The organism is Johnsonella ignava ATCC 51276, assembly GCF_000235445.1.
GTDB classification, from domain to species: domain Bacteria; phylum Bacillota; class Clostridia; order Lachnospirales; family Lachnospiraceae; genus Johnsonella; species Johnsonella ignava.
Genome location: NZ_JH378836.1, coordinates 57,672 through 111,096 on the forward strand (window position 1 = coordinate 57,672; position 53,425 = coordinate 111,096).

39 protein-coding genes, 6 tRNA genes, 1 rRNA gene, 1 pseudogene and 1 other annotated feature (1 of these 48 running past the window's edge) are annotated in these 53,425 nt (G+C 35.5%); all 47 genes and pseudogenes read right to left on the reverse strand.

Annotation, left to right across the window (positions count from 1 at the left end; genetic code table 11):
* Positions 1 to 148, reverse strand: partial view of an AAA family ATPase gene (locus HMPREF9333_RS09530; protein ID WP_005541644.1) — the 5' end (the start) only. 1,952 nt of this gene lie to the left of the window's left edge; 148 of the gene's 2,100 nt are visible here — the first part of the coding sequence; it begins with the start codon at positions 146 to 148; its stop codon lies beyond the left edge, outside the window.
* A gap of 401 nt (positions 149 to 549) precedes the next feature.
* Positions 550 to 1,349 (reverse strand): annotated as a pseudogene (locus tag HMPREF9333_RS09535) (IS1634 family transposase); the annotation flags it as partial.
* 86 nt (positions 1,350 to 1,435) lie between these two features.
* Entirely contained in the window at positions 1,436 to 1,585 is a 150-nt protein-coding gene (locus HMPREF9333_RS12965) for a hypothetical protein (protein WP_156797329.1), read from the reverse strand.
* Between the two features lie 391 nt (positions 1,586 to 1,976).
* The gene (locus HMPREF9333_RS09540) at positions 1,977 to 2,996 is read right to left on the reverse strand and encodes a hypothetical protein (protein ID WP_005541647.1); all 1,020 of its coding nucleotides are present in this window, start codon (positions 2,994 to 2,996) and stop codon (positions 1,977 to 1,979) included.
* A 472-nt stretch (positions 2,997 to 3,468) separates the two neighbouring features.
* The gene (locus tag HMPREF9333_RS09545; protein WP_005541649.1) at positions 3,469 to 4,314 is read right to left on the reverse strand and encodes an RnfABCDGE type electron transport complex subunit B; all 846 of its coding nucleotides are present in this window, start codon (positions 4,312 to 4,314) and stop codon (positions 3,469 to 3,471) included.
* A 12-nt stretch (positions 4,315 to 4,326) separates the two neighbouring features.
* A complete protein-coding gene (gene rsxA / locus HMPREF9333_RS09550; protein WP_005541650.1) occupies positions 4,327 to 4,902 on the reverse strand; it encodes an electron transport complex subunit RsxA in 576 nt (191 codons plus the stop codon).
* Between the two features lie 14 nt (positions 4,903 to 4,916).
* Entirely contained in the window at positions 4,917 to 5,600 is a 684-nt protein-coding gene (gene rsxE / locus HMPREF9333_RS09555; RefSeq protein WP_040882809.1) for an electron transport complex subunit RsxE, read from the reverse strand.
* Positions 5,601 to 5,610: 10 nt separating this feature from the next.
* Positions 5,611 to 6,225, reverse strand: a complete 615-nt coding sequence (locus tag HMPREF9333_RS09560) for an RnfABCDGE type electron transport complex subunit G (protein WP_005541652.1) — start codon at positions 6,223 to 6,225, stop codon at positions 5,611 to 5,613.
* A complete protein-coding gene (locus tag HMPREF9333_RS09565; RefSeq protein ID WP_005541653.1) occupies positions 6,225 to 7,214 on the reverse strand; it encodes an RnfABCDGE type electron transport complex subunit D in 990 nt (329 codons plus the stop codon). Before HMPREF9333_RS09565 ends, HMPREF9333_RS09560 begins: the two co-directional genes overlap by 1 nt.
* Position 7,215: 1 nt before the next feature.
* Positions 7,216 to 8,646, reverse strand: coding sequence for an electron transport complex subunit RsxC (gene rsxC, locus HMPREF9333_RS09570; protein WP_005541654.1), 1,431 nt, complete (start codon positions 8,644 to 8,646; stop codon positions 7,216 to 7,218).
* Positions 8,647 to 8,965: 319 nt separating this feature from the next.
* Entirely contained in the window at positions 8,966 to 9,934 is a 969-nt protein-coding gene (locus HMPREF9333_RS09575; RefSeq protein WP_005541655.1) for a DMT family transporter, read from the reverse strand.
* Positions 9,935 to 10,086: 152 nt separating this feature from the next.
* Positions 10,087 to 10,833, reverse strand: coding sequence for a 2,3-diphosphoglycerate-dependent phosphoglycerate mutase (gpmA, locus tag HMPREF9333_RS09580; RefSeq protein WP_040882846.1), 747 nt, complete (start codon positions 10,831 to 10,833; stop codon positions 10,087 to 10,089).
* A gap of 220 nt (positions 10,834 to 11,053) precedes the next feature.
* Positions 11,054 to 11,896 (reverse strand): 3-hydroxybutyryl-CoA dehydrogenase, encoded by an 843-nt coding sequence (locus HMPREF9333_RS09585; RefSeq protein ID WP_005541657.1) that lies wholly within the window; start codon positions 11,894 to 11,896, stop codon positions 11,054 to 11,056.
* Between the two features lie 19 nt (positions 11,897 to 11,915).
* Positions 11,916 to 12,695, reverse strand: a complete 780-nt coding sequence (locus tag HMPREF9333_RS09590) for an enoyl-CoA hydratase-related protein (RefSeq protein WP_005541658.1) — start codon at positions 12,693 to 12,695, stop codon at positions 11,916 to 11,918.
* 116 nt (positions 12,696 to 12,811) lie between these two features.
* Positions 12,812 to 13,990 (reverse strand): acetyl-CoA C-acetyltransferase, encoded by a 1,179-nt coding sequence (locus tag HMPREF9333_RS09595; protein ID WP_005541659.1) that lies wholly within the window; start codon positions 13,988 to 13,990, stop codon positions 12,812 to 12,814.
* A 157-nt stretch (positions 13,991 to 14,147) separates the two neighbouring features.
* The gene (locus HMPREF9333_RS09600) at positions 14,148 to 15,200 is read right to left on the reverse strand and encodes a hypothetical protein (RefSeq protein WP_005541660.1); all 1,053 of its coding nucleotides are present in this window, start codon (positions 15,198 to 15,200) and stop codon (positions 14,148 to 14,150) included.
* Positions 15,193 to 16,170 (reverse strand): hypothetical protein, encoded by a 978-nt coding sequence (locus tag HMPREF9333_RS09605; RefSeq protein ID WP_005541661.1) that lies wholly within the window; start codon positions 16,168 to 16,170, stop codon positions 15,193 to 15,195. Before HMPREF9333_RS09605 ends, HMPREF9333_RS09600 begins: the two co-directional genes overlap by 8 nt.
* Positions 16,171 to 16,372: 202 nt before the next feature.
* Positions 16,373 to 16,573 carry a hypothetical protein gene (locus HMPREF9333_RS13100; protein ID WP_040882812.1) on the reverse strand — a complete coding sequence of 67 codons (201 nt, stop codon included), beginning with the start codon at positions 16,571 to 16,573 and terminating at the stop codon, positions 16,373 to 16,375.
* Between the two features lie 318 nt (positions 16,574 to 16,891).
* The gene (locus HMPREF9333_RS09615; RefSeq protein WP_005541662.1) at positions 16,892 to 20,137 is read right to left on the reverse strand and encodes an FMN-binding protein; all 3,246 of its coding nucleotides are present in this window, start codon (positions 20,135 to 20,137) and stop codon (positions 16,892 to 16,894) included.
* A gap of 357 nt (positions 20,138 to 20,494) precedes the next feature.
* A complete protein-coding gene (locus HMPREF9333_RS12345; protein ID WP_242822335.1) occupies positions 20,495 to 27,310 on the reverse strand; it encodes an FMN-binding protein in 6,816 nt (2,271 codons plus the stop codon).
* A gap of 1,030 nt (positions 27,311 to 28,340) precedes the next feature.
* Complete coding sequence (locus HMPREF9333_RS09625; protein WP_005541664.1) at positions 28,341 to 28,703, reverse strand: hypothetical protein; 363 nt, start codon at positions 28,701 to 28,703, stop codon at positions 28,341 to 28,343.
* 31 nt (positions 28,704 to 28,734) lie between these two features.
* Entirely contained in the window at positions 28,735 to 30,420 is a 1,686-nt protein-coding gene (locus HMPREF9333_RS09630; RefSeq protein ID WP_005541666.1) for a nucleoside kinase, read from the reverse strand.
* 49 nt (positions 30,421 to 30,469) lie between these two features.
* Entirely contained in the window at positions 30,470 to 31,282 is an 813-nt protein-coding gene (locus HMPREF9333_RS09635) for a Nif3-like dinuclear metal center hexameric protein (RefSeq protein WP_005541668.1), read from the reverse strand.
* A gap of 4 nt (positions 31,283 to 31,286) precedes the next feature.
* Positions 31,287 to 32,156, reverse strand: coding sequence for a class I SAM-dependent methyltransferase (locus tag HMPREF9333_RS09640; RefSeq protein WP_005541669.1), 870 nt, complete (start codon positions 32,154 to 32,156; stop codon positions 31,287 to 31,289).
* 35 nt (positions 32,157 to 32,191) lie between these two features.
* Positions 32,192 to 33,241 carry a sigma-70 family RNA polymerase sigma factor gene (locus HMPREF9333_RS09645; RefSeq protein ID WP_005541670.1) on the reverse strand — a complete coding sequence of 350 codons (1,050 nt, stop codon included), beginning with the start codon at positions 33,239 to 33,241 and terminating at the stop codon, positions 32,192 to 32,194.
* Entirely contained in the window at positions 33,238 to 35,169 is a 1,932-nt protein-coding gene (gene dnaG / locus HMPREF9333_RS09650) for a DNA primase (RefSeq protein WP_040882815.1), read from the reverse strand. Before dnaG ends, HMPREF9333_RS09645 begins: the two co-directional genes overlap by 4 nt.
* A 201-nt stretch (positions 35,170 to 35,370) precedes the next feature.
* Positions 35,371 to 36,384: a deoxyguanosinetriphosphate triphosphohydrolase gene (locus tag HMPREF9333_RS09655; RefSeq protein ID WP_005541672.1), complete on the reverse strand. Its 1,014-nt coding sequence runs from the start codon at positions 36,382 to 36,384 to the stop codon at positions 35,371 to 35,373.
* 137 nt (positions 36,385 to 36,521) lie between these two features.
* Positions 36,522 to 38,486 (reverse strand): threonine--tRNA ligase, encoded by a 1,965-nt coding sequence (thrS, locus tag HMPREF9333_RS09660; protein WP_005541673.1) that lies wholly within the window; start codon positions 38,484 to 38,486, stop codon positions 36,522 to 36,524.
* Between the two features lie 102 nt (positions 38,487 to 38,588).
* Positions 38,589 to 38,815, reverse strand: a binding site (T-box leader).
* A gap of 69 nt (positions 38,816 to 38,884) precedes the next feature.
* Positions 38,885 to 38,968, reverse strand: a tRNA-Leu gene (locus tag HMPREF9333_RS09665).
* Positions 38,969 to 39,146: 178 nt separating this feature from the next.
* Positions 39,147 to 40,340 carry a pyridoxal phosphate-dependent aminotransferase gene (locus tag HMPREF9333_RS09670; RefSeq protein ID WP_005541674.1) on the reverse strand — a complete coding sequence of 398 codons (1,194 nt, stop codon included), beginning with the start codon at positions 40,338 to 40,340 and terminating at the stop codon, positions 39,147 to 39,149.
* 21 nt (positions 40,341 to 40,361) lie between these two features.
* Complete coding sequence (locus HMPREF9333_RS09675) at positions 40,362 to 41,081, reverse strand: tRNA threonylcarbamoyladenosine dehydratase (protein WP_005541675.1); 720 nt, start codon at positions 41,079 to 41,081, stop codon at positions 40,362 to 40,364.
* A 128-nt stretch (positions 41,082 to 41,209) separates the two neighbouring features.
* Positions 41,210 to 41,476 (reverse strand): HPr family phosphocarrier protein, encoded by a 267-nt coding sequence (locus tag HMPREF9333_RS09680; protein WP_005541676.1) that lies wholly within the window; start codon positions 41,474 to 41,476, stop codon positions 41,210 to 41,212.
* A gap of 289 nt (positions 41,477 to 41,765) precedes the next feature.
* Positions 41,766 to 42,392 carry an epoxyqueuosine reductase QueH gene (locus tag HMPREF9333_RS09685; RefSeq protein WP_005541677.1) on the reverse strand — a complete coding sequence of 209 codons (627 nt, stop codon included), beginning with the start codon at positions 42,390 to 42,392 and terminating at the stop codon, positions 41,766 to 41,768.
* Between the two features lie 12 nt (positions 42,393 to 42,404).
* Positions 42,405 to 43,547: an RNA polymerase sigma factor RpoD gene (rpoD, locus tag HMPREF9333_RS09690; protein WP_040882852.1), complete on the reverse strand. Its 1,143-nt coding sequence runs from the start codon at positions 43,545 to 43,547 to the stop codon at positions 42,405 to 42,407.
* Between the two features lie 193 nt (positions 43,548 to 43,740).
* On the reverse strand, positions 43,741 to 45,696 hold the full coding sequence (locus HMPREF9333_RS09695; RefSeq protein WP_040882817.1) for a leucine-rich repeat domain-containing protein: 1,956 nt from the start codon (positions 45,694 to 45,696) through the stop codon (positions 43,741 to 43,743).
* 219 nt (positions 45,697 to 45,915) lie between these two features.
* Positions 45,916 to 46,716, reverse strand: a complete 801-nt coding sequence (locus HMPREF9333_RS09700) for a hypothetical protein (RefSeq protein ID WP_005541680.1) — start codon at positions 46,714 to 46,716, stop codon at positions 45,916 to 45,918.
* 176 nt (positions 46,717 to 46,892) lie between these two features.
* Positions 46,893 to 48,092, reverse strand: coding sequence for a biotin--[acetyl-CoA-carboxylase] ligase (locus tag HMPREF9333_RS09705; RefSeq protein WP_005541681.1), 1,200 nt, complete (start codon positions 48,090 to 48,092; stop codon positions 46,893 to 46,895).
* A 34-nt stretch (positions 48,093 to 48,126) separates the two neighbouring features.
* Positions 48,127 to 48,423: a DUF6637 family protein gene (locus HMPREF9333_RS09710; RefSeq protein WP_005541682.1), complete on the reverse strand. Its 297-nt coding sequence runs from the start codon at positions 48,421 to 48,423 to the stop codon at positions 48,127 to 48,129.
* Positions 48,420 to 49,322, reverse strand: coding sequence for a TrmH family RNA methyltransferase (locus tag HMPREF9333_RS09715; RefSeq protein ID WP_005541683.1), 903 nt, complete (start codon positions 49,320 to 49,322; stop codon positions 48,420 to 48,422). The genes HMPREF9333_RS09710 and HMPREF9333_RS09715 overlap by 4 nt, the downstream gene beginning before the upstream one ends.
* An 82-nt stretch (positions 49,323 to 49,404) precedes the next feature.
* Entirely contained in the window at positions 49,405 to 51,405 is a 2,001-nt protein-coding gene (locus tag HMPREF9333_RS09720) for an NAD(+) synthase (protein WP_005541684.1), read from the reverse strand.
* 83 nt (positions 51,406 to 51,488) lie between these two features.
* Positions 51,489 to 52,313 (reverse strand): DNA-3-methyladenine glycosylase family protein, encoded by an 825-nt coding sequence (locus HMPREF9333_RS09725; protein ID WP_005541685.1) that lies wholly within the window; start codon positions 52,311 to 52,313, stop codon positions 51,489 to 51,491.
* Between the two features lie 103 nt (positions 52,314 to 52,416).
* Positions 52,417 to 52,502, reverse strand: a tRNA-Leu gene (locus tag HMPREF9333_RS09730).
* Between the two features lie 23 nt (positions 52,503 to 52,525).
* Positions 52,526 to 52,599: transfer RNA gene (locus HMPREF9333_RS09735), tRNA-Asp, on the reverse strand.
* A 4-nt stretch (positions 52,600 to 52,603) separates the two neighbouring features.
* Positions 52,604 to 52,676 (reverse strand) — tRNA-Asn (locus HMPREF9333_RS09740).
* Positions 52,677 to 52,783: 107 nt separating this feature from the next.
* Positions 52,784 to 52,857, reverse strand: a tRNA-Ile gene (locus HMPREF9333_RS09745).
* Positions 52,858 to 52,877: 20 nt separating this feature from the next.
* Positions 52,878 to 52,949, reverse strand: a tRNA-Glu gene (locus tag HMPREF9333_RS09750).
* A 69-nt stretch (positions 52,950 to 53,018) separates the two neighbouring features.
* Positions 53,019 to 53,425, reverse strand: a 23S ribosomal RNA gene (locus tag HMPREF9333_RS09755); the annotation flags it as partial.

A 53,425-nucleotide genomic window follows, 5' to 3' on the forward strand; every position in this document is an offset into this window, starting at 1 on the left:
TTAATTTCCAAAGTGCAACTAATATATTAGATTTTCCTGCTTCATTTACTCCTACCAAAGTAGTTATTTCATCAAAATCAATCCATCCACTATCTCTCACGGATTTAAAATTCATAACTCTAGCTTTTTTTAATTTCAATTTTTGCATAGTATTACCTCAATATAATATTTAAATTATCGTATTTTTCATACATTATACCATACTTAATATATAACTACAAATCAAAACTACCGGCTTCAGCGGTGAAGAATAAATTTATTTTTATTTTGCCACCTTCAGTTATTTTCGATTTTTTCTAAACTATCAACAGCTTGCTTTGAAAAGATTTTAATTATCCACATGCTATAAGGCTATTACACCCCGAACAAAAATTTTGTGGATTATTTATTAAACTTTTTTCTGATTTTTTTCTTTTCTTTTACCACCTATGGTACAATACTCTTGTCATTTGAGATATATTCCCATCTTTGACACTTACAAGAAGCATAAAGGCTCTAAACCCTTTTACAATCAGGGTTTCAGAGCCTTTATATATGCAAAAAATGTAGCTATTTTTCTTCTTTTTTCATTGTTGTAAATTTTTTTTCATAATTCTGTTTGATACAATATCTAAGTCGGTTCGGAAGCCTGAAATTTCATGTAAGGCATCTGTAAGGTCTGTTCTTTTGTAAGTAGGAATATAGCCATCTCCCGGAGATATCATCATATTCATATTTCTAATGGTTTTAATGATTTCATGGCATGAGAAGTTTTCTTCAGGGAACTTCTCTGTGAGCTTTTTTTCTAAAATCCGATAAAGCACAAGGGAAATATAGCAAGTCAGGAAGTGAGCCCTGATCCTGTCTTGCCTTGAGAGATAAACAGGTCTTGCCTTAAATTCGGTTTTCATAATGCGAAAGCATTCTTCTATTTCCCAGCGTTTATGGTTGATTCTTACAATGGCTTCCGCTTTGTCTTCGAGGTTTGTGCATACAGCATGGAAACCGCCATACCGTTCTTCCTCAGCTATCTTTTTCATATCCAATTCAACTAGGGATTTTTCTGCGACTTCTCCATACCTTGTGATATGTTCTTCTGATAATAGGCGTTTATAATCATTTGTAGACCTTTTTGTGAGTATTGAATGATGATCAAGGGAGCTGATTGCTTTCTCAATCTGCCGTCCTCTTATTTTTCTCCGGTAAGCCCTGTATTTTAGAGAAAATGTAATTATAAGATGCTGTTCCTGACCATCTTCATTAATCCATCTGTCTTTATAGAAGGTAGTCTGATAGTCCTCTACAGGGTCAAGCTCGCTTATTATATAAGTTTTTCTGCTACCTATTTTTCTCCATGCCGTATTTATTAAAATATTCTTCAATATGATATAGTATTTTATCTCCACTGTAGATAAAATTATACGATAATCATCAAAAAAACATTTACTTAAAAATCCTATATATAATAGATAACATTTCTTAGTTCTATTATAATCTCCGTTTTTTCCATTTCTGCGATAAGGAGTAAATCCCGTTCATCTCTTTTACTGCATTCCTCTATAAATATATTCTTCAAAAATGATGATAAATAATATGTATAATCCATATTTTACCTTCCAAAAACAATTATTTATACCCGACGTATATATCAGATAATATTGCTAAAATATTTGAAGTTAAATAAAATATCCCGATACTTATACAGCTAAGATCTGATCTATACTTTAAATACCTGAATATACCGTAAGCCCCCCTTTAAAATATGCAGGAGCTTCGCAAGGCATATTTTAAAGGGGGCTTATACGGTATGCTGACCTCCATAAACTTAAGCCTGCATACAATTAATTACTTCATTGTATAAGATATTTATACAAAAAATAAATGAACTCATCTATATAAAATTAGAACTTTGAATCATATAAAACTCTCTACCGTTCTGTCTTTCAACTATGTAATACAGTAAACACTCCATAATAAATTTCTGCAATATATTATAATTATATCCCATACTCAGCCTTTAAGGCATCCCTTCTCTCAATTAAAGAATAACACTTTTCCTCTGCAATAAGCCCTGCCCTTCTATACTCAATCGCCCTATTTCCAAGTTCTATAACGGCAAAGTCTCTGAATCCCGGAGTATTATATAATTTTAAAAGCAGATTATACCCCCTCTCATAATGCCGGGTTCTTGCCGCTACTGATAAATAGATGTCAATAAAAGAATCATACGAAGTATCAATAAAAATTAAATCAATTGCATATCTATTAAGATATTGTTCTATGTGATACATTAATTTACCACCTGTTTCAGTAGAGGCGATATCCTCAATACAATTGTAATACCTGATCAAAGCATTAATATAGATATTGTATAAATCTTTAGTCTTATTATAATCTCCGGATTTCTCCATAGTATTTATAAAAAGTGAAACATATTCTTTTATTTTGTCTTTTGTTCTCTCCTTTTTTCCCACATATATCATATTTAAAAAAGCAGCAGAATATTCCTTACTCTTTATTTCAGCACAATTCTGCCTTTTAAACTTCGCCTTCAAATCATTACTTCTCTTATAAAAAAAATCCATCTCTTTTCTGGTAATTATTCCCACAAAACTAAAAGCTTCATCTCCTAATTTTATAATCGCAAATTCTTTAAATTCGGGGATTTCATATAACTTTAAAAGCAAATTATAATTTCTCTCATACTGCCATGTTAATGATGCTACCGATATGTATATTTTAATCATATTAAAATCAAAGCCATAATTTTCAAAAAATTCTTCAAGATGATAAAGTACTTTAACACCTCTCTCAGTATCACTAATACTTATAGGTGAATCAAAATAAGAATAACGTAAAATCTCAATATACAGTCTATATATTTCTTCAGTTCTCTTATAATCACCGTTTTCTTCCATTTTTTTTATAAGGAGTAAATTTTGTTCATTTCTTTTATCTTTATCTTTTACAAAGGATAAAGTTCTATTTAAAAATATCAAATAATAAGTATAGTCCATTTTATTTTCCTTTTAAAACTGTTTTAAGACCGGAAAATCCTTTTATAAGACACCAATCTCTTAGTAAAATATTTGAAATTAAATAAAGTATTGTTTATCTTCATAATCTTTCTCATTTTTAATAATATATTTGTTAATATTATATGGTAAGATTATAACAAATTTATTATTTCTTTTATAATTTTTTCTTACAAAACCATTCTCATAAATTTATATATTTAAAATTACGGATTATAAAAAGCTAGAAACCAAAAACACCTCATTACTTCTATAAAATTATAGATTTTTATCTCAAGTATCCCGGCACTTATGCAGCTTCGGTCTATACTTTAAATACCTGAATATACCGTAATACCCCCTTTAAAATATGCCTTGCGAAGCTCCTGCATATTTTAAAGGGGGTATTATACGGTATGCTGACCTCCATAAACTTAAGCCTGCATACAATTAATTTAAAATACTTATATAATATTTAATTTGCAACACTCATCTTCTCAACTTTTTCAGGCACAGCCTCAAGCTTATCAGACAGTATAATCTTAACCGGGCATTTTAAGGCACATTTGCCGCATTCAGTACATTTAGCATACTCAACCTTTGCAACATTTCCGTTCATATGAATTGCATCAAACTCACATACCTTTGTACACATAGTACATGCAATACATCCAACCGAACATTTTGACTTAACCTCCTTGCCCTTATCCTGCGAATTACACTGTACAAGCGTTCTGTTTTTATAAGGAACAAGTTCAATAAGCTTTTTAGGGCATGCCTCTACACATTTTCCGCAGGCAACACATTTTTCCTTATCAACAAGGGCAATGCCGTCAACTATATGTATTGAATCAAATTCACATGCCTTGACACATGAACCGAAGCCCATACACCCATAAGTACATGCCTTTCCGCCCTGTCCAGGAACAACCATTGCCTTGTTACAGTCCATAATGCCGCTGTATTTATAATTTGTTACAGCTTTATCACATTTTCCGTTACACATAACAAATGCAACTTTTTTCTGAGTATCCCCAACTGAAACGCCCATAATTTTAGCAATAATCTCAGCTACAGGTGTTCCTCCTACAGGACACTGTGATACAGCCGCCTCTCCCCTTGCTATTGCCTTTGCAAGACCATCGCAGCCTGGGTAACCGCATCCTCCGCAGTTATTGCCCGGAAGAGCTTCCCTTACAAGTATCTCTTTTTCATCAACCTCAACCTTAAACTTCTCACTGGCAATTCCGAGAAGTATTCCTATAAGTATGCCGACAGTCGCAACTATACCGGCGGCAGTTAAAATAGCTGTAATATTCATAGTATACCTCCTTTAGATAAGCCCTGCGAAACCGAAAAATGCTATTGCCATAAGACCTGCGGTTATAAGCACTATCGGCATGCCCTGAAGTGTATACGGGATATCGCTATTTTCAATTTTTTCACGCACTCCGGCAAGCAACACTATAGCAATAGCAAAACCTGAAGCGGTACCTATTCCATATAACAGACTCTGTATAAAACCATGTCCTTTTGCCACATTATCAAGTGCTACACCTAAAACCGCACAGTTTGTAGTTATAAGCGGCAGAAAAACTCCGAGTGCTTCATAAAGCGACGGTATCTGCTTTTTAAGAACCATCTCAACAAACTGTACCAGTGCCGCAATTACAAGTATAAAAACTATAGTCTGCAAATATTCAAGTTTAAGCGGAACAAGAATAAATGAATATATAATACTTGAAGCCGCAGACGAAAGCGTTATTACAAATATTACAGCAGCACCCATTCCGGTGGAAGTTTCAACCTTTTTTGAAACACCCAGAAACGGGCAAAGCCCCAAAAAGCGGCTTAATACAACATTATTTACAAGTGCCGCACCTATAACTAAAAGTATAAGTTCTTTCACTTTTACAATCCTCCTTACTTACTGTCGGCTGTATCTGTACAGCCAACACTGCAGCCTGCACATCCGCAGCCGCAACCTGTACTTTCATCATCCTTTTTAACATTCGTAGCACTCGGAAATTTAAGTTTGTTCTGTAATGCCGTGAGCAGCGACAATACAAAAAATGCCCCGGGTGCAAGTACAAATATTGAAATATGATAATCATCTGGAATTATCTGATGCCCTAAAACCGAACCTGCACCAAGAAGTTCCCTTACAGCACCTATGCAGCTAAGTGCTATAGTAAAGCCCATACCCATACCTAGACCGTCCATAAATGAAAGTCCCGGAGTATTTTTTGAAGCATATGATTCAGCTCTTCCAAGTATAATACAATTTACAACTATAAGCGGTATATATATTCCAAGAGCTGCATATAATGAAGGTACAAAGCCCTTCATAAGAAGATCCACAACTGTAACAAGTGAAGCCACTATTACTATAAATGCAGGTATCCTGACACGATCAGGTATTACATTTCTAAGTGCTGATATTAAAAGATTTGAAAATGCAAGCACCGCAAGCGTTGAGGCACCCATTCCAAAACCGTTTATCAGTGAGGTTGTAACTGCAAGAGTAGGGCACATTCCAAGCATAAGTCTAAAGGTTGGATTTTCTTTTACAATTCCATTATAAAGTCTTTCTGTATACTTTTCCATCTTTTTCCCCCTACTGTGAAATGCAGTTTTTATCAAAATATAGTGCCGCATTGACTGCCGAAGTTACTGCTCTTGAAGTAATAGTAGCACCGCTTATGGCATTTATATCACTGTCATTGCTGCTTGGAACTTTAACTACATTAAATGACTCAACCGTCTTTCCTGCATACTGTTCATAGAATTTAGGTTTTGTCGCATTCATTCCAAGACCTGCTGTCTCGGATATACTTAAAAAAGCAATTCCATTAACTTGACCTTCTGACGTAATTCCTACAGACAGTTTCACTGCACCGCCATAACCGTCATTTGAAATTGATGTAACCACATGCCCTATCACAGTATTATTTGAGTCAAGAGCATCGACAACCTCATCAATCTCAACATTGCCCAGATTAAGCCCGTCTATCACCGCCTTATTTTCTTTTACTGCCAAAGTATTCGCTTCATTTTCCTTAAATGAAGCGGCATCTTGAAATACCTTTTTATATGCCGCCTGCTTTGTAGCCTCCTGTGCCTTTGCTATAGGAGCTTTTGTAATATCGTAGACAAGACCGAGACAAAGACCAGATATAAGTGTAATAATGCACAAAATCACGGCATCTTTCATAAAACCGGCTTTTTTCATTATGCTTTTGCCCTCCTTCCAAACGGTTTCGGAATAGTCATTTTCTCAATTAACGGATAGAGTATATTTCCTATTATTATCGCATATGAAACACCTTCCGCACTGCCTCCGAACATCCTGAAAAGACTTGTAAGTATACCTACACAGATACCGTATATTATCTGACCGCTTGGTGTAATAGGAGTTGTAGTATAGTCAGTTGCCATAAAAAACGCTCCAAATATAAGTCCTCCTCCAAGCAAATGTCCCATAACAAAAGTTAAAGTATGATTACCAAAAACAAATGTAAACACTATAACTGTCAGGATATAAGCAAGAGGTATCCTAAGTGATATGACTTTTTTATATAAAAGATATGCCGCACCTATAAGAAGAGCTATTTTTGACACCTCCCCTATAGTTCCGGGAACCCTCCCTATAAACATATTCATAAGGGTGTAGCCTCCTGAGGCGGCACCTGCGGTTGCGGAAGATATGGCATCTGCCGCCTGTTTTTGTGCCGCAAGCGGAGTTGCACCGCTTAATGAATCATAACCCAGCCTTTTTGATGTAAAATTAGTCATCCTTAATGCAAAAGATATAAGCAGAAAACATCTTGCAGCAAGCGCCGGATTCATCCAATTTTGACCTATGCCTCCATAAAACTGCTTTACCACTATAATCGCAAACACTGCACCAAGCATAGGTATCCATACCGGTATCTCAGGCGGCATGTTTAGAGCAAGTATAAGCCCTGTAACCGCTGCAGAAAGATCCCTTATTGTGCTTGGCTTTTTCATAAACTTCTGATACAGATACTCCGCAAGCACTGCGGTAGCTACGGTAAGTACTACCACTATAAGTGAGTTTAAGCCAAACTGCCAGATGCCGTAGACAGTAGTCGGAAGCATCGCTATAAGTACATCACGCATTATATCGGATGTACTGGAGCTGTCCTTTATATGCGGTGATGCCGAAACATTATATGAAGTAATGCCGGGATTTTCCATACTATCTTACCTCCGCCATTTCTTTTTTAATCTCAGAAGCCTTTGTTTCTTCACTTTTTTTCTTTTCAGCCGCTGCCAAAGCTTCTTCCTGTTTTTTCTTTTCCTGTGCCGCTTTCTCTCTCTTTAGGGCATTTACTCTTTGCTTCATCTGTTTAAAACCCTGTGTAAGCGGACGTTTTGCCGGACATACATATGAACATGAACCGCATTCTATACATTCCATGCCGTTTAGTTTTTCATACCTGTCGGCTTCATCCTTCAGTGCCGCTTCCATCATAAGCTGAGGCACTATAAAGCTTGGGCATACCGATACGCATCTTCCGCATCTGATACATGGCGTTTCAGGATTTTCAGATACCGCATCATGGGTAAGGCATGTCAATGCCGAGCTTGTCTTTGCCACAGGTATTGATGTATTAAAAAGTGCCTGTCCCATCATAGGACCTCCTGAAAGGATTTTTTTAGGTTCTGATTTAAAACCTCCTGCCGCCTCTATTAATTCATTATAATTTGTTCCTATACGCACATTAAAATTCTGAGGAGTATTTACAGCATCTCCTGTTACTGTGATAATACGCCTTATAAGAGGTGTACTTTTGGCAACTGCCATATAGATTGATATAACCGTATCAACATTATCAACCACGCAGCCTACATCTGCCGGAAGCATTGATACATTCAGTTCACGGTCAGTAACCGCCTTTATAAGTGAACGTTCTCCGCCCTGAGGATACTTTGTTTTAAGCTCACATACCTCTATATTATCTTCGTCTTTTACAAGTTCCCTAAGCTTTTCAATCGCCTTGGGCTTGTTATTTTCTATACCTATACGTCCCTTTGCATTCTCAAAAAGCCTGAGAATTATTTTAAGACCTCCAACTATCTTTTCAGGCTCTTCAAGCATCATTCTATAATCACTTGTAAGATACGGCTCACACTCCGCTCCATTCACTATAACATAGTCTATTTTACTGTCATCCTTAGGTGTCAGTTTTACATGAGTAGGAAATCCTGCACCGCCAAGTCCTACGATACCTGCATCTTTTATGAATTTTCTGATCTCTTCCTTTGAAAGACTGTCAATATCCCTTTCTTTACCAAACTCCTCGGTGGTATTGTACTGATTGTCATTCTCTATAATGATTGATTCAGCTACACTTCCGTTTGCCATAAGTCTGGGTTCTATCTTTTTTACTTTTCCGGATACTGAACTGATTATATCCGAAGATATAAAACCTCCCGCTTCGGCTATTTTTTGACCTGTTAAAACTTCATCTCCGACTTTCACCACAGGCTTTGCCGGTGCCCCTATATGCTGTACACAGGGATAAACCATCTCTCCCTGCGGCAGCAGGGTCTTAACAGGCTGATCCATTGAAAGCTCCTTGCCTTCGTAGGGATGTATGCCACCTTTAAATGTCACAAGTCCCATTGATTCCCCTTCTTTCCTAAAAAATATTTCAATATTTTATCAAATAGACAATATACTGAATGCAGAATTTATATTGTAAAACAAATACCTCATAATGATAATTTATACTAAAATACCCGTATACAACACTTGAGCATACATTATATACATTATTGGAATTCTCAGGCTAAAAAGCAATTTAATTCCTAGTAATTTAGTCATATTTTTTTTATCTTAATGAAGTCTTAAAAATTCTATATCCAGATTATAGCATAAATGTTTTAAATTATCCAATATTTTTGGGGGATTTTTATGTATTTTTTATTATACTCTACGTTATTTATTTATCACTATATTGTGCTATTATTATAGCCGCAAATACAAACACACAGCCTAGAATTTCTTTTACAATCATCCTTTCCGAAAGTATAACAGCCCCGCCGAGCAGTGCAAATACCGCCTCAAAGCTCATTATCATAGAAGCTGCTGCCGCCTTTACATACCTTTGCCCTACTATCTGACAGGTATATGCCGCCCCTCCGCTGAAAATTCCAAGAAAAGCTATTTCCTTCCATACAGTACATGTGCTTGAAAATGAAGGATTCTCAAATATAAACATACATGGAATCGAAAGTATGCCTGCAGTTATAAACTCTATTATTGAAAAAAGCAATGCATCAGAATTATTTGAAAATCTTTCAACTGAAAGAATCTGCATTGAGAAAGCTATTGAAGATAAAAATATATAAAAATCTCCTTTTCCTAAACTCAGGCTTTCTTTAATGCATAACAGATACATGCCTACAAGCGACACTGCAGTAGCTACCCATATATTCACACCGTTTTTCTTACCGCAAAAAAAACCTATAACCGGTATTATAACTATATAAAGTGCCGTTATAAAACCCGCCTTGCCGGCGGTTGTAAACTGCATGCCGTATTGCTGCATACTGCCTGCAATAAAAAGAAAGAGCCCTCCAAGGACTCCTCCTTTTATACTGTTTTTATTTATCTGTTTTAAATCAGGTTTTAAAACTTTAGAATCAAACTCATTTATTTCTGTGATATTTGAACCGCCTTTTTTAAATTCCGCATTTCCTGATTTGTATGATATATACCTTAAGATATTTCTTACCGGCAGCAGCACGACTCCTGCAAGACAGAACCTTGCAGCATTAAATGTAAACGGCTCTATATATTTCATTGCCGCACTCTGAGGTACAAATGCTATACCCCATATAAATGCAGTTAAAAAAAGCATTACAGTCCCGGCTATTTTAGTCCTTGCTTTTACTCTACTTATATCCACTTTTAATTTTCCCTTTTATGTTTTTATGATTTATAGCTAAATATCTGCATAAAAAATTATTGTAAATATTTTATTAAATTAATTAATAATATACGGTATATAATACACAATCAAATACAGACCTTTTGTTTCTACTTAAAACTTTAGACTATTTATTTTGCTTTCCCCTGTGCAGCCACAGCTTTCATCTTCGCCTCTATCTCTTCCTGATTACCAAGATATCTCTTGCCCTGTGCTTTACCGTCATCAGTCAATGTATATACAAGAGGGATTCCGGTTGGAACATTAACCTCTATTATCTCCTTTTCACTAAGACCGTCAAGATACATAATAAGAGCTCTTAGCGAGTTTCCATGGGCTGCAATAAGTACACGCCTGCCTTTAAGTATCTCCGGAAGTATAACATTTTCATAATACGGGATTACTCTTGCTATTGTATCTTTAAGGCTTTCTGTAAGAGGAAGTACCGATCTGTCTTCACCTCTGTACTGCTCTTGAAGAGCAGGATTTCTATCATCATTTTCTTCAAGTGCCGGAGGCTGTATATCAAATGAACGTCTCCAAATCTTAACCTGATCCTCTCCATATTTTTGAGAAGTCTCCGATTTATTAAGCCCCTGAAGTGCACCGTAATGGCGTTCATTTAATTTCCAACTTTTTACGACAGGAAGCCATTCTCTATCCATTTCGAAAAGTACATTATTTAATGTATGTATGGCACGTTTAAGATACGATGTATAACATATATCAAAATCAAAACCATCTTTTTTTAACTGTATACCCCCGTTTTTTGCCTCTTTAACGCCTTTTTCACTTAAATCAACATCTGTCCAGCCTGTAAAACGGTTTGCAAGATTCCATTCACTTTCTCCATGACGTATTAATACCAAGTTTTTCATAACTTTCTCCTGTCTCTTTACTTTAGGCTTTTTATATAACATATAAACCGCCCGCTAGTATTTTGTCATATTGTTGTGTTTTAGTCAAGAATAAAAAGAGGTGGTGAACCAGAAATTACAAGCTCACCACCCAAAGTTAGAGCAAAATCCAACTTTTAAGGATCAGTCCATTAAGCATTCTGAAACACCACCTCTTTATAAAATATCTTATTCGGATATATTATTTGGAATAATCGTAGAAGCCTTTACCGCTCTTTCTTCCAAGTAAGCCTGCACGCACCATTTTTCTCATCAACGGATGCGGGCGATATTTAGGATCGCCAAATTCGTTGTAAAGAACTTCCATAATCGCAAGACATACATCCAAACCGACTAAATCACCAAGAGCCAAAGGTCCCATAGGATGATTTGCACCTAACTTCATTGCCGCATCAATATCTTCTACAGATGCCAGACCATCAGCAAGAATACCTACACCTTCATTAATCATAGGAATTAATATACGATTTACTACAAAGCCCGGACCCTCCTCTACACGAACCGGAGTTTTTCCGATTTCTTCCGAAAGTGCAATAATTTTTTCGGTAACAGCTTCATCGGTTAATTTTCCATTGATAACTTCAACTAATTTCATCATTGGAACCGGATTGAAGAAATGCATTCCGATAACTTTTGCCGGACGCTTTGTAGCAGCTCCGATTTCTGTAATAGACAGAGAGGATGTGTTACTTGCAAGAATAGTTTTTTCATCGCAAACTTCATCCAATTCTTTAAAGATTGCTTTTTTAACCGTAGCATTTTCAGTGGCAGCTTCGATAACAAGATCACAGTCTTTAATATCCTGAATATCGCTTGAAACCTTAATATTAGCTAAAACAACTTCTTTTTCAGCGGCTTCCATCTTTCCCTTTTCAACGCTTTTGGTAAGCATTTTGTCAATACCCTTTACTGCTTTTTCCAATGCTTCCGGCAAAATATCACGAAGAATAACTTTATGTTTTGCTGCCAATACCTGTGCAATACCTGCACCCATAACGCCTGAACCTATTACTGCAATTTTCATTTAATTCCCTCCTTATAGACTAACAGCTCTTAAAATTAGCTTTTCTCTTTTCAAGGAATGCCTGCATCCCTTCTTTTTGATCTTCCGTAGCGAAACACAGACCGAAGACATGTTCTTCAATGGTCATACCTGAATCAATATCTGTTTGTATACCGGTATTAATCGCCTGCTTTGCATACTGAACTGCAAGTTTTGCATTTTTTTGAATGGTTTTTGCCATTGCAACTGCTTTATCCATTAATTCTTCCGGTTCTGCCAACTCATCAACCAGACCTATACGATAAGCTTCCTGTGCCGGAATAATTTCAGCTGTATAAATAAGCTGTTTTGCTTTTCCCATTCCTACAAGACGTGCAAGACGCTGCGTACCACCAAATCCCGGTGTGATTCCAAGACCGACTTCAGGTTGTCCGAATTTTGCTTTTGTAGAAGCAATACGAATATCGCAAGACATTGAAATTTCGCATCCGCCACCCAATGCAAATCCGTTTACCGCAGCAATAACCGGCTGTCTTAAGGTTTCAATGATACGGAATGTTTTCATTCCAACCTGCCCCCACATAGCTCCCTGTGCCGCATTTAATGGTGCCATTTCACTAATATCCGCCCCGGCGACAAAAGATCTCCCTGCTCCGGTGAGTATAACAACATCAACGGACTGATCTTTGTTTATTGTAGTAAACGCATCCGCCAGTTCTGACATTAAAGTTGCGTTTAAAGCATTTAAGCTTTTCTCATTATTAATAGTTACAGTAACAATACCCTCATTGTTTTCGACAAGTAATAATTTATAATTCATACTGTTTCACTCCCTGATTGTTTTATTCACGAATATTTTATTGAACTTTTTTATTTGCACTTGAAGTTTAAACAAGTTTTACAAGTCCGTAAAAAATAACAGGACTTATCATATCCTTATCTTTCTACAATTACAGCAGTACCCATACCGCCACCAATACAAAGAGTTGCCAGACCTCTTTTTGCGCTGCGTTTCTTCATTTCATATAATAAAGTCGTCAAAATTCTCGCTCCGCTGGCTCCAATAGGATGTCCTAAAGCAATAGCTCCGCCATTTACATTTACTTTATCGAAATCGTAGCCCAATTCATTTTTAACTGCATAAGCCTGAGAAGCAAAAGCTTCATTTGCTTCTATTAAATCGATATCATCAATAGTCAAACCAATCTTTTCCATCGCTTTTTTAGATGCAGGAATCGGACCTGTTCCCATAATCTTAGGATCTACGCCTGCAGATGCATAACTTATAATAGTTGCTAAAGGTTCTATGCCAAGTTCTTTTGCTTTTTCTTCAGACATAACTACGATACAGGCTGCCCCGTCGTTTATACCGGAGGCATTGCCTGCCGTAACCGTACCGTCTTTTTTGAAAGCCGGACGAAGTTTTGCAGCAGTTTCCACAGTTTGTCCATAACGGATATATTCATCTTTATCTATAACTGTTACATTTCCCTTACGATCTTTAATTTCAACAGGTACGATTTCATCATCAAAACGACCTTCCTTTTGTGCTTTTTCAGCTCTGTTTTGACTTGTTACCGCCAATTCATCCTGCATCTCTCTTGTGATTCCAAACTGCTCACTTACATTTTCAGCAGTAATTCCCATATGATACTTATTAAATGCATCAGATAAGCCTTCACTAATCATATGGTCTACGACAGTACCGTCTCCCATACGGGCTCCCCAACGATTTGACGGCAATAAATATGGTGCATTAGACATAGATTCAGTTCCGCCTGCAAGAATAATATCAGCATCACCGAGTAGAATAATTTGAGCTGCCAAAGATACTGTACGAAGCCCGGAACCGCAAACTTTGTTTACTGTCAAAGCCGGAACGGTTTCAGGGCAACCTGCTCCAATTGAAATCTGACGAGCAATATTTTGCCCTTGACCTGCTTGTAAAACGTTTCCCAGAAGCACTTCATCAACCATATCAGGAGTAACTTTTGCACGCTTCATTGCCTCTTTCGCTGCAATAACTCCTAAATCAACAGATGTTAAAGTCTTAAACGCTCCACCAAAACTTCCCACCGGGGTACGAACTGCGCTTGCAATAACAACCTTTCTCATGTACAAACCTCCTTAAATTATTAATAATTTAGCTGTTTAAATGAATATAGCTATCAGCGAGTTAATTATATCACAATTTGAATTTTCATGCAAACAATATTTGACTTGATGATGAGCGGTCAGTTTGCTATATACACCAAACCACAGGTGTAAAATATTATTTCGCACGTTGAATATACCAAAAATATATAATTCTGTCATCCATAGGTATTTCCGTTATTTCCGGTTTTGCATTTGGGTTATATTCTTTCAGAAGTTCCTTAATATTTTCATCACCTGTAAAACCGGCTATTTTAGAAATATCTTCACTTTCCATCTTTGACTTATCAAGTGAATATTTCGCATTATTTACCCAGTCTTTCTGATATTTTGACACCTTTGCCGATTTAACACAAAACATCCCGTCAGTATTTACTTTAATATCCGCCTCCACAAGATATCCTTCTATGCCTTCGGGAGCCGACATATAACATAGCCTGTACCCACCTTCATACTCATCTTTTCTTAAAACCAGACTTATATTTTTTAAGCTGTCAGGTGCATATCTTAAATCATAGCATTTTTTTAAAGCCTCTTCTATGCTGTCAAAATATTCATCCCTGTTATGAGCCTTTGAAAAATATTCTTTGGCATCAGATATGATTAAATCATTTTTATCCAGATCGCTGAATAAATAATAATAGAAAATCCCCGAATTTACTATATTGTATTCAATATCATCTTCTTTTAACAGGGAATCGAATTTTTTTTCGGCACTTTCCCCATCTTTAAATGGTAAATAATACATTGAACCAATAGAACATCTATCAGCATTCTTAAATTTATTTGGAAAATTATCCGCTGTTAAAACATATTCAGGATTGATTTTTTTCCCATTCTTCAACTTAACGGCATAACCCTTTGAGTTTATATTATAATCATAATAATGATTTGGCAACGGAATACTAAAATACTTATATTCATATTTTCTTATCTCCCTTAAACTGCAATTATATTTACCAAGCAAAAAGTCGTTAAGCTTATCCATTTCCAAGACCGCCTTTTTATCTTCCGTTATTATGCACAATAGTATTTTTTTTACATTGAATATGGTAAAAAGAACAGATGTAGTTAATGCAAATATACAAAGACATGTATATAATAGCTTTAATACAAAAAGAAATGTTTTATTTTCATTTTTTACCGAATTTTCATTTTCTATCCTATTCATAGCCGGTCTCCACTGTAATTACATCAAGCAAATCAACATCTTTATCAATAACGAGATTATTATAGCACCAAAAATACAAATCTTCTTCATTATAGCTCACCTTTTCTATGCTGTCAGGAGATTTCCCGTTGATTTTCAGCCTGAAAATCAGTTCTTTATCTGTTATACCACAGTAAAAACCGCTATTTCCGCCGCCTGCCTTTATTTTATCCTTTATATATTTTATAAATTCATCTTCCTGCCTTTCATATAAAACAAGCACACGCTTAGCCTCTGTTACAAAATACTGATTAATCAATGTTATATCGGCAAAATATCCCGGAAATCTTAATTCATACTCAACCAGTATCAAATCCTGTTTTCTGTCCTCTTTTTCCGTTACTACGGCATCACAAATCGGATGCCTTGTTACGCTGGAGTCTGAATATGTACTTGTATATAAGTCAATGTCTGTCTTTATATTGCCTTTATATCCCGGAATCAAACTCATGCCGGGATCATTTAAAAGAGCGGCATCCTCTGTACTATAACCCGCAACGGGTATTATACTATAATCAAGCTCTTTAATTTTGCCCATTTCCTTAAACCAGTTACATGTGATCTGCAACATTTCTTTTATATCTTCATCATTCCCCCTATATTCAAAATATCCATACTCTATTCCGGGTATATCATAAATACCTTCAAAAAACGGAATACATAAAGCATCGTGATGGTACAGAACTTTCTCACCATTCATTGCGTACACTTCACAATTCCATCCCGGAGTAAGTTCGTAGCAACTACCCTGTAAAAATGGAAAACCCAACTTATTTTCTGAAAATGATATTTTAAAATTTGTCTGCAGAAAATGTTTAACTTCTATCCTGTGTTCATTGCTGTAAAGTATTAAATTAATAAAATTCAATACAACGGCAATAAAAGTCATCATTAATATACATTTTTCAAGTTTTCTTCCGAAAGATGTCATTTTTAAAACCTCATTGTAAAATTTTTTTATATTTAATGTTGTTAAAAATCTTTAAGTCTATGAAAAGTAGTGAGAGAGAAGTTTTTAAAGTCAATAAATTAGCATTCTATTTTTACGTTCATATCTCTTAAAACAATCACTGCCTGCGAAGATTCCGTTGTAATCTTTCCCTGTGATTCTTTCAAAGAATCCGACATGATGATTACCATCTCATCTGACGGATTATCCGCAAGGAAGCAGGGTATAAAAAAACAGCACTATTAAATGCCATTAAAAATGACATAAAAAGTGCTGTGATTCTCTTTAAAAAAACAAAGTTTGACCTGTGTCTCCTGCACAAATGACTATCTTTGTCCTTCAATAAATTAATTAAAATAGCTTCTTTACTCATTTTTTTCATCATGTATTCCCTCCTCTATTAACATGACATACATCCGGTTTATTTTAATACCGGTTGAAATTAACTGACTGTAATATTAAGTGCTATAAAATTATTTAAAAATTACCGGTCGGATATATAGACTTATCTAAACATGTGTCAATATACGGATATCCGACCGTTTTGGTAACTTATAAACCTGCCAACTTATATCCTTAATATTTTCTTAAGAATACCATAATTTTTTTACACTGTCAATAATACTTTCAATAAAACTTAACGGTATATGAACCGTTTATGATAATATCTCATTAAACTATAAACAACAATGCCCAAATCGGATTAATTAAAGCCGGCATCTCTGAGTGCATCATAAGCGGCAATTCTTATGGCATCCGATGACAGTGTTGCACCGCTTACACTGTCAACACTAAACAACTCAGATCTTTTTTTGCCTGCAAGTCTTTTAAACATAGCTTTCGATTGATTGTAAAATTGTGCATTTGCGGGAAGACCGGTATCCGTGCCGTTGTCTTCGATTTTTATAATCTTTCCCGTGTCTACATTGTAAGTGATTTTAATTTTAACTGTATAAGCCCACTGATTTACAACTGATTCTCCCTCTATAATCCTGTGTTTTGACGGATCTTCTTCTTCGCCCGGGTTCTTGCCGTGGTCATTATCATCTTCTTCTCCTTTTTCACCGCCTACCGCAATCCTCACAGCCTCTCTTATTGCTTTTGAGGTTAATGTCGCACCGCTTACAACATCAACTTTGTAAATATCATTCTTTCCCTTTCCTTTATATTTTGAAAGCATACCTATACTTGCCCTTACCCAATACATGGAATTACTTCCTGAATTTGTATTATTATCTTCAACCTTTAATATTACATCTTCTTTCTGGTTATAGGTAACTTTAAGTCTTACATTATAGCCGAATCCTTCAACTGCAGCTTCACTTTCAATGATCTTTACCGATTGTTCGGGCAGCTCCTCATTTCCTTCAATAAAATCAAAATCAAGTGAATACGATGTATAGCCGCTCGTACTGTTAACATCTGAAAAAACTATCCTGTATTTTCCGGGCATTGTATTTTCGGTATCATTAACGGTAAGCACATTATCGGAGTATGTATAGTCATTTCCTTCAATAAGCTGCTTTTCATCATCTTTATCAAGCAGATACAAAGCTTTAAGCCTTACTCCGGTATACGGAAGCTGTGAAGTATCAAACCTCGCCTTAGCTCCCTTTGTCTTTATAAAACTGCTTTTTTCAGTAATTACGGCTTTATGCTTTGAGGAAAGAGGTTTTAAAATATATATATCGGGGTTATTTATAATAAATTTCTTATGATCGCTCAGCAGATAGATTATACTTGTAATTTTCTTACCTTTTAAATTTGTGTAACGTCTGAATGTTCTATCATTTGTACCATCACGTTTTTCCGTTGAAAAAGCAAGTCTGCCGTTTTCCGTCCATATATTATCAATAAATTCAAGACCTGAGGATTTATAATCGCCCTCCCCCGTTTTTAAAATTATTCCTAAAACATTCTCAGTCGTATCTATACCTTCAGGCAGATTTTCTATATTGATTTCATATTGCCCGTATTTGCTGCGGTCATTAATTGACACTTTTATTTTATTTTTTGAAGCATCTATATCAGGTGCCGATTCACTGAACTTAAGTTCAGAAAGACTGCTATCCCAATACAGGGTTTTATATACATAAGGTTTAACTGAGGTAACAGCTCTTTTAACACCCGTCTTTTTATCATATGCCGACATACTGTTTATAATTTCTAAAAAATTACTTTTATCATATACACCGGCTGCACTCAATATCCTGCCTTTTGCATAAAGAAGTCCGTCAACTTCAACATTTGTAATTACGCCTCTTATAATGTAGCCTGAACCGTTTTTTACATATGAAGCATTTTTAAAAGCACCGTAGTTATTTTTTGTAGGTGAAGTTACCGCATCATATCCCTGATTATGCTCAAGGTCCCATACAAATATATTATGCCAATATATATATGGATCATTATCCAAATTGACTCCATGCGGCAATTTATTTTTTATAATTTCACTATAATAAAAATCGGCATATCCGATATCGGCAGTTCCATAAATATTACCTTTAATTTCCTGTGAATCCTCTACATAATAATATGCAGATATTTCATTAGGATTTTTGTAATTTTTAATTGCTTTTACCTTACCGGCAATATCCCTGCCTTTAACTATAAAGCTTTCATCCGGGCTGCCGGAAGTATATTTCCTATAATAATAGGTGTGCGAAACCCCGTCAACTTCTATATCAATTTTTTCCATATTGGTATTTTCATCTTCGGATTTTGAAACCTCAAGATTAAATTCCCCTGAATGTTTCACCCCGTCTTCGGTTATCGAAATTACCACTCTAAATTGCCCTATATCCCCCTCTTTAAATATATATCCGTTTTCAGGTTCTGAAATAAATCCTTTATATATGCAATTTTCCCAGCCCTCTATAACCGTGTCGCCTGATCCGCTCATTATAAGTTTTATTTTAATGCCGCCTAAATCAAGCTTTTCACCTGTTTTATAGACTTTTTTAATATTTGATGAATCAATCTCAAACTTTTCTATTTTATCCGGCTTCGGTTGTGGTTGCGGCTGCGGCTCAGGCTTCGGTTGCGACTCAGGCTTCGGTTGCGGCTTCAGATTCGGTTTTTGTTCCGGTTGTGGCTGAGATTGAGGCTTTTGTTCCTGCTGCGGTTTTGACTCCGGATTTGTTTGGGTTTGCGGATTTTGAGAATTTCCCGGAATTGAATTATTTCTACCATTTCCTGAACCTCCTCCGTTGCCTGATCCGCCATTACTTCCTAAACCTCCGCCTTTTCCCGAACCGCCTGTGCTGCCTGAACCTGATGAACCGGTACCTTTGGACTGTAGTGTTTTTGAGAGACCTGATTTATCCAAATTGCTGCTTTTATCCGAAGTCTGCTTGGTCAGTATACCTTTGCCCTCTATATAATGAATACTGTAACTTAAAGATTTATATGAATTATCATTATAGTCAATCCATCTTCCATCATGATTAGTGTCATATCCGTCAGGTGTTTTTCGTGAAATATACAGTTTTCCGTAGTCATTACCTTTCATTGTTTCAAAATAATAGCAATATCCGTCAATCCATTGCCAGCCGGTAAGCATAGCACCGATACCATGCCCCTGACGTGTATCAAAAAAATACCAGTCCCCATGTAAAGTTCGATACCATCCGGTATGCATACGCCCTTCAATACCCTCAGACTTTTTATCAAAATAATACCTTACACCATTTATATCACTCCATTCTATCATCATAGTACCGTTTAAAGGATCAAGATAATACCAGTTCGGATCCTCAAACATCCAACCTTTAACTAATTTATGTTCTTTATCAAAATATTTCCATACCCCTTCTTTATTTTCCCATATTCCTTTTTCATTTACAGCCGTTTTTGTCTGAGCATATATATTAGATCTCACCGAAACGGTTTTTGCCGCAGCAAGAAATACCGTCATTGCTAAAAATAAAATCTTTTTTCCGTTCTTCACCATTTTCTCCCTAAAATTGTAATCTATTATTTTTAAAGCTGAAATTTATTTCTTATTTTAAAACGGCAGCCTCTCCATCCTTTTTAAGTACTGAACCTGGATATTATACGATCAATATCTCTTTAAATTAAATTATTAAAAAGTTACTTACCGATATAAATATACAAATTAAAATGTAAAACACTACAAAGACCGTTATCATAGCAGCTCTGTAGTGTTTTTACAATTTACTTGTTTTTGTTTACATACATAAGGAAAAAGAGTTTCCCTATATGTTTTTAAAGCCCGATATCTCAGCTATACAGCTTTGATATTCTATCTTTTAATATCCTACGGCTTATATTGCAACTTAAATATTTACTCTTTAGCGGATTCCAATTCTTTTACTTCGTCAACAGTCTGTGTTTTCTTTTCAGAACCTATTTCCGAATCCGATTTTGAACCGTCATCAGTATTGACTTTTTTATCCTCAGATTGTAAACCGCTTTCTGAATTAACCCCTTTATTTTCAGTGTCGGGATTTAATATATTTTTTACAACCGTATTATTTTTAGTGTCTTTTTCCTGTATCACTTTATCTTCAGAGTCTGTCTGCACAGGCACACTATTTTCAGCTGCTTTACCGGTTCCTCTTTCATCTGCGGTATTTTCCGCTTTATCAGAATCGTTTTTATTCTCCGACTTTTTAGGCTGCTTTGATTTATCGATATTTACTTCTATTATAATATTTCCGGCAGTTGGGAATAATCCTCCTGCATTTACATTAAATTCCCATGCCTCTTTATCAACGCTGTAAATACCGTCGGCAAGTTTCTCATCACCTGAGTACAATGCCATATCTATCACATTTTCTCCGATTTTTACACTGTAAACACCGTTTGTTTCCTCAAGCTCTATCTTTTCGGTATTGCCGTCCGCATAGACCGCTACAACATGTGTCGGCAATATAGCCTTGGCTTCAGTATTTAACTGTGCATCCGTATCTTCATACTCCAAATTTATATCGGAAGCATCGATTGCTTTTATCTTGCTTCTTGATAACGCATTTTTAACGGCTTCAATTATAGCTTTTGATGAAATTGTAGCACCGCTTATTGTATCGGCTTTTAAACCATCCAAATCAGCTTTTTTCTTTCCTGTAAATTTAGGCAGCATTTTTAGAGCATCCGTCCAGAATGTATAATTCATACCCGTGGCTTCGGTTCCGTCATCTTCAACACTTACTATCTCACCTGTTTTGGTATTATAAGTTACATTAACCTTTGCAGTATAATTATATCCTTCCACATCCGCCTCGCCTGATAGAGTCTTGGTCTCAGGTTCAGGAGTCGGTCCCTCACCTTTTTTAAGCTCAAACTCGCAAGCTGATGAAACATAAGCATCTTTTTTTGAAGTATCACCGAATATAACAGTATACTTTCCTTCACCGGTTGAAGCAGTAGCCATTATTGAGAGCTTATATGAATCAGAATCAAATGTATAATCGGTATCTTTTACAAGTTCTCTTGCTTCTTCACCGATACCAAATTTTAATGATTTAACTTCATAGCCTCTGTAAGGCAGATTACTGAGGTCAAATGTTACTTCCGCTCCTTTTCCGTCTTCAAATCCTGTCTGTTTAACAATCTTTGCTTCCTGTCCTGAAGAAAGTCTCCTTCCTAAATAAAGATTTATATTCTCTATAACGACCTTTTTATTATCACTTAAGAGATAGGTGAGTTTTGTAATTCTATGTCCTGCAAGAGTCGCAAAACGCCTGTGTGCATTTTCGCTGCCGTAATTCTTTTGAGAAACTGAAAATGCCAACTGCCCAGCATCTGTCCATATATTGTCAAGATGTGATAATCCATATCTTTTTGCAGGATAATCTTGATAATCTGTACAGAATATTACTCCAAGAACATTCCTGGTGGCATCAATTTCAGACGGGAGATTCTTGATATTTATCTGGTAATCTCCATAAGAACTCTGATCTGTTACTGAAATATCAAGAGCTGAAGCATCTACATGAAGCTCCGATGCATTATCACTATATTCAAGAGCCGACAGAGTTCCGTCATAATAAAATTTCTTATATACGGCAGGCTCGGTCGAAGTAACTGTTCTCTTTTCACCCGTTGCATTGTCGATACCTGTCATACTTGTAACCATTGGTATAAACTGATTTCCGTATTTTGCATTCACAGCAGCTAAAATTTTTACTTTTACATAAAGCTGTGCATCAATCTGGACAGGAGTTTTAACACCATTAATCTTATATCCTCCGTTTGATTGTTCAGAATAGCTTGCCGCTCCAAGTTTTCCATAGTTTGCAGATGTAGCTGAACTTACTACATCGTATCCTGCCCATTGCTTATAGCTTCCTATAATACCGTGTTCGATTTCTATATTAGGATCACCTTCACTTGAGCCGGGACCATTGTTACTTGCAAGTTCCGCATGATAGAAATATGCATATGGCAAATCAGCAATACCGTAAAGATTTCCGCTAAGCTTCTGATCATCTTCGACATAATAACGTACCTGTGAATATGAAGGCTGTTTTATCATTTTTGACTGTTCTGTTACATCTTTACCTTTTACAATAAGCTTCTCATTAGGTTCAAGAGGATTATATTTTTTGTAATAGTAAGTATATGTTTTTCCGTCAACTAATAAATCAAGCACATCCATATTGGTTTCATCAGGCTTCTGCGGCTTCGGAAGTGCAAGCTTCACGGCTTCCTTTATAGCATTTGATGAAAGTGTAGCACCGCTTATAACGTCAACCGTATCAACAGTATCAATTGTTTTTCCCGGCATTTTTGCAAACATGGCAACTGCCTTATTCCAAAAGCGTTTATTACCTGTACCGGGAACTGTCGCATTATCCTCAACACTTATTATTTCACCTGTTGAGGCATTGTATTTTACTTTGACCTTTGCCTTATATCTAAATCTTTTTACCTCAGCCTCACCAACTCCTACTTTATACTCTTCATTGCCTTTTTCTTCATATTTAAATTTAAGCCCTATATAGCCCTTTCCAAATTGTGGGCTGTTATAATCGGGAAGATTTATTCCAAGTATATCATCACTCTTTACTAATGTTGCATTAAGGCTTTCATTCTTTTCATTATATACCTTAACCGTAAATGTATCCTTATTCCAATTACCCTTATATGTCTCAGGTATTACAACATCATTTACAATAAGGTGTGCCTTTGAATTTTCAAAATCTGTTTTTGAGATGTTTATATCCGCAAGCTTTGTTCCTTTATCAAAAAGTTCAACCTTTGCAGGAACCTGTGAAATGCTTTCACCGGATTTTACAAATTTAAATCCGAGCATTACATAGCCATCACTGCCGTCAGATGACTTATATTCAGGAAATTTTATCCTGCATATTGTATTTGAACGTTTATCAACTTCAACTTTAAGATGTGCATTATTATCGGCATATGCCCATATATTAAAAGTTGATTCATCCCAATTTTTATACTCTTCCGGAATTTCTACATTGTAAAATGTAAGTTTCCCGTCATTTGCTTCAAAAGCTCCTTCTTCAATTTCTATCTTTTTAATAAGCTTATATAACTTTGTATAGATTTCAATTCTTCTTACAGCCTTCGGATTTGCGGAACCCACCTCGACCTCAAAGCTCTTTGTAACGGTTTTGCCATTAATTTCAAGGCTTATATCTATATTCTTTTTACCTGAATCCTTTGAAGTAAACTTATATCCGTTCTCGGGGTTTGATTTAAACCCTGCCTTTTGTGCATCGCTCCACAGATGGAAATTTTTACCTTTTCCGTCCTGAGTTTCAGCCTTTATTAGAAGCTCACTTATGTCAAGAGATTCACCGACTTTATAGCTTCTCTTAACCTTGTTGTCATCTAATGTAAATCCGGTTATAGGTGAATTTTCCTGCGGCGTTTCCACAGACACCAGATAAGTCTCATATCTCCATGAGGTATATCCGGCACCTACATTTACATCCTTAAGGTTAAATTCCCATTCCTTTGTAAATTCAATATACTGTGCTTCCTTAAGCTTCTCATCCTTGTCATATATATCCATACCCTTTATTTTTGCCGAATTCGGATTTGAAAATTTATAGCGGAAATCATTTTTATTAACTTCTATACTTTTTTCGGTTCCGTCTTCCAAGCGTACTATGATCTTGGTAGGGTATCTGTATATATTTTTCTTCTGAGCCTGTACATTGCTCGGCATGTCTATAAGTGAATCTGCATTTTTAAAGTGCACCAGTACATCACTGCCCACAGGCGGAAGCTTGCTTCCATGTGCAGGATCCGTAGTTATACCGTACTCTCCAAATTTATCATAGCCTATCTTTTTTTCACCTTCATTCTTAAGATGAAGCTTAAGAACTGTCATTGAAAGATCAAGCGTACTGCCTGTTGCCTGCGGATTCGGTCTTGTCTCAAATTCAATATAATCTATTTTTTGCTCTTTATTGTCAGACTTATATTTTTTTGATCTTTCAAGAGCATTGTCAACCGCACTTAAATGTCCTTTTGCAGTTTCAGTGGCTTTACTTACAGCATCATATGCATCACCTTTTTTTTCTGTAAGCTGTTTTGATATACTCTCAGTACTGTCAAGACCTTTAACAAATTTAAGTATATCCTTTCCCCTTTGGAATTCATTTTCGGGGTCATCAGTATATACAACTGATTCCGAATCCTTGATCTTGCCGTTTTCTACAACTACCTTTACTATGTCAGGTCCTTTGCTCTTATAATACCTGCTCCATGTTCCGGTTCCGTACCATGTACCGTCTGCAAGCTTTGATTGCTCGGGCGGTGTCGGTGCATCTTTTATAAACTTGAATGTAATCCACACATAGCTTGTACCGTATTCATTTACATAATCCGGGAACTCTATTTTCAGTATTATTCCACCCTTGTTAACATTCGCTTTTATAGGGTTGCCCGCTTTATTAAATGCCTTTATGGTAAATGTATCTTTATTCCAATTCTTATATTTTTCAGAAATTTCAACATCTCTTAATATAAGCTTGCCCTGACCTTGTTTAAGCTTTTCTGCATCAATGTCTAGCTCTTTAATTTTTGTATTTTTGTCATAAAGTTCTATCTTAGCCGGTGCCTTTACTTCCGAATCCTCCACTTTAACACTGAAGGTTTTTTCAAGATTTGCATTATCCTTATTATAACTTATCTTTATAATCTTATCACCCTTATCGGATTCTGTAAGTTTATAGTTATTTTCAGGAGTTGAAGTAAATCCTGCCTTTTTACATTCTTCCCAACCGTTAAGATGAAGTTTATTTCCGTTTTTAGTAACGGCATCTATTATAAGATTGTCTATATTAAGATTATCACCTATATAGTATGATTGCTTTACGTTTTCGGTAAGAAGCTTAAATGAAGCTATACCTGAATTATCATTTTTTGTATCAATCACTACCGCATAGTCATTAAATCCCCAGATGTCAAACCCGTCATGCGGCACATCTTTAAGACTGAAATTCCAGCGTCCGGTATGGCTGTCATACGCACCGTCGGTAAGCTTTTTGTCATTGTCATAAATTGACATTCCCTTGATATTTCCTTTAGCCTCTATCTTATAGCGCCATTCATTTTTATCAAGATCAATTTTGTAATCGCTTCCGTTTTCGTAATTTACAATTATATGTGTAGGATATTTCTTTGTAAGAATTTTCTGATTTAATACTATTTCAACCGGAATATCTATAACTGAAGCTTCATTTATAAAGCGAACCTTAAGTTTTTTATCCGTCTTTGACAGAGGTGTTCCGTTTTGAGGTTCGGTCTTTATATCATATTTTTCAAAATCATTAAATCCGACTTCTTTGATTTCCCCGTTCTTTAAATGCAGTTTAAGCACGGACTTTGTAAGATCAAGAGTATCCCCCTTTGCAACGGCATCAGGTTTTGTAACAAATTCCATATAGTCTATATTCTGCTCTTTTTTATCCGTTGCAAATTTATTTGATCTTTTAAGTGCATTGTCGACTGCACTTATATGCCCTTTTACCGTTTCAGTAGCACCTGATATTGAATCGTAAAAGCCTTTTCTTGCTTCAATCTGCTTTAAAATATCTACGGTAGAGTCTGAGCCTTTAAGCTTTTCAAGCAATTTGTCCCTGCATTGCATAAAGTGTTTAGGCTCCTTATCGTCAGTATATCTTTCGGACACAGCATTTTCTATCTTTCCGTCCTTTATAACAACTTTTACGATATTCGGGGCATCCTGTATAATATACCTGCTCCATGTAGCAGTTCCGTACCATGTACCGTCTGCAAGTTGTTTCTCAACCTCAGGTTTTTTCGGTTCGTCAGGTTTTTTCGGCTCTGACGGTTTTTGTGGATTATCCGGCTTATTCGGCTCTGATGGTTTTTGCGGATTATCCGGCTTATTCGGCTCCGAAGGCTTTTGCGGATTATTCGGATTATTCGGCTCCGATGGTTTTTGCGGATCCTCCGGTTTATTCGGCTCTGACGGTTTAGGATTACGTCCGCCGCCTCCCGAACCGCCTGAGCCGCCTCTCGAACCTGAACCGCCGCCTGAGCCGCCTGAACGTGTTATAGAAGTATTTGTTTTTCCCTTGTTGTCAGCAGTTTTTTGGGTGGAAAATCCCTTTCCCTGTACATACTGAACCTTTCCCTCATCATCTACCCAACGACCTTCAGAATTTGTCTTAAATCCATCAGGAGTGGTTTTGTCGGCATACATGCTTCCATAATCTTTTCCGGGCTTGGTTTCAAAATAATAGCAATATCCGTCCACCCACTGCCATCCGATAAGCATGCTTCCCTGTGAGGCATCCGAATCTACATTATCGAAAAAATACCATTTACCGTCAGGAGCTTCATACCATGAGGTATGCATCCTGCCTGCAGTTCCCTCCTGAGGCATATCAAAATAGTAATAAATACCATTTATCTTCTGCCATTTTGTAAGCATATTGCCATTTGACGGGTCAAGGTAATACCAGCCTGATGCGGTATTTATCCAACCGGTTTTTAAATTATGCCCCTCATCATAAAATTTCCACTCTCCGTCCTTAAGCTCCCATTTTCCTTTTGTAATATCGCTTGAAGCAGCCTTTGCAGTAAAAGCATGTGAAACTGAAAAGCCTGCTGCCAAAACAGCAAACAAAAATAAAAACTTTTTGCTTGTCATTTTTTTCACTAAAGTACCTCCTGTAATACCATTTAAATTGATTAGTTAGTATTGTCAGTTAATTTTTAGCTGACATAATTAGTTTTAATTGAAAATATTCAATTTTTTCGTTGACTGAAATACAATTACTTTTTCATTTGTAAATACACCATATTATCCTTCCATTTTTCCTCCATTCATTTTAAGTTTATAAGCATTGTAAAGCCGATTATTATGCTTATTAAATTTAAATTCCCTTTGCACCTGCTATATAAAACTTTATATTCATAAATTATGCTATTATTTTAAAATTATGTAATTATTGGTATTTTTTCACTTAATTACTATAAATAAATCGGCATTATGAATACTTGTTCCCTAACCGTTTATTAAACAAAAACTTGTATAAAAACAGGCTGCAGTTTTTATTTTAATACCATCCAATGTCGCACGATATGATATCCATGTAGAGAATATCTGTATAGAAGTATAAAGCCCGGCTTAAACTTAAACCGCTATACATATAAAACAGGATGTATCTAAAAATTATTTTTTAAACGGCAACAAGGTAGATTTTAAACATCACCTTATGCTTTGACCAGCACAAATAGCCGCAAAAAACAATTTGTAAACACACCCTAACTATTAAATAGTTACCCGGTTTTAGTGATAAATACTGACTCTAATAGATATTAAACTTTATCATTATACTTGACTGAATGTCTAAATTAAATATTTGTTCTAAATGCCTTATGCAGTAAATAATAGCATTTTTCATTCAATAATTCAAGCTGTTTTTAACAAACTTCCTACAGACCTGCTTGATTTCAAGTCTTTCATAAAAACAGCTAGGAAAAAAGGGGAAAAGTGGATAAAAATTTAAGTATATTTAAAAAACAAGTGAATATCTCTCTATACATAAAATTCCGGTAATGCCTGTAATTAAAGGCATTGCCGGAATTTAAAGACTTTTGAAAAAATAGTCAAAAAGCATCTATGATTTTTAGATAAAATCATAGATAAAACCTGATACTTTTATATATAACTTTATTTACACTTTAATTAACTCATCTTTTTTCTCTAAAACAGCTGCCGCAGCGGCACAAGCCGGACAATCACAATAAATGGCTCCTCCATTTTTAATTTCTTTAGCATGTTGATTTATATTTTCTGCCATTTCTTTTCCGAAAAGCTTAACGCCTGCATCGGAAGCTGTAAAATCAATAAGCATGTCAATAGGCATAATGTCCTGTTCAAGCTCTTTAATAAGTTTTTTTGTTTCCTGTGCTTCATTTTCCGTACCAAGAGAATTAATCCAATTATTTCCGGCAGTCTTTGCCTCTGTGCTGCATGAAGGCGCATCTATCATCTCTTTTACTTTCTGTACGACATACTCTTTTACATTATCATTCATAGTTGATTTTTATCCTTTCTAAAAATTATAGTTAATATATTTTATTTTTAAAGCAGCTCCCTCCTATAAATTCTCTTATAATAGAATTTACCGGCACCATTTCAGAGGGTATGCCTATAAAATAATCAAGAAATTTAAGCAGTCTTTTTGCTTCAATATATTCATTACTGTGTCTGTCTATACCGAATAGCAAAGGCTGTGCATACTGTTTAAGAACTGCAAGTTCATAAACAAGTGCTGAATTAAACACAATATCGGCACTGTCCTGGTAAGGAAATATATTTTCATGTTCCCCACGCCTTACGGACTCCCACATCTTTATAGTATTCTGTGCAGAAGTACCTCTTACCATGGCATCACGCACCATACGCCTTATAAGCCTTGCATCAGTAGTAGGAACCCTGTTATGTTCATCAATATTTAAAGGTGTGAGTGCTGAAATATATATTTTATATTTGGCATCCATAGGAAGTTTGTATGAAAGTCTGTCATTTAAACAGTGTATACCCTCAAGTATAAGTATATCACCACTGCCTATCTGAAGGCAATTACCCTTATATTCACGTCTTCCTGTTTTAAAGTTAAAACTTGGAAGCTGAACCCTTCTGCCTTTAAGCAGATTTTCCATATCATCATTAAACTGCTCTATATCTATCGCCTCAAGTGCTTCAAAATTATAATTTCCATCCTTATCTTTAGGAGTCATATCCCTATCTACAAAATAATCATCTACTTCTATAGGATACGGCTTTAACCCTAATGCCCTAAGCTGTATCGCAAGCCTGTGTGAAAATGTGGTTTTCCCCGATGAAGACGGTCCTGCCGTCATAATTAATTTAATACCCTCACGTCCGGCTATCTCAGCTGCTATATCACCTATTTTCTTCTCCATAGCCGCCTCGGATATTAAAATCATCTGGCTTATATTGCCTCCTGCTATCTCAGTATTAAGTCCCCCAACATTTGAAAGCCCAAGCTTCTCATGTGCATAACATGAGTCTCTCATCTGTCTGAATACTTTAGGTGCAGGAATAAAACCTGGAACCTTGTTTGTATCTTCCTTTTCAGGTAATATAAGCACAAAACCATGTTCATACAATTCAAGGTCAAAATACTTTATATACGAAGTATCAGGTACCATATAACCATAATAATAATCTTCAAATCCGTTAAGTGAATATATATTTACTCTTGAACTTGTACGATAGTAAAACAGCTTTTCCTTATCGTACATTCCTTTTTCATGAAATAACCTTACCGCTTCATCCTTACTTACAGCCCTCTTTGTTATAGGAATTTTTGCATTAACCATTTCATGCATTTTAGCTTTAAGAAGTTCTAAAGTTTTCCGGTCTAAAGGATTTTTACTGTTCAAAAATAAAGCATTACCTGTTGAAAATTCAACATTTACACTTACATCCGGATTGAATTTACCCTCTTTTTCAGCTATATCATGAAATGCAGACATAACAAGCAGCACGGCAGATCTTTCATAGGTTTGTTGTCCCGGCTTTGTATTTGCAGTTATAAACTCAAGTTCAGTATCATGTTCCGCACTGTTATTCAGTTCATATAATCTGAAATCGAGTTTTACAAGTAAAATTCTGTCTTTATATCTGTCTTGAAAATCCTCTGCTATTTCTTTAAATTTAATCCCTTTTTTATATTTATACCTTTCCCCTTCAATGGTAATATCTATATAATTATTGTTATCCATATTGTCAGCTCACTAATTTATATTTTTTATTTTTTGTTTTTATGCTATATTAATAAAAACTTTCAGGCAGTTTTATTTTTTCAGCTATAACCTCAAGATTTTCATCTATATTTAATAGTCTTTTCTTCATATCATTTATAAAGATATGTTCAACACCGTAATGTCCGGCATCAATTATGGCAATTCCCGACTCATTGGCATCCACACCTTCATGATGCCCTACATCACCTGTTATTAAAAGCTGTACTCCTGCCGCCTTTGCAAGTTTGTACATACCTCTGCCCGACCCCGGAGATATGGCAGCGGTTCTTATACCGTCTTTAAGAAGCTCTCTGCCGTAAACTCCAACAGTCTTTAAGTCAAAAACCGTTTTTAATTTTTCAATAAATTCATCAAGAGTATATTCATGATCAAGAGCCCCTACCCTGCCTATACCCAGGCAAACCTCAGCATTTCCTGCATTTAATCTTTGAGTAATCTGAAGCGGTCCACCTTCTATACCTACAAGCCCCGCTGCAATATCGCCCATACAGCCTGATGCAATATCATAGTTTGTATGCATAGCTATATATGAAATATCATTATTAAGCAGTTTAACGAGCCGCCTTCCTATAAAATCACCGTCATTAACTCTGTTTAAGGCGGAAAGAACCATAGGGTGGTGGCTTACTATAAGATCAACTTTATTTTTTACCGCCTCATCAAGAAGCTCAGTTGTAAGATCAAGTACTGTCATAACCTTTTTAACTTCTTTTTTATGCCTTCCTGCAAGAAGCCCTACATTATCCCAATCCAGTGCTAATTCAACCGGCATTTCCTCATTTAATTTTTCAAAAATATCTCCTACGGTTATCAAACTCATAAAATCACCTCATAATCCTTTCGGTAGTCTTTATTAAATTAATATATTTTTTAATTTTATTAATTTTAAAATCAATATTATCAGCTTTTATATCCCTATTATATAAATTATCATCTTTATATATATCTAAAGAATATGTATTATTCATTTTAGCACTTAGTTTATTAAATAAAGCAATATATGTATTATATTCTTTTTTTAAATATTCTTTTAATACTGCATTATTTTTTTTAATTAAATAATAGCCAAAATGTCTATATGCCTCATCTATATCTGAAGCTTCTCCAAAAAGAGATATATCAGTAATATTATATTCACTGCATAAGTTTTTTTGATATGTACACAAGTTTACATTCGACTTGCATGTTTCATGCATTTTACTCTGTTTTACAGATACTGCTGAGGCTTTTATAACTAAATAATACTTGCCATGGTCATATACCATGCCTTCATCTTTTATAGAATACCCCTTTTTATCAAGATATATCCTGAACTCCCTCCATTCAGACTGAGGTGAAAGCACATATTCATTTATTGAATCTCTTATTTCTTCACCTCCGTCAAGAATTCGCATCATAAGCTGAGCACCCATACCTGCAATCAGTATGGTATCCGCTTCACCATATTTTAATTTTGACATACCGTCTGATAATCTTGTTTGTATATAACTGCCAAGATTATACCGGCTTATATTTTCCATTGATCTGTTAAGAGGACCTTTATTAATATCACAGGCTATGGCATATTTTATTTTGCCCGTTTTTATAAGTCTTATAGGTACATATGCATGATCAGTGCCTATATCAGCCAGTGTCGTACACGGGCTGATAAAATCAGCTATAAAATTTAGTCTCTTAGAATATGAAAACTGCAATTAATTTTAAAAATTCCTTTCGTAAAATTTATGTGCTATAAAAAATCATTAAGTTTTTTTATTACTCCTATATGTCTAAGTTTTCTAAGGGCTTTTACCTCTATCTGCCTTATCCTCTCACGTGTTATACCGAAATATTTCCCTACTTCTTCAAGAGTATGTGTCTTTCCATCCGGGATTCCAAATCTTAATTTTATCACCTCTCTCTCACGAAGTGTCAGGTCTGAAAGTGCTTCCTCCACCTTTTCTTTCAATATATTTTCCTGAGTTTTTTCATAAGGAGTACTTGCACGTTCATCACTTATAAAATCTCTTAGATACGAATCTTCATCGCCATTTATAGGAGTTTCTATTGATATTGTATCCTGTGTTAATTTTATAACCTCATTAACCTTTTCAATTGATATCCCCATAATCTCAGCCAGCTCCTCAGCTAAAGGTTCTCTATTGTGTTGAATTAAAAATCTTTTCTTTTCATTAACCAGTTTATTCATAACTTCAACCATATGAACCGGAATCCTTATAGTTCTCGACTGTTCTGAAATAGCACGGCTTATAGCCTGTCTTATCCACCATGTTGCATATGTAGAAAATCTGAATCCCTTTGATACATCAAATTTATCAACCGCACGCATCAAACCTAAATTTCCCTCCTGTATAAGATCAAGCAGATGCAGCCCTCTGTTTGTATATTTTCTAGCAATGCTTACAACAAGTCTTAAATTTGCCTCAACAAGCTTTTTTCTTGCACTATACTTCTCGGATACACTTCCGTTTTGAACCATTTTTGCAAGCATTACTTCCTCTTCTGCTGTAAGAAGCTCTACCTTTCCTATTTCAAGAAGATAAGCCTTCACAGGTTCATCTTTTAAATCTGAAAAATCATCAGTATATAATTCCTGCAAATCATCTTCATTCTCCGGGTCTTCGTCTTTAAATGCAGAATCATCTTCATTAACATCTTCATCATTATAAATCTTTGTGTTAAATCTCAGGTTTTTACTACTGTCATTTTTAGTCTCGGATTCCGTTATTTTATTTTTTAGAATATTTTCCTGTCCGCCCAACTTATTTTTATCATTCACAAGCTTATCCCCCTTGTTCTAAGGCTGTTTTGTTCAATCATCATATCTTGGAGTTTATTTATATCAGTGGTGTTTTTACAGTCATTTTCAAGGCTATAAAGCTTAAGTTTTAATATGCTTTCACTTACTGCCTTTTTAAGTTCCTCCTCTTTTGTATCTTCATTAAAATTATTGATTAAAATCTCAGAAGCCTCTTTTTGTTTTTCCTCATCTTGTGCATACCTGTTTACTATAAGTGCGGCACTTACATCGTCATCAGTACGCATCCGTACTATATCCTCTGCGAGTTCTCTATAAAAATCATTTGTAAAATCTGAAGGAGTTATATGTTTTAATATTTTTTCAAACATATCAAATGTATTGTTTACCATACATGAAAGAAGAAGTTTTTGATTGCTTAAAAGAGAAAACTCTCTGTCGGCAGCCCTTTTTTTAAGCATTCTGCTCTGCACAACATTATCAGCATTTTTCTCAGCATCGGTACCGCTTCTTCGTGATATCTCATACAGTTTATTATTAAAAGCTCCCCTCATTAAATCATTTTTTGCTTCCTTGCTTCCATTTATTAAAAACCCTGTTTTTGAATTATTATTTGACGAACTATCAGACTTTTTAACAGGCATTCGTTCAAGTCCCATCTTTCTTCTAGCATCAATCTCAAGCACAAGTTTTTTCATTTCATCATAAAGTATAACATGTTCCCGACATATCGCCTTTATATAATTATCTCTCTCAAGACCCTCTTCAAAATCACACAGCTTTGATGCGATACTTTTATAAAATTCAGTCTGCATCTGCGGATCGCTCATATCAAAATCATTTTTTAAAAGATTTATCTCCCAAAGAAAGGAATTTTTCGCCTCTTTAATCCTATTTGCAAACTCCTGCGCACCCAGCCCTTTTATAAACTCGTCAGGGTCTTTATATGGTTTCATATCCAGTATATTTACCATAAAACCTTCATTTCTAAGCACAGAACCCGCCCTAAGTGCAGCCTTTATACCGGCTTCATCTGAATCATAAGTAAGCACCACTTTCTTAACATATCTTTTAAGCAGCAATGCATGCCCCTGCGTTAATGCAGTTCCAAGTGTTGCAACTGAATTTATAAAGCCTGCCTGCTGAAGTGCTATTAAATCCATATAGCCTTCACAAACAAGCATAAAAGTCTGTTTTGTATTCTTCGCAAAATTTAATCCGTACAGATTTCTGCTTTTATCAAATATTCCGGTTTCAGGTGAATTTATATATTTGGGAAGCCCTTCACCCATTACCCTTCCACCAAAGCCTATAACTCCTCTGTTTGCCGCCATAATAGGAAATATTATACGGTTCCAGAACCTATCCCTGATTCCTTTATCATTAAAATTTACAAGCCCGCTGTCTTTAAGCTGTGTATCATCATAGCCCTTTTCTTTCAGGTGGCTATAAAGTGAACTGCCTGAGCTGTCCGCAAATCCCAGTCCGAATTTAGTTATATCAGAAATCGTCAGACCTCTGTTTTTTAGGTAATTAAGAGCATTTATACCTTTTTGTGATTTTAAATTATTATAAAAAAACAGTGCCGCCTCACGGTTTATATTTAACAGCAGATTTTTATAATCTCTTTTTCTTCTATATTCATCCTCTATAAAACCATTATCCGGTGATATACCTGCCCTCTGTGCAAGCAGTGTAAATGCCTCCGTAAATGTATAATTTTCATATTGCATTACAAATGATATCGCATTTCCGCCTTTACCGCAGCCAAAACAGTGAAATATCTGTTTTGAAGGCGATACTGAAAAAGACGGTGTTTTTTCAGTATGAAAAGGACACAAGCCCTTATAGTCGGCACCACGTTTTTGTATCTTTATATATGAGGATATGACATCCACTATATCAGTTCTTGCAAGAACTTCTTCAACAATATCCTGTGAATACTTCAATATAAAACCATGTCTCCTTTCATAAATTATTATATCCTTAATTTAAGTATAATAAGTTTTTACCCTTAGGTGTTTTTAAAAACTCTTATCAGTTGCATTATATAACCATGTAAAAATCCCGGCACTTTGCAGTATTTATATAAGTTTTCAGCTTTATTCATGCACAGCCGTCTAATGAAACGATATTAAAGCATCGGTTCCTTAGATTTTCCATGATTTCGGTACAAATATTGACTTAAATTTTTCTATTGAATACCTATCACTCATTCCTGCTATATAATCACATACTGTCCTTTCCTTAGACTGTTTAAACCCGTATATAAAATTCCGGTATTCAGCCGGAAGCGCATCAATATTATTCATATAATATCTGTAAAGTTCTCTTACCATATGCTTTGCTTTAACTTCTTCAGATTTTGCAACTTCATTGGTATATACATTTTTAAACATCCATGAACGAAGCCCCATCATAGCGTTCAGTATAGCCCCAGACATGCTTATCCTGTCAGTATCAAAACTGTTTTTTATAACGTCATGTACAAGAGTATCAAGCCGGCTGCGTACCGAATGTCCAAGTATATCCGTATATACAGCCGGTATTGAGTCTTCGGTAAATATCTTCGCTCTTATGCTATCATCAATATCATGATTTATATAAGCTATCTTATCCGCAAGCCTTACAACATGCCCTTCCAGAGTAGAAGGATTTGAAGATGTGCCATGATTTAAAATACCGTCTCTAACCTCTTTTGTAAGATTAAGTCCCCTGCCGGAATTTTCAATAAATTCAACAACCCTTACACTTTGTACATTATGTTTAAAGCCTTCACAACACATCTCATCAAGCACCGCCTCACCCGCATGCCCAAACGGTGTATGTCCAAGGTCATGTCCTAATGCTATCGCCTCAGTCAAATCCTCATTCAGCCTTAATGCCTTTGATATGGTTCTTGCTATCTGTGATACCTCAAGTGTATGTGTAAGTCTTGTCCTGTAATGATCTCCTTCAGGGGCAAGAAACACCTGTGTTTTATGTACAAGCCGCCTAAATGCCTTACTATGTATTATCCTGTCTCTATCTCTCTGATATACCGTCCTTATACTGCATTCATCTTCATATCTGTCTCTGCCTTTTGAATTCATGCTCAATGAGGCATATTTTGAAAATGTTTCCTTTTCAATTAATTCCGTTCTCTGCCTTATATTAAGTTCCACTGCTTTAACACCTCCTTTAACATACTTCCAACCCTATTATAATATATCCCTTATAAATTAGTAAAGTTCAGAATACCGTTTTTTTGATTAAATAAAAATTAAAAAATACAGTATTCTGAACTTTTATTGCAGATATATTAATTTACATCTTCTTTTATATTTTCTTTTCTTATTTCCTTAGTTCTTATTTCTTTTGAAATCTGCTCTATAAACTCAGTTAAAGGTTTTACTCCTTCATCACCTTCAAAGCGGCTTCTTACTGATACCGTTGAGTCAGCTTCTTCTTTTTCACCTACTACAAGCATATAAGGAATTCTGTCAAGTCTTGCCTCCCTTATCTTAAATCCTATCTTCTGTGAACGAAGGTCAAGTTCCGCATCTATACCGTTTTTTCTGAGCTCTTTTTTAACCTTGTCCGCATAATCATTAAATTTCTCCGATATAGGAAGAACTCTGACCTGCTCAGGGCAAAGCCATGTCGGAAATTTACCTGCATATTTTTCTATAAGCCATGCCAGTGTTCTTTCATAGCATCCAAGTGATGTTCTATGTATTATGTACGGACGGGCTTTGTTTCCATCCCTGTCTATATAATATAAATCAAATTTTTCAGCTATAGCACAATCAAGCTGTATAGTCATCATAGTATCTTCCTTGCCATAGATATTTTTAGCCTGTATGTCTATCTTCGGACCATAAAATGCAGCTTCACCGTCAGCCTCTTCAAACGGAAGTTCTTTATCAATAAGTATCTGTCTCAACGCATCCTGTGTACTTTCCCAATACTCCTCATCACCTAAATACTTTTCCTTATTTGCGGGATCCCATTTTGAAAGGCGATAGCTTACATCTTCATGCAGTCCAAGTGTATCAAGTACATATATAACAAGGTTTAAACAGCCCTGGAGCTCCTTTTGTGCCTGATCAGGGCTTATTACAAGATGTGCCTCTGTTATTGTAAACTGGCGAACTCTTGTAAGTCCATGCATCTCACCTGAATCTTCTTTTCTAAACAGCGTTGAGGTTTCAGCCATTCTATACGGAAGATCTCTATAGGATTTTTGAGAATTTTTATATGCATAATACTGAAATGGACATGTCATAGGACGCAGTGCAAACACTTCCTTGTCATTTTCTTCATCTCCAAGTATAAACATGCCGTCCTTATAATGATCCCAATGCCCTGATATTTTGTAAAGGTCTGACTTTGCAAGCAGTGGAGTTTTAGTTCTTACATAACCCAGCTCATTATCTTCGACATCCTCTATCCATCTTTGAAGTCTGTTTAATATCTTGGTACCCTTAGGAAGTATTATAGGCAGACCCTGACCTATAACATCTACTGTTGTAAATAATTCCATTTCCCTGCCAAGTTTATTATGATCCCTCTTTTTTATATCTTCAAGATGTGCAAGATAGGCATCAAGTTCTTCTTTTTTATTAAAGGCGGTTCCATATATTCTTTGAAGCTGTGCCTTATTTGAATCCCCTCTCCAATATGCCATAGATGATGAGATCAGTTTAAATGCCTTAATTGATTTTGTACTTACAATATGTGGACCCGCACACAGATCTACAAAATCTCCCATTCTATAAAATGAAATCTCTGAATCCTGAGGAAGATCCTCTATAAGCTCAACCTTGTAAGGTTCTTCCATTTTTTTCACAAATTCTATAGCTTCCTGTCTTGGAAGTATAAATTTTTCAAGCTTTGCACCCTCTTTTATAATTTTCTTCATCTCAGCTTCAAGCCTGTCAAGATCCTCTCTTGAAAAAGGTGCATGATCTATGTCATAATAAAATCCATTTTCAATACTCGGACCTATCGCAAGCTTTGCGTCGGGAAATACCCTTTTTACGGCTTCAGCAAGCACATGTGAACATGTATGTCTTATAGTTGAAAGTCCTTCCGGATCATTCGGTGTAACTATCTCAAGTGTACAGTCCTTATCTATAATTGTCCTGAGATCGCACATTTTTCCGTCTACAATCCCTCCGCAGCATACTCTTCCAAGCCCTTCACTTATATCATAGGCTATATCAATTATACTAAGTGATTTGTCGTATTCTTTTATACTTTTGTCTTTTAATGTAATTTTCATATTGTTTTTTGTATGATAATTTCAGGAAATTAATTATCATACTTTCCTCCTTTTAAATTATTTTATATAAAAAAAGCCCTGAACAGACAAAAAACCTGTCTGTTCAGGGACGATATATCACCGCGGTTCCACCCTGTTTGTAAGACAACACTCAGCACAGGACCTACCTGCTGTCTTGTTTTACCACTTACTAAGACTATAACGCAGTCAACGTGCTTTATTAGAGCCACTCGGAGGCGGTCTTCATACAGTTTGATACAGAACCTTCCCAGCACACGGCTCTTCTCTGGATTATCTTGCTGAATTACTTTCCTCTTCAAAGTTTTATCGTATTATAAATAAAATACATAACAACTCTGCACAGTCTATAAATATAAATGCAGAAAAACTGTTATAAGTGCAGAAAGAGGGACTTGAACCCTCACGGTATTGCTACCACACGGACCTGAACCGTGCGCGTCTGCCAATTCCGCCATTTCTGCATACATTGATATCGGTGATATCTAAATGCCTTGACCGGTCTAGTATACTTCAAGTTAAATGCCGTGTCAATTGTTTTATTTTCCGCAATACAATATTAAAAAACAAGCTATAAAAAATCGTTATTAAGTATAATAAAAAATCGCCATTTAAATATTTACAATGGCGATTTTAATTATATCATTTTCTTCCCGGATACAACTCCAATGCTTTTTTAAGTACCGACATCGCCTTTGTAAGTTCGTCAGTATTTAGAATATAGGCAATGCGTACTCCGTTAATACCCATACCCTCAGTTGAATAGAATCCTTCAAGCGGTGCCATCATAATAGTTTCATTATTATACTCAAATTTTTCAAGACACCAGATTATAAATTTTTCGGCATCATCAACAGGAAGTTTAGCAGATACATAAAATGCTCCCTTGGGTTCTCTGCATATCACTCCATCCATTTTTTGCAAAGCATTATATACTATATCCCTTCTTTTCTGATATTCAGCATTAACCTCTCTAAAATAAGAATCCGAAGTTTTATAAAGCTCTACCGCACCAAGCTGTTCAATAGTAGGAACGCATAATCTGCCTTGACACAGTTTCATAATTTCATTTATCAGTTCTTTATTTTTTGAAGCTATTGAACCTATACGGGCACCACATGCACTATATCTTTTTGATATACTATCAATTATTACTACTCTCTGCTGTGCCTCTTTAAAACTTCCCATAGATTTAAATTCAAGTCCGTCGTAGACAAATTCCCGGTATACCTCGTCCGAAATTATAAATAAATCATGCTCAGTACAGATTTCAACCAACATTTTAAGCTCTCCGGGAGTATATACAACTCCTGTCGGGTTTGACGGGTTTGATATTATCAGAGCCTTTGTATTTGATTTTATTTTTTTTACCAATTCACTTTTAGGCGGAAGATGAAATCCTTCTTCTGCTTTTGTTTCAACTCCTTCTATACTTACATCAACTGCCGAAGCAAATCCGTTGTAATTTGCATAAAAAGGCTCGGGAGCAATTATTGTATCCCCTGCATCACAGACTGCAATAATTGTAAATAAAATCGCTTCACTTCCACCATTTGTAATTAGAATCTCATCAGGTTCAAAATCCATATTATAATTTTTATAATAATTGCAGATAGCATTTATTAAATCAGGGTTTCCCTGAGACTGATCATAAGCCAAAATTTCCTTATCAAAATCCTCAAACACTTTAAAAAAAGACGGCGGAGTTTTAATATCCGGCTGTCCTATATTAAGCGGGTATATTTTTTTCCCTTCATTTAACGCCTTAATGGCAAAGGGCATAAGCCTCCTTATTGGTGAAGCCTTAGTGGCAGTAATTCGATTTGAAAATTTCATAAAATACTTTCCTCCAGATATTTATAATTTTATAAGCTCAGAAATTACGACAGAAGCTATTATAAGTCCTGCCACAGGCGGTACATATGCCAATGAGCCCGGTATACTTCTTTTTGAGCTTATGTCTGATACTTCCTCATTACAAGATACATAATAATATTCTTTAGGCTGTTCATCTGAAAATACAGTTTTAAGCTTTTTAATCCCTCTTTTTTTAAGCTCACGCCTCATAACTCTTGCCAGAGGACATACCGAAGTTTCATATATATCTGCTGTTTTAAACCTCAAAGGATCAAATTTATTGCCCGTTCCCATACTGCTTATGACAGGTACACCTGCCCTATCGGCAGCAAGTACAATAGCTATTTTGGCAGCTACAGTATCAACTGCATCGACTACATAATTATAATCTTTAAAATTGAAACCGTCTTGATTTTCAGGAAGAAAAAAGCACCTGTGTTCAACTACATGACATTCAGGATTTATATCCTTTATCCTCTCTTTCATCACCTCAGTTTTATATCTGCCTATAGTTGAATGCAGTGCTATAATCTGTCTGTTTATATTACTTGCACTTATTATATCATTATCGATTATATCAATGGAGCCTACTGCACTCCTTGCAAGTGCTTCGGCTACATAGCCTCCTACTCCTCCTATACCAAATACCGCAACTCTTGCAGCTTTTAATTTTTCAATATTTTCACTGCCTAAAAGCAGCCGTGTCCTGCTTAAATCCATATATTAATTATATCTCTTTCCGGATGATACTTATCTTTTTAAACTATACATTTTAAAAATAAACTTTTCTCTATAAATTAAGCTGAGGACAAGACATTATCTCATCCTCAGACAAACTGTAATTTTATCTAATTTTCTCCCAATCCTGACTTAATGGCATCAGAGACAGCTTTCATGGCTTGAGCTTCATCTTCACCGTTACAGATAAGGGTTATTTCGCTGCCCGTTTTAATACCTGCACTCATTACATTCAGCACACTTTTTGCAACCACTTTTTTACCCTCAAATTCAATAGTAATATCACATTTAAACTTCATGGCTGTCTGAGACAGCACACCTGCAGGTCTTAAATGCAACCCTGACGGATTTGTAATTGTAAGCTTTTCACTTAACATAAAAATAGCCCTCCTGAAATTAAAATTAGAATTTAAATACTAAAAAACATAACTAACCGGCTTTAAATTAATTATATCGTCATAAACAACTGTCTACATTAACCTCCGGCAGTTATCATTATAGATTAATTTAATATTACAGTCAATTTATTTTTATATGCTAAATCAATCTCTATAATACCAAATCAATCAGTATAACAGAGTATGTTTTTTCTTTCTTTTCTTTATTTTTAACTATAAATTTACTCTAAACACGGCAAAAAATGCTTTTGTAAATGTCTTGTATATATTAAATAGATGTTTCGGTTTTTCTTTTTGAAAATGAACAACCGCAGTAATCCTGCCTGTAAAGACCGTATTTCTGTGAAAGTTCAACTGAACGTTTGTATCCGTTTTTCTTTTTAAAGTCGGACGGCAGATATGATATGCCTACTCTTTCTCCTACCGCCTCGCCTATCTCACAAAGCTTTGCCGCATCTTTTACAGGACTTATTGTAAGTGTAGTGGCAAAATAGTCAAAGCCCCCTTCCTTTGCTGCCAGTGCACATTTATTCAGTCTCATCTCATAGCACATAAAACAGCGCTGCTTTCCCTCTGCATCTTTTTCATGTCCTCTTACAAGCCTGTGGAAATTTTCAGGCTCATATTCACCTTCAATAAAACTCACCTGATTTTTAAAATTCATCTCAGATATAAGTCTTTTCTCTTCCTCAACTCTTTTCATATATTCCTGTCTATTATCTATGTTGGGATTGTAAAAATAAATAGTTATTAAAAAATATTCACTTAAATATTCCATGCAGTAGGAAGAACACGGTGCACAGCATGCATGAAGGAGCAGCTTTGGAGTAACCCCCGCAGCTGCCGACTTTTCTATAATTTTCTCAAGTTCTTTTTGTAAATTTCTTTTATTCATAACATAAAATTTTTATAAGAAATCTCTTATCTTTTTGGAACGTATAGGATTTCTCAATTTTCTAAGTGCTTTTGCCTCTATCTGCCTTATACGCTCTCTTGTAACCTTAAATTCCCTGCCTACTTCTTCAAGCGTCCTCGGATGCCCGTCCTCAAGACCGAATCTAAGCACTATTACCTGACGTTCCCTCTCCTTAAGGTCTGCCAGCAGAGTTTCTATATGTTCTCTTAACATAACCGATTCAACATTTCCTTCAGGTGAAACAACATTTGAATCTGCAACAAAATCACCGAGATTTGAGTCATCCTCTTCTCCTATCGGTGTTTCAAGTGAAGCCGGTTCTCTGGCTATCTGCATTATTTCCATAACCTTTTCATCTGTCATATCAAGTGCCTTTGCAAGCTCTGATACACTTGGCTCGTAGCCCAACTGTAATGTAAGCTTTCTTTGCATCTTGCTCATCTTATTTATGGTTTCAACCATATGTACAGGCACTCTTATTGTCCTTGCCTGATCGGCAAGTGCTCTCGTAACCGACTGGCGTATCCACCATGTTGCATAAGTGCTGAGTTTAAATCCCTTTGTATAATCAAATTTTTCAACACCCTTTATAAGGCCCAGATTTCCCTCCTGTACAAGATCAAGAAAACTCATACCTCTGCCTGTATATCTTTTTGCTATACTTACTACAAGTCTTAAATTGGCTTCTATAAGCTTTTGTTTGGCATATTCATCTCCTGCCTGTTTCCTTTTTGCAAGCTCTATCTCCTCATCAGTCGATAAAAGCGACACTGTACCTATCTCTTTAAGGTACATTCTTACAGGATCTTCGGTTCCTACACCTTCCAGTATCTCTATTGCACTTAAATCTATATCTTCCTCATCTATATCCTTTTCAAAATCATCCATTTCATCATCAAGTATAAGACCATCCTCATCGGTTATAGTATCTATCTTACTTAAATCTGAAGGTGCCTCCTCAGGCTCCGGGAGATTTTCCATGACTTCAACCCCCTTTGCATCCAGATATGCATAAATCTGTTCTATCATTTCAGTTGTAAGTTCATGTCCTTCAAAAAAATCATTAATTTCTCCAAAATCAAGTTTCATATCATTTGTAAACGCTTTTTCCAGAAGACCTTCTATCTTCTGCATAAATTCTTCCGCTGTAAAATAACTTCTACTTTCGTCAAAGTCTACTGTAAAATCATGTTTTGTATCATTAAACTGATATGATTCCTTAATATTATCATCTGTTATTTCCTCAATACCAGTTTTTTTGGGTTTTTTACTCACTATTCTACTTCCCTTCTTTTAATACCTGCAATATATCATATAATCCGCTTTATCAGTTTATAACGGTTACATTATCCAGTAAATCTGTATTTACCACCGGATTGTCAATACAAACAAACACCTTGAGTTTTTTATTTTCTGTTAGCAAAGATACATCACTTACATATCCTCCGGTGATATTTAAATATTCAAGTTCAGGCATTCCCGAAACAAAATCTATATTTTTTAAATCTCCGTTCTTTACTGTAAGGCTTTTTAAAGCACTCAGCTTCTTAAGAGAATCTGCCATAATCCCCAATCCTACATTCCTCTCTTCTTTTGTATCTATCTTATTTGCCGGGCTTATGTACAGATACTCAAGATGATTATTTTGTACAAGGTCATCAGGATTACAATATATCTCAATATTTTTTAATACAAGCTTTTTAATAGACTGTAAGTTAATTAAATCTGAAAGGTCTGTTTGTTCAGAATCAGATGTATAGCAGTCAATATCATATAATTCAATCGTCTCAAGATTTTGACAAGCTGACAGTGCAGGAGTATTTTTTAATTCTCCACTAGTAGATTCTCCTGTTATTTTAAAATACTTAAGGTTTTTCATCGTTCCTAAAAGTGCCAGATCAATTTCATATACTCCATTAAAATCATTTATATGTAAAGTATCTATCGTCTGAGAAGCACTGACTGCAGCAAGCAAGTTGGCATTAATTTCTACATTATGTAAATTTTTAAGCGCAGAAAAATCCGGTTTCTCACTGTCCTCTATATTGCCTGTTTTAAGATTCAGACTTTCAAGACTTCTTAATGATGAAATCACAGCATAATTATCAACCTTTTTATTTCCAACCAGTTTAAGGTCTTTAAGTCCTGTCATCTCTGATAATATATTTATATCAATAATATCAGAATCTTCAATTGAAAATCTTTCAAGATTTTTCATATTCCTTATAAAATCAATACTTTTAAGTCCTTTGGCTTTCACCAGTTCAAGACTTTTTAATTCTGTAAGTCCATAAACCACTGAATAATCCGTATATACATCACTGCCTGCAATTCTAAGTTCTTCAAGTGAAGGAATCGCTGATAGATATGAATTATCCGCAGTCATATATGTTTCAAGTCTTTTAAGCTTTTTAAATGAAGTAAGGGCACCTAAGTCCGCTATTTCATTTGTTGGAGACAAAGACAGCTCTTCAAGATTCGGAAATGCAGAAACCAGATCGGAATAATTATAATTATTCCTGATTAATGTATTATTAATCCTCAGGGTTTTGATTGTATCAGAGCTTCCAAATAAATTAATAAGCTGCCCTAGGCTCATATAAGCATCAGCCTTAAAACTTGTAAGCTTTGTAAGGTTTTCAAGTCCGCCTTCGTCAGCACTGCTTCCAAAATCTCTTTTAAGAAAAGTGGTATTATTAAAGTCTATGCTTTCAAGATTAGGAAAGCACTGCATATCATAGATATCAATGCCGGCATCTTTAAGGTCTTCACTGCTTAAATCAATAATTCCGGTTGTGTTGTCTGTAAGCTCATAAGCTATGCTTTTAATACTTGATGAAAATGTATCTTCATCATTATCCAGTATTGCAAATGATTTCAGTTTTCCATAATCTTCATTTGTCAGCTTATCAAGAGGCTTGTTAAAAAGAAGCATGCAAAAAGCTGCCATAACCTTGGAGCTTACAGTTTTTCTATATCCGGTATTTGTACCACGTGTACCATGCGTACCCTGTACGCCTTTTTTCATATTTTCCTTTTTTATTGCACCTATTCTAAATAATACTGCAGGTATTGTAATTAACACAATAATCAGTACAAGCATCCTTTTTACAGGTGAGGGCTTTTTAGTGTTGTTGTTATTATTATAACCATGCCCGTAATCATATGCGGATGGTGAATTGTAATTATTAATTGTAGTATTTACAATTATATTCTCTCCACTTTTCTCTGCATAAAAGCTTGCCCCGCAATGACTGCATTTGGTCTGCCCTTCTTTATTCACATGTATAACCGCCCCACAATTAGGACATTCCATTTTAATGAGTTCCATACATAATATAATATAAGCTTTTAATCCATCATTTCAGTGTAAATGAAATATTACTAAAGCTTATGTCCCTTTCAATTTTGTATATCATATACATATTTAATATAAAGCATTTTTTTATTTTTATCAACGTGTGTACAATTAATTTGCCGTTTTTATATAGCAGTTATTTATTTACTTTTCATTTATTTTTACATCAGTAAGAAAGTTAAGACCTGATATATCAGGAATAACTGCACTATCTTCAGAGTTTATATAAAGCTTTTTTAATGATTTAAGACTTGTAACGGCGGTATAGTCTTGTATTTTTTGGTTGTTGTAAAGCTCAAGTGCAGTAAGTGAAAGTTTATTTGAAAGCGGTGATAAATCTTCAATCTCACTTCCTTCAATACTCAGATTTTTAATCTTAGTCATACTGCTTAAAAAATTTAAATTATCTAAGTTTGATGCCTCTTTAAGTGTCAAACTTTCAATATTAGGCATATTATTAAGCACTGAATAATCTGTTATCATACCGCACTTTGTAAGCTCAAGTTCTGTAATATAGCTTTTTTCTCTTAAAAAGGATATATCTTCAAGTCCTGAACCGGTATATTTTTTTTCCTGGCTGCTTTTTTTGTTGTCTGTATAATATTTGTCAAGTTTATTTGTAATTGCAGTTTCCCGCCGGTCTGCCGAATATTTTAATTTTCCTCCTGATACAGGCTGTATCATCATATATATAACAAAGAATAACAATATTGTGCATCCTGTAATTACCGCCCCGACTATTTTCATAGCTTTATTTTTTGCCTCTGCTGTATTGTATGAAGAAGTAGCCGTATTAAAATTATTTATGGTAGTATTCATGGTTATAGGTGCTTTATCCGCCTCGGCATAAAAAGTACTGCCGCAAAATTTGCACTTAACCAGCCCTTCTTCATGCACCTCAAGCTCTGCCCCGCATTGCGGGCATTTTAAATTTATAATCTTCATAAATATGGACCTTTCATTTTTATAGTACATTTTTATAGTACATTTTTATAGTACATTTTTATATTGCTAATTAACAGAATATAAGTTTAAAATTTAATAAAGATTTTTGATGCTTATATACTTACAAAATTTGCAGCCGGCAGTTATTTAAATAAACCTTCTGTAACTTTATTATATTATACATATCCATAAATTCCCCTTACACTTACATCCCCGCTTACTATACATACTCTTTCATTATTGTTTTTTAATACAATAAGACAACCTTCATCATTAATTCCCTCAGAAAGCGCTTCAAATTCACCCTTTTTTTCTGAAATTCTTACGGTTTTCCCGATATTCACAAGCAGAGACTTATATTTTTCTTTTATAGGTTGCAAATTTCCACTTTTAAAAACTGCATCTGAATATTTTAAAAATTTATTTGTTATATCACATATCAGTTTTTTGCGTGAATATTTCTTTTTTGTTATATTAAATAATGAAACCGCATACTCAAGATTTCCGTCTTTAAACGTATCATTATTTACATTAATACCTATACCGCATACAACATATCTGACCCCATCCATATCGGCAGCCATTTCGGTAAGTATGCCTCCAAGTTTTTTACCTTCAAAAACTATATCATTTGGCCATTTTATAAGAGCATTTACACCTGAACATTCTCTTATTGCTTCTGCTGCGGCAAGTGCTGCCGCAAGTGTTATTACAGGCAGCTTATCAGTACAAATTTCAGGGTGTAACACAATACTTAAGTATATACCCTGACCATGAGGAGATACCCATGTATTTCCATGCCTGCCGTAGCCCTTTGTCTGTGAGGCACTTATACAAACAATAGTTTTAATACCGCTTTCTTCAGCAAGCTTCTTTGCCCATGTATTTGTTGAATCAATCTCATCAGTATAAAATATTTTCAAACTTTTAAATTCAGATTTTTGAATGTATTTCTCACCTTCATGTTCAAAATCATTCTGTTTATAAAGTCCTGCCTTTATAAACTCATGTTCAAGTTCCGCCTTATTTAACATGTCAGATTGACATACTGTATTTTCAATAATTCTATACCCTTTCTTAGTTGATGATTCTATATTATAGCCTTCATCTTTAAGTTTTTTAACCATTCTGCATACTGTAGTTCGACTTACTCCAAGCTTTGAACATATAGCGGCACCGGATATATAATTACCTTTGGTAAATTCAATTTTATCACTTTCAGATACATCAAAATCACAATCCTGTGCCTTATATTGTCCGACTTCTAATTTGTTGCAGCACGAAGTACCCGGTGCTTTTCCGATATATTTATTATTTTGTTTCTCAGAAGAACTTCGGTTATTAATCAATATCTTTAAGATTTCATCTTTTAGCATATGCCACCTTATTTATAATTTTAAATATGTTTAACTACATAGTTATAAGCTCAACTACCGCAATGCCTGTATAAAAAATTCCAAGTACGAAATAAACAAAACTTAAAATTTTCTTTTTAATCCCCTGTGCCTCTCTATACTTCCTGAACCACAACATAAAATGCATTACACCTGCAAGTGAAAATATTGCCGGAAAAAACAGCAGATGTTCTTCAGGCGATAAAAATGCAATTACAGATAGTATAACTATAAGCACTCCTGCAACTATATGGAGTATATCCATAATAAAATCAATATCTTTTGATTTATTCTTTTTTTTAAAATCTATCATACCGCTCTCCGCTGTCTTGTGATTTCAAACATAAGTATTGAAGCAGCTATTGCCGCATTAAGTGATTCAACACTGCCCGTCATAGGAATCTTTATAAGACTGTCAGCTTCCTTCAATATATCATCACTTATTCCTCCTGACTCATTGCCTATAATAAGTGCGGCTGCATTTATAAGGTCAGCTCTGTCATAATTAATTCCTTCATCCTTCTCGGCAGCATATATCTTTATATTTTCTTTTTTTATATCCTTAACTGTCAAAAGGAGATCATCTGTATATATAAAAGGTACTCTAAATAATGAACCCATTGTTGATCTGGTTACTTTGGGGCTGTAAATATCAGCAGTTCCACGCCCCATAATTACACCGTCAATACCTGCCGCTTCTCCAGCTCTAATTATAGTCCCAAGATTTCCGGGATCCTGTATTGTATCCAATACTAAAAGCTTTAAAGCACCGTCAATATTCGCACTTGCATATTGCCTTTTAAGTATTCCCTCAAGAGTATATTCCTGTTTTGATGCAACCGCAAGAATCCCTTGCGGAGTGCTGGTTTCAGATGTACTTTCAAAAACATGCTGCTTTAATACTTCAAAACCATGTCTGTCAAGCTTTGCTTTAAGCTCATCATCCGACTTTGCGGCATTTTTCACTGCCCTATGCTTTTTATCACAAGCTGATAAAACCGAAGATACATTGCTCTTTTTAACTTCAGATGAATAATAAAGCCTGTCATACAATTTTTCACTTATATAAATCTTTTTTATATATTTATCAGGCAGTTCCTTAAACATCTTTATTCCTTCAACTACATAGCAGCCTTCCGACTTCCTGTATGAAGACTTTTTAATAAGAGCCGTAATTTCTTTTATATTTTTATTTGATGTTGAAGTAATCATATATTATCCCTAATGTTGTGTATATAAATTATAATTTTTTATATTTTAATATGCAGTCTTAAAGCAGCGAACTGCAATAATCCTACTTCAGTGATATTTTTTCAAGTTCACTAATCCATGCATTATATGAAGCATCGGAGGGCATCATAAGACTGCCCCTGGGTGAAATCCCTACACTCCCCGTTTTAGGTCCGTCAGGAAGACAGGATCTTTTAAACTGTTGCGTAAAAAATCTCTTGTAAAATACCTTAAGCCATTTTAATATTTCTTCTTTTTCAAATTTTTTATCAAATGCATTAACAGCAAGATAATATATCTTCAGTGGAGTAAATCCAAATCTTAATATGTTATAAATAAAAAAGTCATGCAGTTCATAGGGACCTACAAGATCTTCCGTTTTCTGACTTATTACTCCCTCTTTTGCCGGAAGCAGTTCAGGGCTTATCGGAGTATCAAGTATATCAATAAGAATATCTTTTATCTCATCTGAAGCCTCATTTTCTGCGTAATATTTAATTATATATCTTATTAAGGTTTTTGGAACCGAAGCATTTACACCATACATTGACATATGATCACCGTTATAAGTTGCCCATCCAAGTACAAGCTCCGACAAATCTCCTGTGCCTACTACAAGTGAATTATCACGATTTGCTATGTCCATAAGTATCTGTGTTCTTTCCCTCGCCTGGGCATTTTCATAAACACTGCCATGATTATTTATGTCATATCTGATATCATCAAAATGCTGTATCATTGAATGTACTATGCTTATTTCTTCAAGTGAAGCTCCAAGTTTTTGTGTAAGTCTGCATGCATTCCGATAGGTTCTGTCAGTAGTTCCAAATCCGGGCATAGTAACTGCAAGTATATCTTTTTTGTCAAACTTTAACGCCTCAAAAGCCTTGATACATACAATTATTGCAAGTGTAGAGTCAAGACCTCCTGATATACCTAATACAATTTTTTTAATCCCTATATGCTTTACTCTTTTAATAAGACCGTATACCTGTATATTTAGAATATCTCTGCACCTTTTAATCCTTGTTTTATCATCATCTGGAATAAACGGCATAGGATCTATACTATTAAGTGTAGGCGTCTTTATATCATTTTCAGCCTGAGTATCTGCATCATATTTTATACATACAAAGCTGCCGTTATTATTTTCATTTAAAGTCATTGCAGAGTTTTGTAATGTATTTAGTTTTTTTATAAGCCGCCTTCTTTCTGCAGCTATACATTCAGTATCTATATACGCTCTTATAGGTTTATCTGTATATTTTTCTCCTACCGCCCTGATTTTTCCTCTCTCAACTATAAGATTTCTGCCTGAAAATACAAAATCCTGAGTAGATTCACCTAAACCGGCATTAGCAGTAATACAAGCATTTAAACATGAATACGTTCTTGCCTTATTCATAGTTTCCATATATTCATCAAACCCTGCCGATTCATTAACTGCCATACAGTTTGCTATTATATCAGCATGCAGACCGGTTTTTATAAAACTGTCAGGCAGGAAAATATTGTTACCAAAGATTACACCTATTTTAAATTCAGATATATAGAGAAATGGAGTATCCTCCGAAGCTTCTTGAAATTTATTTACAGCTGTAAAGAGTATATTTTCACCAATTATAATTTCGTTGCTGAAAAAATCATCTTTATACTTATCAATACAGCAACCTAAGTTAAACCTGCTGAAAAATCGCTGTTCACTTTCAGACAAATACGGCTTTGTAATTATAGCTAAAACTTTTCCGCTGCTAATGACGACTGCCGCATTATACACTGCCTCCCGACTTTCCCATGGCAAACCTAGAATTACAAGTGCTTTATTTCCCACGGTTGCAGCTGCTATTTTTTTGAGTTGTATTTTAACGCTATTTAACAGAGTTTTTTGCAGAAACAAATCTCCGCATGTAGCACCACTAAGTACAAGCTCAGGAAAAACAATGATTTGTGTTTTATGTCTGTATTCCTCGTTAATACACTCTATTATCCTGTCTGCATTAAACTGCGGATCTGCAACCCTTATATGGGGAGTTACTGCCGCAGTTTTAACAAAACCATAGCTCATAATACCAATACTTCCCTTCAAAAATAAATGCTCTAGCAAGATATATTATATCATTTTTTTATCAAATATTGAATTGCTGTTTTCTATATGTTCCTATCTTTATTTCTTGCATAAAAAAATATATACTGCTGTATTACTCCTGCATATCCTTTATATCTGTTAATAGGAAAGCTGCCATTGTAATATGTCTTTATCACCCTGTCAATCCATACATCTACAGGAAAAGCACCTATTCTGTGGTAAGCAAAAAGAACCACACAATTTGCGACTTTAATTCCTACACCTTTAAACCTCATAAGTGATTCAATAAGTTCTTTGTCATTTAATTTATCAAGTTTATCAAGAACAATTTTCCCGGAAGCTATAAGTGAAGCCGCCTCATAAATATATTCCGACCTGTAGCCAAGTGAACATGCATTAAGTTCATGCAAATTCGCACACGCAAGAGCCTCAGGTGTAGGAAATGCATATCTGCCGTCCGCAATTTGCTTACCAAACATACAACATAATTTTTCTATGCTTGTTTTAATTGCAGATATACTCTTTCTTTGTGAGATTATAAAAGATATAAGCATCTCCCATTTATCCTGATTTAATATATGTATACCATTGGAATAGGATACTGATTTATTTAAAAAAATATCATCTTTGGGAATGTCTTTTATAAATGCTGAATAATCCGTCTTTAAATCGAAATAGTTTTCCCAGTAATTCTTATACTCATATTCAGTACAGCTGATTTCATAATGAGAAAGACTTCCGGCATCATTTTCTATTTCTTTTATATATAGGAGTTTATCTGAAGCAATCAGCTCAAACTTGTCTTCACCTATACGATTAAATCTAAATATCTGCCCGCTGTCCGCAGTTTTATTCATATCAATCTTTTCAGCTTCAATCCTGAACATATATAAACCCTCTTTCTGTAAAATATATTCTACGTTCTTTCCATCAATAAGCCATAATAAGCAAAAAAGTCCTGAAATCATAAAATTTCAAGACTCACACCAGTGCCGTAGACCGGAATCGAACCGGTACGGGTATCACTACCCACGGGATTTTAAGTCCCGGGCGTCTGCCAGTTCCGCCACTACGGCATATAGCAATTGCCTAAGCAAAGCGACCCAGATCGGACTCGAACCGACGACCTCCGCCGTGACAGGGCGGCGCTCTAACCAACTGAGCCACTGGGCCAAAACTCCCTGAGTAGGACTCGAACCTACGACACTGCGGTTAACAGCCGCATGCTCTGCCGACTGAGCTATCAAGGAATAGCGAAATAAATTATGTAAATTAAAATTCATAGACTAAAATTTAGCCTATGATACAACCAAACCCGACTATTGAAATTTCTTCCAATAATCGGATTTAGATAAAGTGGAGCTTCAGGGACTCGAACCCGGGACCGATCGGTTATGAGCCGATTGCTCTGACCAACTGAGCTAAAGCTCCATATGCAGATAAAACTGCAATGACCCCAACGAGATTTGAACTCGTGTTACCGCCGTGAAAGGGCGATGTCTTAACCGCTTGACCATGGGGCCGCTATTCTTCTATAAACATCCCCGTACCCTCAAAACCGCATATCAGACAAAATCCACATGCTCCAGCCTCTGGTTAAACCCTCGACCTATTAGTAACGCCTGGCTTAGTACATTGCTGCACTTACACCTGCGTCCTATCAACCTCGTAGTCTTCAAGGGGTCTTAACGCTTACGCGCGGGAGGTCTCATCTTAGGGGGGGCTTCACGCTTAGATGCTTTCAGCGTTTATCCCTTCCCGACTTGGCTTCCCTGCCATGGGGTTGCTCCCCAACAGGCATACCAGCGGTCGGTCCGTCCCGGTCCTCTCGTACTAGGAACGGCTCCCCTCAAACTTCCTGCGCCCACGCCGGATAGGGACCGAACTGTCTCACGACGTTCTGAACCCAGCTCGCGTACCGCTTTAATGGGCGAACAGCCCAACCCTTGGGACCTGCTACAGCCCCGGGATGCGATGAGCCGACATCGAGGTGCCAAAC

Coding starts and splice junctions, on each gene's coding strand:
- HMPREF9333_RS12965 (WP_156797329.1), bottom strand. CDS start 1,585: ATGGATTATACATATTATTTATCATCATTTTTGAAGAATATATTTATA.
- HMPREF9333_RS09540 (WP_005541647.1), bottom strand. CDS start 2,996: ATGGACTATACTTATTATTTGATATTTTTAAATAGAACTTTATCCTTT.
- HMPREF9333_RS09545 (WP_005541649.1), bottom strand. CDS start 4,314: ATGAATATTACAGCTATTTTAACTGCCGCCGGTATAGTTGCGACTGTC.
- rsxE (WP_040882809.1), bottom strand. CDS start 5,600: ATGGAAAAGTATACAGAAAGACTTTATAATGGAATTGTAAAAGAAAAT.
- HMPREF9333_RS09560 (WP_005541652.1), bottom strand. CDS start 6,225: ATGAAAAAAGCCGGTTTTATGAAAGATGCCGTGATTTTGTGCATTATT.
- HMPREF9333_RS09565 (WP_005541653.1), bottom strand. CDS start 7,214: ATGGAAAATCCCGGCATTACTTCATATAATGTTTCGGCATCACCGCAT.
- rsxC (WP_005541654.1), bottom strand. CDS start 8,646: ATGGGACTTGTGACATTTAAAGGTGGCATACATCCCTACGAAGGCAAG.
- gpmA (WP_040882846.1), bottom strand. CDS start 10,833: ATGAAAAACTTGGTATTAATACGTCATGGAGAAAGTGAATGGAATCTT.
- HMPREF9333_RS09585 (WP_005541657.1), bottom strand. CDS start 11,896: ATGAAAATTGCAGTAATAGGTTCAGGCGTTATGGGTGCAGGTATTGCA.
- HMPREF9333_RS09590 (WP_005541658.1), bottom strand. CDS start 12,695: ATGAATTATAAATTATTACTTGTCGAAAACAATGAGGGTATTGTTACT.
- HMPREF9333_RS09595 (WP_005541659.1), bottom strand. CDS start 13,990: ATGAGAAAGGTTGTTATTGCAAGCGCAGTTCGTACCCCGGTGGGAAGT.
- HMPREF9333_RS09600 (WP_005541660.1), bottom strand. CDS start 15,200: ATGAATAGGATAGAAAATGAAAATTCGGTAAAAAATGAAAATAAAACA.
- HMPREF9333_RS09605 (WP_005541661.1), bottom strand. CDS start 16,170: ATGACATCTTTCGGAAGAAAACTTGAAAAATGTATATTAATGATGACT.
- HMPREF9333_RS13100 (WP_040882812.1), bottom strand. CDS start 16,573: ATGATGAAAAAAATGAGTAAAGAAGCTATTTTAATTAATTTATTGAAG.
- HMPREF9333_RS12345 (WP_242822335.1), bottom strand. CDS start 27,310: ATGACAAGCAAAAAGTTTTTATTTTTGTTTGCTGTTTTGGCAGCAGGC.
- HMPREF9333_RS09625 (WP_005541664.1), bottom strand. CDS start 28,703: ATGAATGATAATGTAAAAGAGTATGTCGTACAGAAAGTAAAAGAGATG.
- HMPREF9333_RS09630 (WP_005541666.1), bottom strand. CDS start 30,420: ATGGATAACAATAATTATATAGATATTACCATTGAAGGGGAAAGGTAT.
- HMPREF9333_RS09635 (WP_005541668.1), bottom strand. CDS start 31,282: ATGAGTTTGATAACCGTAGGAGATATTTTTGAAAAATTAAATGAGGAA.
- thrS (WP_005541673.1), bottom strand. CDS start 38,486: ATGAAAATTACATTAAAAGACAAAAGTATAAAAGAATACGACAAATCA.
- HMPREF9333_RS09670 (WP_005541674.1), bottom strand. CDS start 40,340: ATGAAATTTTCAAATCGAATTACTGCCACTAAGGCTTCACCAATAAGG.
- HMPREF9333_RS09675 (WP_005541675.1), bottom strand. CDS start 41,081: ATGGATTTAAGCAGGACACGGCTGCTTTTAGGCAGTGAAAATATTGAA.
- HMPREF9333_RS09680 (WP_005541676.1), bottom strand. CDS start 41,476: ATGTTAAGTGAAAAGCTTACAATTACAAATCCGTCAGGGTTGCATTTA.
- HMPREF9333_RS09685 (WP_005541677.1), bottom strand. CDS start 42,392: ATGAATAAAAGAAATTTACAAAAAGAACTTGAGAAAATTATAGAAAAG.
- rpoD (WP_040882852.1), bottom strand. CDS start 43,547: ATGCAGAAGATAGAAGGTCTTCTGGAAAAAGCGTTTACAAATGATATG.
- HMPREF9333_RS09700 (WP_005541680.1), bottom strand. CDS start 46,716: ATGAAGATTATAAATTTAAAATGCCCGCAATGCGGGGCAGAGCTTGAG.
- HMPREF9333_RS09705 (WP_005541681.1), bottom strand. CDS start 48,092: ATGCTAAAAGATGAAATCTTAAAGATATTGATTAATAACCGAAGTTCT.
- HMPREF9333_RS09710 (WP_005541682.1), bottom strand. CDS start 48,423: ATGATAGATTTTAAAAAAAAGAATAAATCAAAAGATATTGATTTTATT.
- HMPREF9333_RS09715 (WP_005541683.1), bottom strand. CDS start 49,322: ATGATTACTTCAACATCAAATAAAAATATAAAAGAAATTACGGCTCTT.
- HMPREF9333_RS09720 (WP_005541684.1), bottom strand. CDS start 51,405: ATGAGCTATGGTTTTGTTAAAACTGCGGCAGTAACTCCCCATATAAGG.
- HMPREF9333_RS09725 (WP_005541685.1), bottom strand. CDS start 52,313: ATGTTCAGGATTGAAGCTGAAAAGATTGATATGAATAAAACTGCGGAC.